General features: G+C 38.8%; 32 protein-coding genes, 1 tRNA gene, 1 other RNA gene and 1 pseudogene. 15 read left to right on the top strand and 20 right to left on the bottom strand.

The features are described 5' to 3' along the window. From JWR87_RS09820 to JWR87_RS09855, 8 genes and pseudogenes are all read right to left on the bottom strand, one after another. A pseudogene (locus JWR87_RS09820) lies at positions 1–481 on the bottom strand (nitrous oxide reductase); the annotation flags it as partial. Between the two features lie 178 nt (positions 482–659). After that, positions 660–1,148, bottom strand: coding sequence for a cytochrome c (locus JWR87_RS09825; protein ID WP_297819023.1), 489 nt, complete (start codon positions 1,146–1,148; stop codon positions 660–662). 358 nt (positions 1,149–1,506) lie between these two features. Further along, positions 1,507–2,562, bottom strand: a complete 1,056-nt coding sequence (locus tag JWR87_RS09830; RefSeq protein WP_297819025.1) for a response regulator — start codon at positions 2,560–2,562, stop codon at positions 1,507–1,509. Further along, positions 2,559–3,836 (bottom strand): PAS domain-containing sensor histidine kinase, encoded by a 1,278-nt coding sequence (locus JWR87_RS09835; protein ID WP_297819027.1) that lies wholly within the window; start codon positions 3,834–3,836, stop codon positions 2,559–2,561. Before JWR87_RS09835 ends, JWR87_RS09830 begins: the two co-directional genes overlap by 4 nt. A gap of 308 nt (positions 3,837–4,144) precedes the next feature. Beyond that, a complete protein-coding gene (locus tag JWR87_RS09840) occupies positions 4,145–5,026 on the bottom strand; it encodes a universal stress protein (protein ID WP_297819029.1) in 882 nt (293 codons plus the stop codon). An 829-nt stretch (positions 5,027–5,855) separates the two neighbouring features. Continuing rightward, entirely contained in the window at positions 5,856–6,479 is a 624-nt protein-coding gene (locus JWR87_RS09845) for a YceI family protein (RefSeq protein WP_297819030.1), read from the bottom strand. A gap of 96 nt (positions 6,480–6,575) precedes the next feature. Continuing rightward, positions 6,576–7,958, bottom strand: a complete 1,383-nt coding sequence (locus tag JWR87_RS09850; protein ID WP_297819032.1) for a hypothetical protein — start codon at positions 7,956–7,958, stop codon at positions 6,576–6,578. A 33-nt stretch (positions 7,959–7,991) separates the two neighbouring features. After that, positions 7,992–8,588 (bottom strand): YceI family protein, encoded by a 597-nt coding sequence (locus JWR87_RS09855; protein ID WP_297819035.1) that lies wholly within the window; start codon positions 8,586–8,588, stop codon positions 7,992–7,994. A gap of 593 nt (positions 8,589–9,181) precedes the next feature. On the opposite strand from JWR87_RS09855, the gene JWR87_RS09860 reads away from it, so the two are divergent. The 5 genes from JWR87_RS09860 to JWR87_RS09880 all read left to right on the top strand — a co-directional run bounded on the left by JWR87_RS09860 (position 9,182) and on the right by JWR87_RS09880 (position 14,669). Beyond that, positions 9,182–9,619, top strand: a complete 438-nt coding sequence (locus tag JWR87_RS09860; protein WP_297819038.1) for a response regulator — start codon at positions 9,182–9,184, stop codon at positions 9,617–9,619. A gap of 739 nt (positions 9,620–10,358) precedes the next feature. Further along, positions 10,359–10,832, top strand: a complete 474-nt coding sequence (locus JWR87_RS09865) for a hypothetical protein (protein WP_297819041.1) — start codon at positions 10,359–10,361, stop codon at positions 10,830–10,832. A 153-nt stretch (positions 10,833–10,985) separates the two neighbouring features. Next, a complete protein-coding gene (locus tag JWR87_RS09870; protein WP_297819044.1) occupies positions 10,986–11,669 on the top strand; it encodes a PEP/pyruvate-binding domain-containing protein in 684 nt (227 codons plus the stop codon). Between the two features lie 114 nt (positions 11,670–11,783). Then, a complete protein-coding gene (locus JWR87_RS09875) occupies positions 11,784–13,388 on the top strand; it encodes a L,D-transpeptidase family protein (RefSeq protein ID WP_297819047.1) in 1,605 nt (534 codons plus the stop codon). A 228-nt stretch (positions 13,389–13,616) separates the two neighbouring features. Beyond that, entirely contained in the window at positions 13,617–14,669 is a 1,053-nt protein-coding gene (locus JWR87_RS09880; RefSeq protein ID WP_297819050.1) for an ATP-binding protein, read from the top strand. Between the two features lie 641 nt (positions 14,670–15,310). Here JWR87_RS09880 and JWR87_RS09885 read toward each other — a convergent pair. From JWR87_RS09885 to serA, 9 genes are all read right to left on the bottom strand, one after another. Continuing rightward, positions 15,311–15,613, bottom strand: coding sequence for a hypothetical protein (locus tag JWR87_RS09885; RefSeq protein WP_297819054.1), 303 nt, complete (start codon positions 15,611–15,613; stop codon positions 15,311–15,313). A gap of 156 nt (positions 15,614–15,769) precedes the next feature. Then, positions 15,770–16,897, bottom strand: coding sequence for a cysteine desulfurase family protein (locus JWR87_RS09890; protein ID WP_297819057.1), 1,128 nt, complete (start codon positions 16,895–16,897; stop codon positions 15,770–15,772). 333 nt (positions 16,898–17,230) lie between these two features. Then, on the bottom strand, positions 17,231–17,623 hold the full coding sequence (locus JWR87_RS09895; protein ID WP_366090457.1) for a MauE/DoxX family redox-associated membrane protein: 393 nt from the start codon (positions 17,621–17,623) through the stop codon (positions 17,231–17,233). 297 nt (positions 17,624–17,920) lie between these two features. Beyond that, the gene (locus JWR87_RS09900) at positions 17,921–19,150 is read right to left on the bottom strand and encodes a TCR/Tet family MFS transporter (RefSeq protein WP_297819063.1); all 1,230 of its coding nucleotides are present in this window, start codon (positions 19,148–19,150) and stop codon (positions 17,921–17,923) included. Positions 19,151–19,323: 173 nt separating this feature from the next. Continuing rightward, positions 19,324–19,659 carry an L-rhamnose mutarotase gene (locus tag JWR87_RS09905; RefSeq protein WP_297819066.1) on the bottom strand — a complete coding sequence of 112 codons (336 nt, stop codon included), beginning with the start codon at positions 19,657–19,659 and terminating at the stop codon, positions 19,324–19,326. A 266-nt stretch (positions 19,660–19,925) separates the two neighbouring features. After that, the gene (locus tag JWR87_RS09910; protein ID WP_297819068.1) at positions 19,926–22,103 is read right to left on the bottom strand and encodes a PQQ-binding-like beta-propeller repeat protein; all 2,178 of its coding nucleotides are present in this window, start codon (positions 22,101–22,103) and stop codon (positions 19,926–19,928) included. Between the two features lie 184 nt (positions 22,104–22,287). Beyond that, positions 22,288–23,238: a sugar phosphate isomerase/epimerase family protein gene (locus tag JWR87_RS09915; protein WP_297819071.1), complete on the bottom strand. Its 951-nt coding sequence runs from the start codon at positions 23,236–23,238 to the stop codon at positions 22,288–22,290. A gap of 130 nt (positions 23,239–23,368) precedes the next feature. Next, the gene (locus JWR87_RS09920; protein ID WP_297819074.1) at positions 23,369–24,574 is read right to left on the bottom strand and encodes a carboxypeptidase-like regulatory domain-containing protein; all 1,206 of its coding nucleotides are present in this window, start codon (positions 24,572–24,574) and stop codon (positions 23,369–23,371) included. A gap of 177 nt (positions 24,575–24,751) precedes the next feature. Beyond that, positions 24,752–25,987, bottom strand: coding sequence for a phosphoglycerate dehydrogenase (serA, locus tag JWR87_RS09925; protein WP_297819076.1), 1,236 nt, complete (start codon positions 25,985–25,987; stop codon positions 24,752–24,754). A gap of 162 nt (positions 25,988–26,149) precedes the next feature. On the opposite strand from serA, the gene JWR87_RS09930 reads away from it, so the two are divergent. The 4 genes from JWR87_RS09930 to JWR87_RS09945 all read left to right on the top strand — a co-directional run bounded on the left by JWR87_RS09930 (position 26,150) and on the right by JWR87_RS09945 (position 32,046). Then, entirely contained in the window at positions 26,150–26,578 is a 429-nt protein-coding gene (locus JWR87_RS09930; RefSeq protein ID WP_297819078.1) for a response regulator, read from the top strand. 143 nt (positions 26,579–26,721) lie between these two features. Further along, complete coding sequence (locus JWR87_RS09935) at positions 26,722–27,876, top strand: serine hydrolase domain-containing protein (protein ID WP_297819081.1); 1,155 nt, start codon at positions 26,722–26,724, stop codon at positions 27,874–27,876. Between the two features lie 261 nt (positions 27,877–28,137). Then, positions 28,138–29,631 carry an NAD(P)H-hydrate dehydratase gene (locus JWR87_RS09940; RefSeq protein WP_297819086.1) on the top strand — a complete coding sequence of 498 codons (1,494 nt, stop codon included), beginning with the start codon at positions 28,138–28,140 and terminating at the stop codon, positions 29,629–29,631. Positions 29,632–29,751: 120 nt separating this feature from the next. Continuing rightward, complete coding sequence (locus JWR87_RS09945) at positions 29,752–32,046, top strand: sodium-translocating pyrophosphatase (RefSeq protein WP_297819088.1); 2,295 nt, start codon at positions 29,752–29,754, stop codon at positions 32,044–32,046. A gap of 109 nt (positions 32,047–32,155) precedes the next feature. Here JWR87_RS09945 and rnpB read toward each other — a convergent pair. Together rnpB and JWR87_RS09955 are read right to left on the bottom strand one after the other, a co-directional pair. After that, positions 32,156–32,521: RNase P RNA component class A (gene rnpB / locus JWR87_RS09950), an RNA gene on the bottom strand. A 204-nt stretch (positions 32,522–32,725) separates the two neighbouring features. After that, complete coding sequence (locus tag JWR87_RS09955) at positions 32,726–33,331, bottom strand: hypothetical protein (protein WP_297819091.1); 606 nt, start codon at positions 33,329–33,331, stop codon at positions 32,726–32,728. Positions 33,332–33,577: 246 nt separating this feature from the next. On the opposite strand from JWR87_RS09955, the gene JWR87_RS09960 reads away from it, so the two are divergent. The 3 genes from JWR87_RS09960 to JWR87_RS09970 all read left to right on the top strand — a co-directional run bounded on the left by JWR87_RS09960 (position 33,578) and on the right by JWR87_RS09970 (position 36,816). Beyond that, positions 33,578–34,984 (top strand): amino acid permease, encoded by a 1,407-nt coding sequence (locus JWR87_RS09960; RefSeq protein ID WP_297819093.1) that lies wholly within the window; start codon positions 33,578–33,580, stop codon positions 34,982–34,984. A 209-nt stretch (positions 34,985–35,193) separates the two neighbouring features. Continuing rightward, positions 35,194–35,277, top strand: a tRNA-Leu gene (locus JWR87_RS09965). Between the two features lie 720 nt (positions 35,278–35,997). After that, positions 35,998–36,816 (top strand): carbonic anhydrase, encoded by an 819-nt coding sequence (locus JWR87_RS09970; protein ID WP_297819096.1) that lies wholly within the window; start codon positions 35,998–36,000, stop codon positions 36,814–36,816. Between the two features lie 446 nt (positions 36,817–37,262). Here JWR87_RS09970 and JWR87_RS09975 read toward each other — a convergent pair whose 3' ends face one another. Beyond that, on the bottom strand, positions 37,263–37,814 hold the full coding sequence (locus JWR87_RS09975) for a hypothetical protein (protein WP_297819099.1): 552 nt from the start codon (positions 37,812–37,814) through the stop codon (positions 37,263–37,265). A gap of 789 nt (positions 37,815–38,603) precedes the next feature. Between JWR87_RS09975 and JWR87_RS09980 the strand changes: the two genes are divergently transcribed. The 3 genes from JWR87_RS09980 (at position 38,604) to JWR87_RS09990 (ending at position 42,356) form a co-directional block, all read left to right on the top strand. Continuing rightward, positions 38,604–39,227 carry a hypothetical protein gene (locus JWR87_RS09980; RefSeq protein WP_297819104.1) on the top strand — a complete coding sequence of 208 codons (624 nt, stop codon included), beginning with the start codon at positions 38,604–38,606 and terminating at the stop codon, positions 39,225–39,227. Between the two features lie 105 nt (positions 39,228–39,332). Then, on the top strand, positions 39,333–40,550 hold the full coding sequence (locus tag JWR87_RS09985; RefSeq protein ID WP_297819107.1) for an SIR2 family protein: 1,218 nt from the start codon (positions 39,333–39,335) through the stop codon (positions 40,548–40,550). 3 nt (positions 40,551–40,553) lie between these two features. Beyond that, on the top strand, positions 40,554–42,356 hold the full coding sequence (locus JWR87_RS09990; RefSeq protein WP_297819110.1) for an ATP-binding protein: 1,803 nt from the start codon (positions 40,554–40,556) through the stop codon (positions 42,354–42,356). Positions 42,357–42,512 lie beyond the last annotated feature (156 nt).

Raw genomic sequence — 42,512 nt, forward strand, 5'->3', positions numbered from 1 at the left:
AAGAGTGGTTACCTGCGCTATTTGGTATTTCCAGTATTTCTGCAGTGCGAAAAGTTTTTAAATCAATACGCGCAAGACGAGGCGTGTTGTTGCCATTTGCAAAAGTCCACCGTCCATCTATTTCGCCGTTTGTCTGCGATGCTTCAATATGGTGCAAATCGTCCCATGGTATAAAACCATGTGAAGTGTTAAGCATTCCTTTTGTTTCTTCGCTGTACCCATATCCTTCCTGGGGGTCTTGCGAAAACACAGGTATAACTCTCAGCAAGCGGCCAGACGGCAAGCCATACACGCTCATTTGCCCACTAAATCCTCCGGAAACAAAGTTGTAGAACTCGTCATACTTGCCTGGGGCTACGTACGCTTTTTGTGCAGCATCAGAGCTAACTGCGTTTCCGGCATTTTTTGGTTTGCAGGCGTTTATGCTTACCATTAGGCAAACTGCTGCCGCAACCGAAAAACCGGTTTTATATTTTTTCATTGTAGTATGTTTAAGCGATTATTTTAGTTTCTTCCTTATGTCGTGATAGCTTTTTTTGAACCACGCATTTGAATTTTAATAAAGCAGTTGTTGCGTCGCACTCTTGTACTGAATAACTTTACTGTACACGAGAATTATCATTCCTGTCACTGCGATATTCTTAATTAAGAACGTTATTTTATTTAACTCCGTCGTTCTTGCGCATGTATTCATAAATGCCTCTTGCTGCTTCATCATTAATATTCTGGTTAGGCATACGAACGAGGCAAAGTTCTAATTGCACCTGCACTTTAGGGTCTTTGTCAATCATCTCATCTGTATTGGTTGCAAAGTTCATGATCCATTCAGGCTTGTGTCTTTTGGTCACATCTTTCCAACCTGGTCCAACCAATTTCTCATCATTGAGCTTGTGGCATCCGGAACATTTTAAATTATAAACTTTTTCACCGGTTGTTACCATTGCAGGGTCAAGTTTATCGGCAACTTCAACATTTGTAAATCTTCCTGAGCCTCTTTCAGGGTCGTAGACAGGATTTTCTTTCCCGGCATCAGAACTTTGACTAGTGTTTCCTACCTGGCTTTCCGCCGCAGGCTTTTGTTCGCCGCCTCCACAGGAATAAATAAGGAAAGTGGCGGCAAATGCACATAAGACAAGCAATTTTTTCATGAGTAGAAGATTTATCAGTTTAATTTAATTACAGTTCTGTAATGCAAGGTTCGCATGAAAACAACCTTAATTATATGATATAAATCATACTTCTAAGTCTTTGTGGTCATGTTTTCAATTATTCTTCAATAAACCCTCTAAATAAATTCGTGAGTTACCCAAAGCGTTTTTGGGAAAAGAGATGGTAAAATATTCGTTGCTACCATGCATCCATTCTACATATCAGCAGTAGCACATTAACTTCTGCGGGATGGGATACATATCGGGATGTAATGCGAAAGAGAAGTAAAGTACGGATGTTACGATCATCGTGAAACAACCTGATTGCAGAACAAACCAGGTGTACTAATAGGATTCTTTAATAAGGCAGATGCCTCAATTTGTTTTCATCTAAAATAATCACTTTACCAGTTTGAATCTCAATTAGCTTTTCATCCTTAAAATCACCTAACGTTCTTATAAGTGATTCCGTTGCAATACCAATTGACTGCGCCATATTCTCCCTTGATAAGTTTAGGACAGGCGTTAATTCCTCTTGTATTTTATACTTGTCGTATAGTTGAATGAGGCCGTAAGCTACTTTCTTACGTAAGGAACCATAAGCCAGGTTCAGCAGGTTTTCTTCTTTTTCAACAACGTTTTTGGTTATTATTTTTATAAAGCTTTGTGCTATTTGCATATCGTTAGATACCAGTTGCATAAAATCTTCCCGAGGTATCAACATCAATTCCGTTTCTTCTAATACCACCGCTTCTTCTTTATAGTTTACGTCTTCCAAAATAGCCGTGTATCCAAAAAAGTCTCCGGTACTGTAAATGCTTGTAATAAACTCCTTACCCTCATCATTCGCTTTAGAAGCTTTTACTTTACCCTTTATTACATGGTATACCACCCGCGGCCGCTGACCTTCTTTGTAAAGAATGTGCTTTTTATTATAGGTGTACGTATCCCTTTCCACAGATGTCAACTCAACCTTTCCTGTCTTTTGTGCAGTTGCTATAAAATCTCTTATCCCGTCAATACCGGCATATTGTTGTTTTAGTAAATCTATTTTTTTTAACCTTACTTCAATGGCATTTAATAACTCAATACCATCGTATGGCTTTGTTATATAGTCATCAGCTCCCATTTCCATACCTCGTCTAAAATCCCCTTTTTCTGATTTGGCAGTTAAGAATATAAATGGAATAGCAGCGGTTTCTTTATGCTTACTCAACGAATGATAGACGCCATATCCATCCAAAACAGGCATCATAATGTCACAAATAATTAAATCGGGCAATTCTCTCAAAGCAAGTTCAACCCCCGTTTTCCCGTTTTCTGCTGTTATGGCTATGTAATTTGACAACTCTATTATCTCTGCAGTATTCTCTCTTACCTCTGTGTTATCTTCTATTACTAATATCTTTTTCATATGTCTATTTGGTCAGCATGAGTGGGTTGAGGAATGTAAACAGTTATCGTAGAACCTTCATTAAGTTTACTAAGCATTTCGATTCTTCCATTCATTAGTTCAAGGTATTTGCTAACTATATGCAGTCCCAGCCCCGTACCCTGAATATTGACGGCATTCTTTGCCCGAAAGAAGCGTTCAAACAAATGTTGCTGGTCTTCTTCAGAAATGCCAATGCCATTATCTTCAACAGTGATAACAAAGTTGTTGTCCTCTACAAAAGAGTTTACTTTAATAATGCCGTTTTCAGGTGAAAATTTAATGGCATTTGAAACTAGGTTTGTCAAAATATTGGTGACTAAATTAGTATCCATACAAACGATGGTAGCAACCGAGTTTTTATAAATGATCTGCTGGCCGTTTCTCAATAAACCGTCCAGCTCCTGCATTAAATTTTTGAACAGAATATCAATAGTGGTCCGTGTAACCAGCTTAACGTTTGTTTGCACGTGCCCCTCCTCCAGCCTGCCAAGTGAAAGAAAATCTTCCAGTATCCCTTTCATTCCACCAACGGCTCCTTTAATTCTTTGCACGTGTTTATCAATCTTCGGGTTGGGGTTAATTTCGTTGTATTTATCCAGAAGATAAGCCGATGTAAGAATGGTACTTAAAGGCGTCCTGAATTCATGTGACGACATAGTAACAAACCTCGATTTCAATTCGCTTAATTCTTTCTCAACTTCAAAAGCTTCACTTAACTCTTGCTTCGATTTTTCAAGCTCGGCTAAAGCTTCCCGAAGCATTTTTGTACGGTCGCTGATTTTTTGTTCCAGCTCACTGTTCATGCTTTTAATTTCTATTGTACCACTTTCTAACTCCTGCTTTTGTTGCAGAACTACTGCTTCATGTTTTTTTCTTACGGTTATATCAACAACAAAAGCAATCACAAAAGTGTGGTCGCTAATAGTATAATGGCTAAGGCTTACTTCTACCGGAAAAGTACTTCCATCTTTTTTCCTCGCAAACAAGTCTCTTCCGTGACCCATCACCCTCACTTCGGGTTTGTGATAATAATCTTCCCTGTATTGATGGTGCTTCACATGAACAGAAGGGGGTATCAGTAATTCAACAGTTTTTCCCAACACTTCCTCTTTGGTAAATTCAAACTGTTTTTCTGCAAATTTGTTGAAGTTGATGATCTTTCCCTCATCGTTTGTTACAACAATACCAATGGTAGCATAGTTAAAAAGAGCCTCGAATTGTTCAACATTACTTATCTGCTTTTCGCTATACATGTTTATTATTTATAAAGAGCCGGGCAGGCTATGCGAACTTTAATTATGCAAAGGAAGTTCATAAAGCGAAGTAAGTTTAATTAATTAGTGTGAAGAGGAACACGGATAACACGGATACGAAGCATTTTTTCAGATACTTGTTGCAAAAACATATAAACAATCAGCTTTACCTGTCTAATCCGTGCCGTCTGTGTTCCATTACCTCAATAGTATTTTCATTTTGGTAGCTGGCAGAACCGCAATGTGCATCCACTGTTGCCACGCTCGGTTCAAAAATAGCTTTCCATAGCAGCTTTCCATAGCAGCTTTTAATAAACGCGATGTAAAGTTTCGGCATCATACGAGTCTTCAACAAGCGCTGTTTCAACTGCCTTTTTAAATGGAAGTACCAGCAAAGGCACGCTGGTGTGAAAAACCAAGTCTTTTGTAACGCTCTTCGTAAAAACTCTTTCAAACAAAGTGTGCTCGTGCGGTATAACTGCCACCAGGTCTACTGCATGTTGTTTTACAAAAGCATCCATGGCTTTTGCCACATTTTCTGCCTTGGAAAATTCAAACGAAGGGTGCAGGCTCGTCAAAAACCAGATGGACTTTTCGGGTGTCTCCATCCTTTCTACCGCCTCGTCCATAGATCTTTTTATTACTCTTACTACGTACAACTTAGCGTTAAAAGTTGATACAACTTTTTGCAGCGGTTGCAAAATATGAACGTCGGTATCATCGGTAATGTCGCTTGCAAGTGCAATGGTTTTCGGAGGCGCAAAAACAGCATCCGCAGGAACAACAATTAACGGAATTCGAGATATTTTACATAAATCGGTAACAGTGCTACCAAAGTATTTTCTTATTTCCTTTCCACTTTTCTTCATTCCAATAACAATATAAGACGCATCATTTGCCATGGCAGCAGCAAGAATTGAGCTAGTAACCGGGCCATTCGTGCATTCCGTTTCTAATGAAACCGTTCGGTTTGGATCAATCGTTTCTGATTCATTAAGCAATTTTTTGTAAGCGTTTCGGTGCAGTTCTGTAGGCGTAATTGATAGTGAACTATCAGGCAGGGCAGGCTGTGCCTGGTAAGCAGTAAACAAAATTACCTTAGCCTGCATTTGCCTTGCAAGTTCGAAACCATACTTTGTTGCATTGTATGCGGCAGAAGAAAAATCGGTGGCTATGAGGATAGTTTGCATGTAGCTTTTTTTCAAAAGTATATTTTAGCTGTTGTGCCTTTTATGTCTTAAAGCACGTTAAAACATGATTGTAATCAGGTTTTGTAGCCCGCCACAGCGGTAAAGCTTTGTAAACCAAAAATTGTATCTGATTCTATAATTACGTATTCAATAAATGTTCTTTGTTCTACTCTTAAATGGGAAAGACTATTGTTGGAAAAAAAGTGCCCAAAAAAAGGAGCCGGTAGGGCGTTTGACTGATGGCGTCATTGTAACTGTTTAATAATTCATCATGGCAAAGAAAACATTAAGAGAACTTGTAGATCAAAAATTAAAAGATGCAGATGTACTGGTTGCAAACCGGTGTTATGTGCTTCTATTTATATAGTCGGTTATGCCCTTTAATTAACTCTTAAGATTGTAAAGAATCTAAATTTTGTACAAGGGTTCCCTGAAGATAAATTTGAATTTAGAGCGTATCAAGACAGTTTGAAGAGCCTGCAATTTTTAGCAGGCGCGATAACGCTAATTAAAGACATTAGAGATCATGATTTAAATAATAAATCAGAATTGATGGTAAGGACTGCAAAATAAGAGATAAGGATAGCTATGGAAATGATCGCCCTTCAGAAAGGGATAAAAAGCATTAGTGTACAGAAAAGGCTGCGGGTGTCGCCACATTTTACACTGCCCCTAACCAGCAATTAGTCGCATTTGCTAGTTAGGGGCAGTGTAAACCTTAGGTGGTTTGAATAAATTTTAACGGTAGCGGAAACGCTGCAAGGCAAATGGAATAGATTTAAAAAGTATCTATGGATATACAAAAACTCCTATTAACTAATTCATCCCATTACTTTACCTCCCTCAACATCAACTTAAAACTAACTTTAAAATCATCCTTTATCCTTACAAGACCTGCTAATTTGCGTGGGGGCTTCAGGTTAAAATCAGAAAAGCTGAAATTCTTTTCACCGTTTAATTGAACCAGGTCACTATCTGTCTTCGAAAAAGAATAGTTGATTTCAATTTCTTTTGTAACACCTGCCACCTCAACTTCTACGAGACCTTTTATTAATTCAGATTTTTCCTTTAGCTCTGGCATAGATTCAATTTTTAGAAAACGAATTACCATTTCAGAATGTTTATCTGCTTTCAGGGTTTTTCGAAAGTCACTCGTGATTAAAGAGCGGTGACAATTGAATTGAATTATTTCAAGCGTCAATGATCCTGATAATGTTACCGGTTGTGATATTGAATAACTGCCTGTAATAATATTATCCTTGCGGTTGTATCCTTCAATATCGCAACTAAAGCTGTTAACATTAGACTTGCCATCTATGCGGAGTGTACTGCTTTTTTCAATAATCCATTTTACCGGCTTTTCGGAACTAGGTATTGCAAAAGATGATTGAGGATTGATAGTGGGCAGCGCTGTAAAAAATAAGGCGACCGACATAAATAAATTGAGTAACATTTTTTTTTCTTTAAGAACTTTTAATTGAAAAAAAAATGGGTCAATCTGGTCGACCCATTTTTCTTCATGCAGTTTTACTGCTTTTTAGTGTACGGATTAAAACCCTACCACAGCTTCAATAACATATCCATTAAACTTGCCACCGTTACGATAATCTGTTGTAGGAAAATTGTTGTATTTCTGAACTACATATTCTGCTTTCATCAATACATTCCTTGTTACAAACCAACCACCGGCAAGAGCGAAACGGTTAACTTTTACGTCGTTTGTGATACCTGCTAATTGTGCTTTAACGGTGTTGTAACGCAAGCCTGCAAAAAGGTTTTCAGCATTTCCAAAACGGTAAACCACATCACCAGCTAACTGGCTTGCTGTTCTGTCAGCAGTTTCAGTTTTTGTTCTTCCTTTAGATGTTTCATAAGTACCAAACAATTCAAGACCTGAAACTTTCAAAAATCCGTTCAACATTACAGCGTCTATTTTTTTACTAAATCCAGGGTTTAAACGACCTGAGAAAGCAATAACTGTTGATGCATTAACTGCACCGTCTGTAGCTTTCCATTTTTCAACCACATTTTGATAGTTGGAACCACTTCTGTCACCACTATACATAGTTAAACCACTGCCTGCATTGCTTGAGTTGTGATAGTAACTACCTGAAACACGAACTCTGATGTTAGCTGCCAACTGCTTATCTATTCCACCTTTTACATAAATAGAAGGTGCTCTTTTTGTATTCTCATCCACTACTTTTGGAACACCGTTAACCATAATTGTTCCCTGTGCTGCTGAGTCTATATTTCCTTTAATCATACCATTGGTAACACCTAACATTCCAAACAAACCATTTTTTTGCAGGTAAACTTCACCACCAATTTCTGTAGAGAATGCATCCATTATGTAGCTTTCCATAAATGGATTGTAGATTGTCTGTCCTGCATCTGATCTGCGAAAGTGCGCATCACCATAATTAATTTCCATGTGACCCACTCTGATAGTAGCAACGTCCATCAGGTCTTTCCAGAATTTGCCTTTAAAAGGAAGTTTATCAAATTGTATGTATCCACCTTTTACCCAAGCTTCATTGTGGTGACGGGTTGATAGATATGTGGTTACATTCAACCTTATTCCGTCTGCAAGCTGTATATCTGTAAACAAATTAGCCTGGGCTGTCATAAAGCCCGGAGTTATTGGATACAATTTGTTACTTGTTTGGTTATTAAATGCAGTGTTTTCATGTTTAAGATTCTGAAACTGCTGTGTAAAGCCTGCACCAAACCTAATACGGGGTCCTTCGAAGGGGATGGTGTCTGCAATCTTATTTGTTTCAAAAACGTTGATACCTCTTTGGTCATAGGGTCTCCAGTAAGAAGGCCTTAAGTAATGTTCTTTATCACTTTGTGCAGATGTTACGATTGGAAGTACTCCTGTAAGAAGGATCGATAAAAATGTGGTGTACTTAAAAAAATGCTTTTTCATGTTACTTTATTTTAGTTAGTTTTTCGTCAGGATTTATTTAATGAATTTGATGGTATAAGAAATGGTAATGTCGTTTCCGGTCTTGATTGTTCCCAACATAACAGTAGGGGGTTTAACCTTGTAATCAGTCATTTTCATTTTTTTAGAACCTTTGACTGTAAAGCTTCTGTTAGCGGCGTCATACTTGCCTGTGCCCGTAATTTCAGTGTTGTTGGTGGTGCCTGCTATAGTTAATTTCCCTTCGCATTTTACCTCGTAATTGTCCCGGGTCAAGGGAGTGATTTTGGCTGATGTAAGTATAAAAGTTATGTTGGGGTTAGCATCTGTTTTCAGGGCTTTATAAGTATTTTTATCCATTGCCTTATGCCCGCTTTTCAGACTTGTTGCAGCAATGGTGAAGCTCATTGCGGATAGAGCAGTCACCTTGTCGTTTGAATTAACTACAAACACCGCATCACCTGTACCCTTGTCCGATTTTTCTGTCCAATCGTGTAAGGAGGATGTTCCTGCTAGTTCTATATTTACACTTTCTGATTGAAATTTTGATTGACTTCTACCCTGTGTTGCAACAAGTAAACTCGTTATAAGTAGAGAAAAAATGCCGGTTAGTTTAATTGACGATGCTTTCATAATGATTCTTTAAATTTTATTTGCAATGGGCTTTTAATAGCCTTTCATTTACTCCACAAAACTATCTTTCGAAGCAAATGAAACTCATGATGAGCGTGAAGCAGAACAATGATTGTGATCATGTTATTTAAAAGGACCTGTTACAAAAAAATATAAAAGGATCAGGAAGTTTTGTTATTGCAATTTTTGGAGAAATGTAATAGTGTTATCAATTTTAATTACGATTGTTTAGTAAGTATTAATGAAGAAACTCTCGCACTACTTTAAAAAAAAATACTACTATCCCTTTCTCAGCATTGTAACTATTTCTTTTAATCGTCCATCTCTTGTAAGTGATATTATAACTTATCCAACCACATCAATAATACTATCTTGCATCGATTCGAAGTACAGCAATTATGCTCCGTTTAAGTCTTTTTTTATATGCGAAGTAGTGAGTTTACAAGGAATAGCAAAACTTTCCTGCTAAACAAGCAAACCTTTTACAGCTCACTAAAAAAGAAAAACATGCTGTTTTCTTTAATAAGCTAAACATAGCTGAGTATGAATCTAATAACCCTTGGGCTACGTGTGTCCAGATAAAAAATCAAATTATGAATAGCAATATTGACAACAACGGACCGGTAATTATAATAGAGGATGATTTAGATGACCAGGAGTTATTTGCGGAAATATTCAAAAAATTGGAGTTTACAAACGAGCTGGTCTTTTTTGGAGATGGACAAGAGGCGCTAGATTTTTTGAACCAAACAGACAAACCTCCTTTTATCATAATTTCTGACGTCAATTTACCTAAGTTGGATGGTTTTGAATTGCGAAAAAAAATAAAGGAAGATGCTAAACTCGAAGTTAAATGCATCCCTTACCTGTTCTTTTCTACTGCTTTAAATCAAAAATCTGTAATTGACGCTTACAGTGCCTCTGCACAGGGTTTTTTTGTAAAAGGAAATTCTATGGCCGAATTAGAGAAAACAATAAAAGTGATAATGGAATATTGGAAAAGATGTGCTTCTCCTAACAATTTCGCTTAACCTGGTGTATCCGTACTGTTCTTATTTGGCCTTAACCAGATGCTAATGAACACGTTTTTAGTTCGTTTTTAACCATCCCATTAAAACTCTACGTTCATAAGATAGAAGCATCGCACCTTGTATTATAATATTTGCAATCGTCCCAAATTTTGCATTATGCCAATAAATGATAATTAGTAGTTGAGAAAGCACTACGGCAACTATGTGCCACATCACCACTAGTCCTCCTTAATCAAAAGGGCTACTGCAGTTACTAGAAACAGCAAGCACGTTATCAGCCACAAGATGCCCGCTCCTTTCGCTAATCCTTTAGTAAGAGGTGCCAGGGTTTTGCCTGTTAATCCGTTTACCTGTGCAAGCTTTAATTCTTTCGCCCAGCCATTGAATGAACAAGCCCGTGAATGAATACAATGAATGCAGAAACAAAGCGAAGCAGATACTTTTTTTTGAAATCTTATCAATGCAAATGAGAGAAAGGTGGGTAAGTATCCGTTAACCACGGGAAATATTTGCATGTGAAGGTCAATAACATTCCCCCTTGTAGTTAAATAGATTTGCTCAAAAGCTATTAGCCATTATCTTTTATACTGCTGCCCATTACAGTAATGCTGATCTTAATCATGTATAAGAACCCGTGCAGTCATAAGAAAAGTATAAGTACACTCATAGCTTTGATAAATCAATTACTCCTTTTTCTTTATCCGGTATTTAATCAATCACCGCCTTTAATAAAGCTATTATGAGCAACGCACAAATCGTAACGGCATATATTGTATCAAATATTGTTGCTATTGCTTTTTTTGTAGCAAGCCTATATTCAAACAGCCTAGCCCGCATATTGTATTCCTTATTATTTATTGGTGCCGGCTACATAAATTGGTTTGTTGTTCACACCAACCCATCTGGTTATCTTGATTATAGCAAATATGCCGTTGGCCTTTACCGCGATATCATCATCGGGCCTTCTCAAAATTACGTGACACCTATTGTAACTTTTATTGCTGTTTGCCAGGTTCTTATTGGTCTTGCTTTGTTACACAAGGGACGAATATTACGAACAGCGTGTGTAGCAGGCAGTATCTTTTTGATCGCTATTTCTCCGCTGGGTATTGCATCTGCTTTCCCGGGTGGATTAATTTGGGCAGCAGGTTTATTTGTGCTTTACAGAAACCGTTTCGAAAGAAATATTTTCAATATGAAGTGGAGTATGTAGTCCGTATTAATTTTTTTTTTTGAACAGACAGCAGCCCGCTATTAAGCATCTCTTGCGTCGCACTCTTGTACTGTAAATTCTATATGCAACACATACATCTTATAGCCAACACTAAAATTGATCTAATAACGTAACCCTTAAAAAATATTTTCTATGTCACCTATAATAAATATGTTTTCTCAAGCCAGAGTCAACAATGTTCCCTTCCTCAACCCATCCTATGTTGTGCCAGATAAAGCAAGTACCAATCTTACTGTTCAAAGCATTAATATGCCGCAGGCATTTCTTGTTACCGGTGAAGCATTTAAAATTTTTCTGAGCAACAATACCCTGCAACTCCCTCTATTAAAAATCTTAGAAGAACTTGACACTAAAAAGTTCTCGAACATTATTGAAATAGGAAAGGCTGCAAGGCAACTGGTACTTAACCATGAACTACCTCATACACTTGAAGTAGCAATTAGAAATGCACATTACAAATTGTGCGGCGAAGAGACAAATGTTTCGGTCACAGTACAAGGCAGTGCAACTACCAAGAGCGCGTTTTCCACTGTTTATACGCATCCTTTGGAGAGCTTTGTAAATATTCGTGGCGAAGATGCACTTACAAATGCTATTCATAAATGCTTTGCTTCGTTGTTTAGTGAGAGGCTAATAAAACACTTCCCTTCCACCACTATTAATCTTGATGATATCGAAATTGCCATAAGTGTTCAAAAAGTCGCCGTTAATAATTTTACCTCAACATCAGGTAACCAGGAATTTATAGTTGATCGTCTTAAAAGTTTTAATAAAATAATGTCTTTTAAGGCGGTAGAACCCAGTCCGTCTTTTTAACAAAGTCGCGCACATCACTGCTTTTAAAAATTCCAATATAGGTAGTTACAGAATATTTAGAATTCTTAATTGTCCTATCATAAATAGATTTAGTAACTATTGAAATTTCAGCAGATGAAGCAAGGTTATATTCTTCTAACAATGATTGTTTTTCTATTGCAATCTTGCAACAGTCGGCCAATAAAAATAGCAGATGTAAAAAGAGATACTTCAATTACTCTGTCAAATGCTTTTTCTGACTTATTTGTGGATAGTACAACTCTTGAAAAATTTATAACTACCCAAAAATTGCAGCGAAGCGCCGCCGAAAGGATAAGGAAGTTTTACAATAACCGCAATTACCAGTTTGCATGGTTTACAAAAGATGGGCTGGCAGAACAAATTGGGGTGTTTTTGAACCTTCACAACAACTACATCCGGCTCTCGCGCGACAGTATGCAAATGGATAAACATTTTCATAGACAAATGGAACTTTTGACCGATGAAGACACTGCCATTAATACTGCAACTGAGAAAATAACTGAAACAGAACTTCGATTAACAGAACACTTTTTTAAATACGCCCAATATGCTTATGCAGGTAAAATGGACCCCGAAGAACTGCAATGGCATATACGAAGAAAGAAGGTAAATGTCGGTAGCCTGTTAGATTCCCTAATTGCTAACAAAGGTAAAAATTCGGAACGATGGGAACCCGTCAACCAGCAATATAAGCTGATGAATAAGGAGCTAAAACATTATTGGGATATCGATAAAGGGGGTGGATGGAATGCCATTTCACAAGAAAGCAAAAAGTCATACAAGCAGGGTGATACTGCTACCTCAATCAAGCAATTAAAAAAGAGACTCGCATTAGGCGGCGACTATTCAGTGAGTGATACATCCACCACTTTCGCAAGTGAGCTGGTGGAGGGAATAAAGCAAGCACAAAAACGACATGGATTTAAACAAGATGGAATGATAACCACCGGTCTTATAACCGAACTAAATGTACCAGTTAAAGACAGGATTGAACAATTGCTTGTTAATATGGAGCGTATGCGATGGATGCCCGAAGAGCCTACCGGCAACAGGATAATTGCTAACATTCCTGATTTTAAATTGCATGTATTCGAGAACGCTAAAAAGGTGTTTGATATGGATATTGTGGTCGGCACTGCTGCAAACAAAACAGTTATTTTTAATGATATGCTCCAGTACATCGTTTTTAGTCCTTACTGGAACATACCTCCGAGCATTATAAGACAAGAGATACTTCCTGGTATGAGAAAGAATGCCAATTACCTTGCTGATAAAAACATGGAACAAACAGGCAGCAGCAATGGCTTGCCAGATATTCGTCAAAAGCCGGGAGGCAGCAATTCTTTAGGACAAGTAAAGTTTCTTTTTCCAAACAATTATAGTATTTACTTTCATGATACGCCATCTAAGTCTTTGTTTGAAAACGAAAAACGTGCATTTAGTCATGGTTGCATAAGGCTGGCAGAGCCAAAGAAAATGGCTACCTACCTTCTAAGAAACCAACGAGAATGGACATCGGTCAAAATAGATGCAGCAATGAATGTATCTAAAGAAAGCTGGGTAACACTTAAAGAACCAATGCCAGTACTGATAACTTATTTTACCGCCTGGGTAGATAGGGATGGACTATTAAATTTCAGAAAGGATGTATATGGTAATGATAAAAAGACGGCACAGCACTTATTCGAACGGCATTAATAACAGGTAACGTTGACGTTCACAGTAAAAAGTAGATTTAAAATTCGGCACACGTGTTATTTACGCTCGCCGATTAGCTTTTGAGCGGCAGCAAAAAGAAGCTGGCAAAAGCTGACGGCAGTAAGTAGCTAAATGTAGTGGGACGAAATGAATAAGTGCGATGTGTAGCTTGTGCCGTTAAGGTAAATTTTTTAGAAGTTTCAAAACTGTTTTCCAATTTCCAGGTAAATGAGAGAACTTAAACTAAACATTGAACGTGCTTTATTAAAGCAGGATAAAAAAAAGCGGGCAGCGGAATTGGTTATAGCAAACAGAGAGCTGGCTTTTCAGACTGTTGAAAAGGGTAAGCGTGCAGCTGAATTGGTGGTTGCAAATAAGGAACTGGTTTTTCAAAACGCAGAAAAGGAAAAACGTGCTGCTGAATTAACCGTTGCAAATACAAGGCTTATTTTCGAAAATAATGAAAAGGAAAAGCGGGCCTCTGAATTGGTAATTGCTAATAAGGAACTTGCTTTTCAAAATAATGAAAAGGAAAATCGCGCTGCGGAGTTAGTTACTGCCCATAAAGACCTTGAATCTTTTACCTTCATATCCAGCCACCATTTACAGGAGCCTTTAAGGAAAATTCAGATGTTCTCTAGTATTTTACTTTCCGAGGAAAGTAAAAACTTATCAGTGTCGGGCAAAAGATATTTTGAAAAAATACAAGCCGAGGCCTGGCATTTACAAGCTCTACATAGAGACTTGTTGGTTTATACGAGCATAAATGCAACAGAAAAATTCGAAAGGAAGGATCTCGCGCAAATTTTGGAAGAAGTGAAAATAGAACTGGAAGAAGAGCTTCATCAAAAAAATGTAACCATTGAAACAAACGGACTTTGTGAAGTGAATGTAATTCCTTCTCAGTTTCGGCAACTACTAAAGAACCTAATCGGTAATGCAATTAAGTTTTCTAAACCCCGGCAACCTTCGCACATAGTCATTAAAAGTGTTGTAATTAAACGAGGTACACCTGTCTTCGATAACTCTTTAGCTGAAAAAAATTATTGTCATATTTCCGTTACCGATAACGGAATTGGTTTTCGTAAGCAACATAAAGACCTGATATTTGAAATGTATCAGCGTATCAATAAAGACAAATATGTTGGAACAGGCATGGGACTTACTATTGCAAAAAAGATAGTTGAAATTCATGGTGGCGTAATAAGCGCAACCGGGGAATTAAATAAGGGAGCATCATTTGAAATTTACCTTCCTTTAGCCAAAGACTTAAAAAATTAAGATATCCTTTCTAAAGCGCTCAAAAGTATTTTACTTCTTGCTAATATTATCCTCAATACTTCCTAAGTATCAAAGACAGAACCGGTATGAGCACATTAAAATTAACACTCGTCAAAATCATCCACACACTCATTTGGACGTTTTTTAACGTAGTAATATTCTATTTATCTTATGCTGTTATCATAAATAAAATTGACAACCTTCTGTGGCTTTGCATTGGCATCATCGTCATTGAAGGTATTGTTCTACTTTCATTCAAAGGCGTTTGCCCCTTAACTATAATTGCCCGTAAATATTCTGATTCAACAAAAGCAAACTTTGATATTTATCTCCCAATTGGCTTGCTAAGTATAACAAAAAGATTTACACAATTATTTTTATTGCCATCATTTTTATACTTGTCTATAATATAGCAACCCGATAATAAAGGGAAGTGCTTTTTTGCGGTTGTTTACATTTCAGCCGACAGAAGAAGCAACGAAAGTTACGAGCCGTATTTTATGCGATAAATGGTTTAAACTTAAAAATCAACAATCGCGGTACTTTTGCAGTCTCCATGATTATTGATTTATACATTTCCAACATACGCAGTTCGCAATTCTAATTACTTTTCAGTTAGAACTTTGCCTGGCTATATTTCTTCAACCTTCCTCATTACTTATAACTATCTTTTTGATATCCTCTACGGTGGCATTCTTAAGTGTTTCAACCTTTATGGGTTTTCCTATTAATCCGTGGTGGCCATAGAAAGCCAGGAAACAGGAATCTTTAGGCATGGGGTTACCATATAAATCACTTTCCATTATAAATACCTTCTCTAACTCGGGATATTCAAAAACTCTTGCAGTAGGTGCAATTTGCGCGTTAATATGTTCACCGGAAAGTCGTAAGCCTATTTTGCTTATCGTTTCTTCATCTATATTGTAATCTTCTGTGATTGTCATAGTAGAATGTTTTAAATAATTACCGTTTGCAGGACGAGGTGCCATCTATTGCTTATTAAAGATCGCCCTTTATATCGGCATTACTATAAAGATTAATGTAATTTAAATATTTACTTTATCTAAAAGACTGTCTTGTATAGGACCAATTGTTTCCCTTTAAATCATTCTTGCGAGTTTTTCCAACACTCTTTCTATTTCCTCTTTTGTATTGTACTTACTAAAAGAAAAGCGAACGGTAACTGCATCAGGATCATTGCTGATAACACTAATAACATGACTTCCTTCAACACCGCTGGAACATGCACTGCCACCGCTAACGCAAATGTTATTTATGTCCATATTAAATAGGATCATTTCGCTCCTGTCAGTTTTAGGAAAATTGACACTTAGTACGGTATATAAAGAACGACCAGTTGGGTCGCCGTTAAAAGTAATTCCGGGAATATTTTTCTGAAGTTGTTCCATCATGTACAACTTCAAACCTTTGACGTAGTCGCTATCCCTATCATGGTTGTCCGTGGCTAATTGCAGCGCTTTTGCAAAACCTACTATTCCGTATAAATTTTCTGTTCCCGCACGCATGTTGCGTTCCTGGCTGCCGCCATGCATATAGGGTTTAATCTTTACATTTTCATTTATATAAAGTATCCCCACTCCTTTTGGACCATGAAATTTATGTCCTGATCCGGTGATAAAATCAACCGGGGTATTTCTAAGGTTAAAGGGGAAGTGACCCACGGTTTGTACCGTATCGCTATGGAAAATTGCGTTATACTTTTTGCACAGATTTCCAGTTTCGTGTAAATCTATCGTGTTGCCGATTTCGTTATTCGCATGCATCAGGCTCACCAAAGTCTTTTCATCGCTTCCCATCAAAAGTTGCTCAAGGTGTTGCATGTCTACATGACCTGATGAAAGGATGCCGACATAGCTTACTTTAACAGCTCCCGTTTGTTGTAAAAACTGAACAGTGTGTAAAGTAGCATGATGTTCAATTTGTGAAGTAATGATATGCTTACAACCAAGATCTCTGACTGAGGCGGTGATGGCAGTATTACTGCTCTCTGTTCCGCCGCTGGTAAAAAATATTTCTGCAGCGTTGGTATTTAAAATTTTGGCCACCGTTTTCCTTGCATTTTCTACTGCCAGCCGGCTCTCTCGCCCATAGCTATAAATGGAAGATGGGTTACCATAGCTGGTGGTCAGGTAAGGCATCATTGCTTCTAACACTTGCGGATCAAGCGTGGTTGTTGCTGCATTGTCTAAATAAATTCGTTCTGCCATTTTATAAGTTATGATCCAGTTACTCTTAGGAGTGAAAATAGGTGCAAAAGTAAACTTATCTGGCTGAGCAAAAAATGACGCTGGCAATTTCAAATTATGGCAAGTGTTATTGTCCTTTCACCAAACGTTCATACCGAACCAAGCGCCAATTAACCTAAGCTCTACCAACGAAACGTACCTAACGGACGACGGTGCGGTAGAAAAAAAACGATTGTCTCCCTTAGTTACATAGAAACGTTTGGTGCAACGATTTGGGGGCTGCTTAAAAAAGGAGTAAAAATGGAGTGAGTATGTGGGGTGTTGCAAGCCAAAAAGCGCTTATACACCAGGCTTTCACTGATACTTTCTATTATTTCTATTATTGGTGAAGCTGTAAGCCCACCAAATCAAAGGCAATTGAAGCGGCAATCTTACAATAGCTACCCAAAGACGAGGATTGTTTTCGTGAATGTAAGTAACCAACATTTGAATATTAGCAGGAAAAACAGCGATTAATAAAACTACTAACCCCCATGCAGCAAAATTTCTTGTTTTCTTAAAAATTAATAATACTCCTAACAGCGCTTCAAAGACACCGCTGACATAAATGAAAGGGTAGGAATACGGTAGATAAGAAGGCATTATTTTATGATAAAATTCCGGAGACCTAAAATGATTTATACCGGCAGCAATATAAGCTGGTGCCATAATGTAAAGGGAGATCGTGTGAATGGTTCGACTGGTAATGGTAGTTTTTTGAGGATAACAATCTCATTTAAAAAAAAGTTGCGAATTCATAGGTTAATCAGAGCGGAGGCGAACAAGAGCAAAAAAATTGTGCACCTCAACCTGTTGTTGGCGGGAGGCCAACAATAGCGACAGCAAGTATGTGGGATTACCCGGTCCATAAATTGCTTTTATGCGGTAACCAAGAACTGCAAAAAAGTGAAGCAAGGCTGAAGAGAATACAAGAGATGAACGAAATGCGACGCAACGATGTATAATTATAGAACGAATGTTAGGTCAACAAAAGATTCTCCTTCATCACTTCTGTTTAACGAGATTTTTTCTGGAATGCAAGGCCATGTAGGACAAGATTGCACTTACGAGCATTAGAACAGCACCTAGTAAAAATGGCGCGCCTGCAAATCGGACCGGGGTATTGCTATTTGTAAAAAAGGCAAATAAATGGGTCATAACTAGCGGGCCGACAATGGAAGTTACACTCATTAAACTTGTAAGAGCACCCTGCAATTCACCCTGTTCGTTTGAAGGAACTTCGCCGGAGATGATACTTTGCAATGCCGGTCCGGCAATACCGCCAAGACAATAAGGAACAAGGAAAGCGAACATCATCCAGGTTTGCGACGCAAAGGCAAACAATAACAATCCCAGCGCATAAAGGGTGAGGCCAATGTACACGCTTCGCTCGTTGCCCAGCCTGGGATTTATAAAACGTATAAGACCGCCTTGCACTATTGCAACAAGAACTCCTACCATGCCCAGTGAATAGCCTATCATGGCTTCGGACCATTGAAACTTTTCGATGTTTATAAAAGTCCAGGTGCTTTGTACTGCATGGGCTGCTATATATACCAACACCAGCGCTCCTATCAATCCAGCCATGGAGGGGTATTTTTTTAACTGCATAAGTGATCCCAGCGGATTTGCACGTTTCCAGCTAAATGGTCGGCGGTTTTCTTTACTTAGAGACTCGGGCAAAACGAAATATCCGTAAAGTGCGTTGATGAGTGCGAGGCACGCAGCAACAATGAATGGCAACCTTGCTCCGTACTCACCTAGCACACCACCAAGTACTGGTCCTATGATAAATCCTAGTCCGAAAGCCGCACCAATCATTCCAAAGTTTTGGGCCCTGTTTTCATTGGTGCTGATGTCAGCTATATAAGCCGTAGCGGTTGTAAAGCTGGCACCGGTTATTCCGGCGATTACCCTTCCGACAAATAACCAACCGATGGTGGGAGCGATCGAAAGGAAAATATAATCAACTCCAAAACCTGCAAGTGAAAATAACAAAATTGGCCTGCGGCCATATTTATCGCTCAGGCTACCCAGCACGGGTGCGAATAGAAATTGCATAAATGCATATGCAAATGTTAGCCATCCACCCCACTGGCTCGCCTCGCTGATATCGCCATGTATTAATTGCTCTATCAGCTTAGGGAAAACGGGAATGATAATTCCAAAACCGATAACATCAATTAGAAGCGTTACGAAAATAAAACCCATTGCCGCCTTCGCAGATGAAGCCATAAAACTTGCAGTTGAAATTGTGGCTGCGAAAGTAAGGAAATAGCAGAGGTTTGAGTTGGGAGTGTTGGGGTGGGAGTGTTGGGTTTTGAGTTTTGAGTTGGGAGTGTTGGGTTGCGCAACAGCTTTAACCTTTAGATGGTTCAATTTTACGCGATCTTAAATGATTGATCTTTTTAAAGTTGGAAGATATTGTCCATTAGCACCCACTTCTCCCCTTCTTTTGCCCATGGCAGTGGCAGCTGAAATTTCCAAACGAACTGCTCCCATTCCTGCACTGTAGGGTTGGCAGCATCCATTGCAGCTTTACGTTCGAAAGTGAATGAGTCATCAGTTTGCATTATCATGAACATTCTGTTGCCTGTACGATAAATTTCCATACTAATAATACCTGCATCCAGAATACTTTGCCTGATTTCCGGCCTTACGTTTTCGCTTTGATGGAGGCGCTCGTATTCGGCAATAAAAGTGGGGTCATTAACTAAATCAACTGCTAAACAATATTTTTTCATAAGGAAGACATTAGTGTTGGGAATGGAAATCGTATTGAAGTAAGTAGATGTTTTAGCTGACTACAAAAAAAGGTTAGAAAGGGTTATTACTTATTTGAGCGTAAAAGCAGCGATAGAAATCGGAGCATTGCTTAAAAATAACTGAGTTTGCTTTTACAATTACGTGCGGCAAACTATAGTTGCACAAAGGTTTGCCGTTAAAGTGATTGCGACGCAACAATGATGACCTGGAAATAAAATGCCGGTATAACAAATGCTTTCTAATTCTAGTCTTCCAGGCTAAAAGCTACATACTTATCGCCCGATTTGGTTTTCAACTTTCCGCCTCCACATGCAATTACTATATACTGCTTGCCGTTAATTGCATACGTACTCGGCGAGGCATACCCTGCTGCCGGAAGTGTTGTTTGCCAAAGTAGTTTTCCGGTCTGCTTTTCAAAGGCCCTAAACTTTTCATCTCTTGTGGCTGCAATAAATATTAACCCGCTTGCTGTGACTAGTGGTCCTCCATAATTATCCGTTCCGGTTGCAGGTATGCCTTTGTCGATCAGCTCTTTGTATTCGCCCAACGGAACCTGCCATTTGTGTTCGCCTGTGTTTAGGTTAATAGCGGTAAGCGTTCCCCAGGGTGGAGTATTAACAGGGTAGCCGTTTTTGTCGTACCACCGGTTGTAACCGGTCATCTGGTATGGAACCTTTTTCTGCAAGGTTTTACCTTTTTCGAGTTTTGCCGTTGTTTTCTTATTAAGTATGAAATCGGTAATTGCTTTTCGTTGTTGGAGGGAAATATGAGAATAGGATGACATCATCCCTTTTCCTTTTGATAAGACGTTGAGGACTGCTGCTGCTGAAAGTCTTTTTTCGATACCTATTAAAGATGGGTAAGAACCGTCGTGCGTACCAGTACGATCTTTGCCGTGACATGATGAGCAATATGTATTGTATAATTTAACGCCGGTTAAAGATGCATTGTCAGCAGGGTTATCTACACCTTTTAAAGAAGTATAGCAGGGTAACTCTTTGGCAGGAACGTAGAGCATTCCGTCTGGATCGGCTGCTGCGCCTCCCCACTGAGCGCCACCGTCAGTACCAGGATAAATGATAGTCATTTCTTTTGCCACAGGCAAATAAATACTACCGGTATGTGCTTGCTTCAATATTTGAACTAACGAGTCTCTGTCTGCAACAAAAGAATTAAAATCTTTCTCAATAAAAGTTTGTCGGGTAAATGGTGCAGGCTTAACAGGGATCGGTTGTGTAAGACTTGGATGCTCTCCGGCTATTGCTTTAGTACTAAAGGCTTTTTCTTCAATTTCAAAAATTGGCTTGCCCGTTACCCGGTTAAATACATACACGTATCCTTGTTTGGTTACCTGGGCCACCGCGTCAATTTTTCTTCCCTGGGCGGTGACTGTTATGAGGTTTGGTGGAGCAGGCGGGTCTCTATCCCAAATGTCGTGATGAACAAGTTGATAATGCCATAATCGTTTACCTGTTGCTGCATCGAGTGCCAACAAGCAATTGGCAAAAAGATTATCGCCGATGCGATTGCCGCCATAAAAATCAAATGCTGCAGAGCCGGTAGGTATATAAACAATACCACGTGGGCGATCGATAGCCATACCGGCCCAACTATTGGCTCCTCCCATAGATTGACGCGGGTTTGGCGACCACGAGTCGTAACCCAAATCTCCTTTTGCAGGTATGGTTCTGAATGTCCACACTAGTTTACCGGTATAAACGTCAAAGGCACGTATATCACCTAACATTGCCGTTTCTGATTCTGCCACTCTAACCCCGGTTATAATCAGGTTTTTAAAAATAGTGTTTGGGGTGTTAGCAACTACATAGTTATCGCTTCCGGGTCGCTCTAATCCTTTCTTTAAATCAAGGCGGCCGCTATCCCCGAAAGTTATAATAGCCTTACCTGTTTCTGCGTCTAAAGCATAGAGCCATTTACCCGCGCCAAAAAATATTCTTTTTCTAATATGGTCCGAAAAATAAGTTACGCCGCGGCTCGTTGTGCCACCGTTATCGCTAATATTTGTTCTCCATAACTGTCTTCCGTTTACAGCGTCCAAAGCGAACACTTGCGTATTGGCACTAACACCGTAAAGAATTCCGTTTATGATAATAGGATTGCATTGTATTTGTGATCTATTGCCTTGAACATCTCCTCCTCCCGATGAGTATTCCCAAGCCACTTTCAATTTGCTGATGTTATCTTTTGTTACCTGCCCGACTGTTGAATAATGACTTCGGTTTCCATCACCGTTATACTCATTCCAATTCGTATAAGTTGTATCGTCAACAGTCTTTATAGCTGCGACGCTAAAGTTTTTATTTAGTTGATTTATAAAAAATAATAGCAAGCATGTTATTATTATCAGGTGAAAGGGAAGTGTCGTAATCTTTATAATTTTACCAGTTCCTACATTTGCCATTTTAAAAATAGTGTTTACTGCAGGTTTGAAATTAAAGTATTTAGTTTAGAATAAATGCCTGGAAAGCTGCCAGCGAGCGGGTGAAGAATACTTTTCATCCTTCCGTTGATGGTTATTAATTATAAAAAAGCCTGTAGGGTTAATCCGTACAGGCTTTCTTATATAGTTAATCTCTTATTCTCTGCTAGGCCATACTTGCCGCAACTTTTTCAAGAAGCGCTTTTGTTTTGCGCACGCCTTCCTCTTCACTTAACTTGTTGCCTTCGTATTCGATACCGATATAGCCGTGAAATCCCGAGTCCTTTACAATCTTTAGCATTTTAGTGTAATCTGTTTCAATACAATTGCCATTTTCATCAAAGTCTAATGCTTTGGCGCTGGCTCCTTTTGCAAACGGCATCAGTTCGGTAACTCCTTTATACCTGTCGTACTCTTCAACACACTTGCCTGCTCCTCTTTTTATGCAGAAATTATTAAAGTCAGGTAGCACGCCAACATTGGGGCGGTTGATGCTTTTCATTACTCCGCTTAACCATGCCGCGTTCGACGAATAGCCGCCATGGTTCTCCACAATTACATTGATATTTTCTTTTGCCGCAAATTCTCCCAGTCTGCCAAGGCCTTCAATAGCGGCCTTTTGAACGTCATCTGCACTTCCTTCTCCGGCAGCATTAACCCTTATGGTACGACAACCCAAGTATTTTGCAGCCTCTACCCATTTGTAATGATTTTCTACTGCCTGCAGTCTTTTCGCGCTATCAAGGTTACCAAGGTTTCCTTCGCCGTCAATCATTATAAGGTGATTTTTAACGCCGTTATCCTTAGCGCGTTTTATTAACTCATTTAAATAGCTTGTGTCTTTTGCTTTGTCTTTAAAAAACTGGCTCACGTATTCCACAACACTTATTCCATATTGCTGTTTAGCTATAACAGGAAAATCGAGGTTCGTCATTTTATTAGCAAATAGCGCTTTATGAAAACTCCACTCTGCTAATGATATTTCGAAAAAGCCAGCCATAGAATTATTACCGGCTGAAGAAGTTTTTTTGCTCATAGCGCAGGAAGTGGCACCAATACCGAGGGCGGCAACGCCTGCCAGTTGTGTGATAAATTGTCGGCGAGATTTAATTGACATGCAAATGTATTTTTAGAAATTAAAAATAAGGCTTTGAGGATAATAAGACCGATAATTGAAGAAAGAGGTAAGTATTTTTTTTAAATACGAATAATGGGTAGAAAAAGGGAGTGTCTAACTTCTATTGAGATTAATCTCCGGGCTCATAATCGTTCGGCAGCATTTCCGCCATTTTTTCCCATGCAAGGTAGCCTTCCGAAAATAGATCCAGGGGGTCAAAGTATAAACCGTTTTTTTCGATAAGAACCGCTCTCCCATTTGGTAAATGCAATATAGATGTCTGGCTCTTTCTACTTACGCCTTTCTGTCCCATTTGCTGGGCATACTCCTCTCTTTCAAACTCCTTTTTATAAACTAACTGTAAATTGTTTTGAAATAGTAAGTACAACGCTTTGCTGGTGCTATCGTATACTCTTATAGTTGCGCAAGGCAGGGGTTGTTTACCGAGGATGTAGATAATCGGGTCTCTTGAGAATGTTCCTTCTTTCATTAACTGCATGGAGTAATGACCTGTGTCGAAAATGGTATGTAAGCCAGCCATAATACTATCGTAATAAGGACGTACTAAAGTATCGTTTTTATACAGCCTTATTAAATGCCTTAATTCGAAGCCCTCCTGGTCGGTAGTATTCGTATAAACCGACCTGATAAAATGCATCATCGAGCCGTTATAAGCCTCTCTCCTTTTGTTAATCCACTCCTGTTGTTTCCTGCTACGTTTGACAGGTATTTTTTTGAACGATGAATATCCATAAAAGCTCATCATCCGGGCTTTACCCTCGTATCGAAATTCCTCCAGCTGATAATCTATCTGTAACCCTAAAGCATTATTTAAAATGATTAATTTATCCAGAGCGGTTACTTTTAAAATCTGATTTTTTCTGTCGTACCTAAACTTTAAAACTTTCGGATTCTTAATAGTGCACTCACTTGCATTTTTTGAAGTTCCAATAAAATAGTCGGTAAAGGTTTTGCCCCATACCTGCCATCCATCTTTTAGCGCCGGACCTATTACGACTTCCTGTAGCTCCTGCGGTTTGGGTTCCATTTTAATTTGAAACGTTTTGCTAATATTTTCGGGAGTTATCTTTACTACTATCGTTTGATAATTTACAAAAGAAATAACCAACTCGAAATTGTTAGCCATTATACCCGTTAACGTAAATTTCCCCTCTGCATTTGTTACGGTTCCGTTTGAACCATTATTTATAAATATGCTTGCGCCTTGTAAGGGTTTGCCGTCTATTCCGTTTACAACCGTACCCGAAAGCCGAAGTTGGCTTATACCAAGCAGCGGCAAGATTAGTAATAAGAATACGGGTAAAACTGGTTTCATTCGTAAGGCTGTTACAGATTTAGGGAAGGTTAGCACAAGAGACTGCAGATGCAAACCTGCCTGCAGATGACGTGATTGCGACGCAACGATGACGACATGAAAACCAATGCTTGTATAATACTAAAATTAAAGCAGTTAATTCAGCCACAAGTCATTGTTGACTGATACCTTTAAATTCTAATAGAGCAATCTCACCTTAATTGTTTCCCTAACATCTTTTAGTAATTCGACCGCCTGTGCAGAAAGCTTTTTGTCAACATCAAGCACTACATACCCGATCTCATCATTCGTCTTTAAATATTGTGCAATTATATTGATATCGTTTGTTGAGAGCTGTGTATTTATGGCACTCAACACTCCGGGAACATTTTTGTGAACGTGCAAAATGCGGTGGGTATTCTCCTGTGGTGGAAGAGCGAGCGATGGAACAGTGTGAGAGCCGTTTGTAATGCCTTTTTCTAAAAATTGAAAAAGTTTGTTGCTCACATCTTCACCAATATTCTGCTGAGCCTCTTCGGTGCTTCCACCAATATGAGGGGTGAGTAAAACGTTAGGGAGATTTTGCAAAGGAGTTATAAATTGATCGCCATTTTTTTCAGGTTCAACAGGGAAAACATCTATGGCTGCACCTCCTAGCCTTTTTTCGGCAAGGCTTTCGCTGAGGGCATCTAAGTCTACCACTTTTCCCCGGGCATAATTAATGAGAATGGAACCTTTTTTAAATTCGGCCAAGAGCTCTTTATTGATCAGGTTTTTAGTTCCGGCATTTTCCGGAACATGAAGCGATATTACATCTGCCGTCGCTACGAGTTCAGGTAATGTTTTTACAGCGGACGCGTTTCCTAGCGGCATTTTTGTTTCGACATCGTAAAAAAGCACTTTCATGCCTAAAGCTTCTGCAAGAATGCTAAGCTGACTTCCTATATTTCCATAACCAATTATACCCAAAGTTTTTCCACGGAGCTCGTAGCTACCTTTTGCCTCTTTCATCCAAATGCCCTTGTGTGCTGCGACATTTTTGTCTGGAATACGGCGAATTAACATAATGGCGGCGCCGATAACAAGTTCAGCTACGCTTCGTGTATTGCTATAGGGTGCATTAAAAACTGTAATACCGTATTTTGTAGCGGCCTGTAAATCCACCTGGTTAACGCCGATGCAGAAACAACCAATAGCCTGTAGTTTTTTAGCTGACGCCAGTACTTTTTCAGTAACCTTGGTTTTGCTTCTTATTCCTAATAAGTGTACATCTTTAACAGCCTTTATTAAATCCTCTTCGGATAAGGCCCCTGCAATAATTTCTATATTGCTATAACCGTTATTTTTAAAAACTATTGATGCATTTTGACTGATATTTTCCAACAGCAAAATTTGAATTTTCTCTTTTGGATAGCTTGTTATTTGGTTATTCATTAAACCTGTTTGGGTTTTTTTAGTCATCAATTCCATTACGAAGTAGATGTTTGCCAGTTTAAAAAGCGGCAAATTAATTCATTTTTTTATTCTACCGTTTAAATAGGATTTTTGGTCCGTAGTTGCTGCAGCAGTCTCATTATTTTCTACCTTTAATTCATAATGACAAAAACTCCAACCTCTCCATTTAAAATTTTAATTGCGGATGATGATACTGACGATGTGCAGTTGACGAAAGAATGTTTTCTTGAAAATAAAATTTCGATCCAGATAAATGAAGTATACGATGGGCAGCTATTGATGGACCATCTGAAAGCACATGCAAAAAATCTTCCTCACCTAATATTGCTGGATTTAAACATGCCTCGAAAAGGTGGATTCGAAGCCCTCGAAGAAATTAAAAACAGTGAGACATTACGCAAAATACCAGTAGTAATTTTCTCGACATCAGAAGCGCAGCAAGACGTTGAAAAAGCTTATGACTTAGGTGCCAGCTGTTTTATAAGCAAGCCTAATAACTTTCAGGAGTGGTGCGACAAAATGCATAAAATAGGAAAATTTTGGGTTGAGTGTGTTAGGCTTCCGCACTAATAGGTCCGGTATTTGTCTTCTCCTCGTATTCCACATTTTGTTAATAACTGTAGTATTAAAAAAATTTTATCAAGTAAAATTTTATCGTTGAAAAAACGTTTACCGCTTACCCTATTTTTGTTGTGTTTAAAAAACGTACTTTCTTGAAAATCCTATTATACATATTTCTCTTATCGCTGTTGGTTTCGTGCAAGCATTCGAAAACCAGTGACAAGCGGCAATTGACAACCGAAGCAGAAGATTTTAAATACCGTCAATTGTCGCCGCAGGAAAAAGCTCAATATGCAGCGGCGGTCAAAAAGATGTATGACTCCATGTTGGGTAAACACGGTTTTAATGGAAGCATACTTGTAGCAAAGAACGGTGAGGTATTGTTTGAGGACTATCACGGCTTCTCTAACCTTCACACAAAAGATACAATTACTCCAACCACTCCATTTCATCTTGCCTCAACCTCTAAGACTTTTACAGGAATGGCAATTATGAAATTGCAGGAAGAAGATAAACTCAATCTTGATGACTCTTTACAGGTTTTCTTCCCGCAGTTTCCTTATTCGGGTATAACTGTAAGAATGTTGTTAAGCCATAGAAGTGGGTTGCCTAACTATGTTTACTTTATGCCGGCCGACCCGGCCTGGAGGCACAGGCTGGCTACCAATAACGATATGCTGCAATTTATGATAGATAAAAAGCCCGCTTTATATAGTTATCCAAACCGGGGCTTTCACTATTGCAATACCAATTATGCATTATTGGCGCTTATAGTCGAAAAAGTATCGGGCCAGTCATTTCCCGAATATTTAAGCAATACCATTTTTTCACCGCTGGGAATGAAGAACACTTTTGTTTTTTCGATAAAGGACTCTGCTAATTATCGCCCAAGCTACCAGTACAATAACAGGCCATTTAATCTTGAGTCGATGGACTGCGTGTATGGTGATAAAAATATATACAGCACCGCCCGCGATATGCTTTTGTGGGATAAGGCAATATACAGTAACAAGATAGTATCACAGGCCACTTATGAAGAGGCAACACAACCCAACAGCAACGAAAGACCGTCTATGCACAATTACGGGCTTGGCTGGAGGTTGATGATTATGCCTAACTCCACAAAAATTGTTTACCATAACGGTTGGTGGCATGGCAATAATACTTGTTTTACCCGCCTTGTTGCAGACACTGCAACCATCATCATCCTCGGCAACAAGTTTAATAAAGGCATTTATGGCGGCATGAAAATCGGAACAATCTTCAGTAATAGTAAAAAGACCGAAGTTGAAAAAACAGACGAATAACATTTTTTGTTTTCGCTAAGCCGGCCACAGTTTTCTATATCAGCATTGTTGTGTCACTCCCTTGTACCGTTTCTTTCTATATCAGCCATTTCTATCATTCACAAAGGCGTTCGCCTAAGGCGTTGCCACAACCACAAAAGTAAAAGTGTGTGACACAATAATGTTACATTTTACTACAATGCCGGCTGCATAATTTCCTCCCTTTTTTTGCCTACACTTACAAAGAATCGTGACCTTCACGCATTATAAGATGTAGCCAGTATGAAAATTTTATCGGCGGAACAAATGCGTAAGTGGGATGAGTTTACAATATTGAACGAACAGGTAAGTTCAATAGACCTGATGGAGAGAGCTGCACGACAATGCACCAAATGGATAGAAGATAGAAACCCGGGAAATAAAAAAATTAAAATTTTTTGCGGCAAAGGAAATAATGGAGGCGACGGTTTGGCTATTGCACGACAACTGGCCGAAAAAGAAATTATATCCGATGTTTATATCCTGGAATTTGGTTCTTTAGGTACCGATGATTTTCAAACGAATCTTAGCAGGCTTCACTCCTTCCCTGTCAATATTCATTTTATTCAGCATCCTGATTTTTTCCCGATAATTGATAAAGGTGACCTTGTTATTGACGCCTTATTTGGATCAGGACTTAACAGGCCTTTGGATGGACTGTCTGCCGACCTGGTTCAACACATTAATAGATACTCTTCAAAAATCATCTCTATCGATTTACCAAGCGGAATGTTTGCGGACAAACCTACTATTAAGGAAAGCGTAATAAAAGCTGAAGAGACACTCACTTTTCAGCAACTTAAATTCTGCTTCCTGTTTCCGGAAAATGAGGATTTTTTCGGTGAAGTGCACGTTTTAGATATTGGCCTACATCCTGGTTTTTTGATTACCGGTAACGCGATGTTTGAAATGACAGATCAGAAAATAATGAAAGAGATATACAAACCCCGCAAACATTTTTCACATAAAGGCACTTATGGTCATGCATTAATTATTGCAGGTGAGAAAGGTAAAATGGGAGCGGCTGTTCTATGTACAAGAGGCTGCCTTCGATCGGGCGCGGGGTTGGTATCAGCTATGATTCCCGAAGAACAGTTTGGAGTCATTCAGACAGCAGTTCCTGAAGCAATGGCAATAGCGCAGGAAACAATAGACGACGTTGATCTTTCAAAATATACCACAATTGGTATTGGCCCCGGAACGGGTACAAGTGAAGAGAGCGCAAGATTGTTACAAAGGGTGCTTATTAACTACAACAAGCCAATGGTGATAGATGCTGACGGATTAAATATAATTGCAGCAAATGAAGAGTTACTATCAGAATTACCGCCGGGAAGTATTTTAAGCCCTCATCCGAAAGAATTTGAACGCATATTTGGTAAGACAGAAAACCATTTGGAAAGAATTCAGACAGCAAGGTTGCAGGCTCAAAAGCTGTTTGTGTACATTATAGTAAAAGGCCATTATAGTTTTGTCGCTTGTCCTGACGGGGAAGTATATTTCAACTCAACCGGCAACTCGGGCATGGCCACCGGGGGAAGCGGCGATGTTCTTACCGGTATACTAACCGGGCTTCTTGCTCAAGGTTACTCGGCAAAAGAAAGCTGTTTACTGGGAATGTTTTTACATGGACTATCGGCAGATATTGCTGTTCAGGCTGTTTCAGAAGAAGCTTTAATTGCAGGTGACATAGCCGAATACCTGGGTAAAGCATTTCTTTCTATTGCACGTTATTAAGGACAATCTGAGGTGGTATTTTAGAATCATATAGTATAAAAGAAGGATGATTTAATAAAGTGTTAATATCCACTTTTATACTATTTTTGACCACTTTAAAAACAAAAGACTCAAACAGATATGGACAAATTGATTTACGCGGTTCCAGCTATGGGTATTATCGGGCTACTTTATACGTTGGTAAAATTCAACTGGGTATCTAAACAAGATCCAGGTAACGACCGGATGAAAGAAATAGCGCGTTATATTCAAGAAGGAGCCATGGCCTTTTTAAGAGCTGAATATAAGATAATGGCCTATTTTGGAATTATTGTAGCAATTCTTTTAGGCTACATGGGTAGCAGAAGCGACGAGTCGCATTGGACTATTTCTATAGCTTTCCTTATTGGTGCCTTCTTTAGTGCTTTAGCTGGTTATATAGGTATGCGCGTTGCCACACAAGCCAATACCCGTACAGCCCACGCTGCACGCACTTCTTTATCAAAAGCATTGAATGTTTCTTTTACAGGTGGAGCGGTAATGGGAATGGGTGTTGCCGGCCTTGCTGTATTAGGTTTGGGAGGCTTATTTATTATCTTAATCAAATATTTTGCTCCCGGAGCACTGTCCACATCTACGGATGTTACTAAGGCCATTGAAGTATTAACAGGATTTTCTTTGGGTGCCGAAAGTATTGCTTTGTTTGCCCGTGTAGGTGGAGGTATTTATACCAAAGCTGCTGACGTTGGTGCTGACCTGGTGGGAAAAGTGGAGGCAGGTATTCCGGAAGATGATCCAAGAAATCCGGCCACAATTGCTGATAACGTGGGTGATAATGTGGGTGACGTGGCAGGTATGGGTGCTGATCTTTTTGGCTCTTACGTGGCGACCGTTTTAGCGAGCATTGTTTTGGGGCACGAGGTAACAACCAGTACGGGAGCAGCGTTGCCCGATGGATATTCGGGCTTCTCTCCTATTCTTCTGCCAATGCTTATTGCAGGTGTGGGCATATTATTTTCTATAGTTGCTACCGCTTTTGTACGCATCAGCGATACGGCGGGACTAAATACTTCGGTAGTTCAACGAGCCCTGAACATGGGTAATTGGGGTTCAATTGTGCTAACTGCTATTGCTTCTTATTTTCTTGTAAATGGTATACTACCTGATGGTGACTTATATCTTAGCCGTGATATAAGACCAACAGGTGAAGAATTGCAAAGCATCAGCCATTTTACAAAAAATGGTGTAATGGGCGCAATTGCTGTTGGACTTTTGGTAGGTACTTTAATGAGTATCATAACTGAGTATTACACCGCAATGGGCAAACGTCCGGTAATGAGTATTATTCGTCAATCAGCTACAGGACATGCTACCAACGTTATCGGTGGACTTGCTGTAGGTATGGAAAGTACCTTTTTGCCAATCTTGGTTTTGGCCGGCGGTATTTATGGTAGTTATCATTTTGCCGGGCTGTATGGTGTAGCAATTGCCGCTGCCGGTATGATGGCAACAACTGCAATGCAATTAGCGATCGACGCCTTCGGTCCTATTGCGGATAACGCAGGTGGTATTGCAGAAATGAGTGAATTGCCTAAGGAGGTACGTGAAAAAACAGATATTCTTGATGCAGTTGGAAACACTACTGCAGCTTCAGGCAAAGGATTTGCAATTGCTTCTGCTGCATTGACTGCCCTTGCATTATTTGCAGCGTTTGTTGGTATTGCCGGTATTAGGGGAATTGATATTTACAAAGCGGATGTTTTAGCTTGTTTATTTGTAGGGGGTATGATCCCGTACATTTTTTCATCCCTTGCAATACGGGCCGTAGGTGAAGCCGCTATGGCAATGGTTGAAGAAGTTCGTCGCCAATTCAAAACTATTCCAGGTATAATGGAAGGGACAGGCAAACCAGAATATGATAAATGTGTAGCGATATCGACTGAAGCTTCAATTAAGAAAATGATGCTGCCAGGTGCCATCGCAATTATTTCTCCGTTAATTATCGGCTTCATTTTTGGCCCCGAGGCTTTAGGTGGTTTTCTTGCCGGTGCAACAGTTAGTGGAGTATTAATGGGTATGTTTCAAAACAATGCAGGTGGTGCATGGGATAATGCGAAAAAGAGCTTTGAAAAAGGAGTTGAAATAAACGGGGTGATGTATTACAAAAAATCCGACCCGCACAAAGCATCAGTAACAGGTGATACAGTTGGAGATCCTTTTAAAGATACCTCCGGACCTTCGATGAATATCCTGATTAAACTAATGTCTATTGTTTCCCTTGTAATTGCGCCTACGCTGGCTAGTATTCATGGAACACGACGTCCTGCTGATGCACGTACTCAAACAATCAAGGAAAAAACAATTGAAGTTGAAGCGACTAAAGTTGCCATTAAAAATAATGCTCCTCTTACAGTAAATTTCCACGGAAATAAATAACTGCAGGTTTAGGAAAAACCGTTTAACAAAAAGCCCTGTTGTTTTGCAACAGGGCTTTTTGTTATTACCACTTTTCATGACATTTCAACCCGGTACTTTAAAAGTTTAAGACTACCACCAGCTCATAAGCCGGATTTTGTTCAAGGCTATCATTTATCTACGGCGTTCATTACTGAAAACCTGTTTCTGCCTACCCTGGACGGCTCTCTTAAAGAGATCGAACGAGCAGTTCTCGAACCAGTCCTATACATGGCATTTCAGCACTTAAGGTTTACCCACACCATTAATTACTTAATAGTGTTGTGAGCTCTTACCTCACATTTTCACCTTTTTCCGTTATCACACGGATAGTTATTTTCTGTGGCACTGTCTCTTATCCCGCGTTAGCGGAACAGCCGGCTATTCACCGGTAAGTCGCTCTTTGCTGTCCAGACTTTCCTCCCCTGTGTACAGAGGCGATAGCACGGCTGGTAGTAAATCTTAAACCAAGTAAATCAATCAAACAAAAGCTGCCATACTAAAAAGGTATGGCAGCTTTTGTTATGCTCTAAAAATAAAATAAGTTCTTTTATCGGGTTCCAATTATGTAAAGGTAATGCGTAACCAGCTTTTAATATCAGGCATCTACATTTTCTGCAAGCAAGCTGACGCGAATATAAAAAGTCAACCAGTAAGCTTACTAGTCTTTGTTGTTCCCGTACACTGTGTTAACTTTTTTAAGATCTTTTTTTCTTAACCACCCTTTGGTGGTTTCTCCCGAGGGATATGTAAATTCAATATATATAAAATCATTTTTTTGGGTGATGGGCTTTATGGAAGCATTAGAATGGTTCCAATATTCAATCACCTCTTTTCTCCGCGCTCTTTCATTAGGCTCATTGTAAAAATGAGCAACAGACTTGACTTCGTAAAATGACTCACGTGAATTTTTTGCAACCTTTCCAGCGCTAAATTGTTTCTCACGTTCCCCACTTCTGGCAGCAACAGGCCGGGTATTACTATTTCTCGGAATTACAGGCTCTTCGTATCCATCTCTATTTGAGCTTGCGAACCTTGAATTTGTTGCATTACCATCTTTTTCGTCTCCGGTTTGTCCATCTCCGGCAAGTATTTTACGCGCTTGCAAGCTGTTCTCTACAGGGTCAACAGCAGCAACGTTGTCAGAACTATCGTTAACAAACAGGAAGTAAGAAACAGCCAAAATGCCGATTAATGCAAAAGCAATTAAACCCTGCTTTAGTCTTTTTTTAGCTCTTCGCCTTTTATCACGTCCATAGTAGTACATACTTTACTATTACCAATAACCTTACCAAATTTTTTAAAATTATAGCAAATACTTTTACCCGATCAGTAGGTTCTAACATATTTTCCAAGTTTGTTTTACCTTTTATTGGTGCTTTTTCCCCGTACGGTGTAACGCTAATAATAATTAATCCTTTAATCTACTTTGTAGCAGTTTCTTTCGGGTGATTTTCAATCTTTCATTTTATTTTTATCGGTTTTTATCAAAAACGACCACCAAACTGTTACTATGAACGCACCCCAACTGAACAGATCGCTTGGAATAAGGATGGTAATTGTAGTTGTTATTGGAAATATTATTGGGTCAGGGGTATACAAAAAAGTGGCACCAATGGCGGCAGAATTAGGCTCTCCCGGGTGGGTGCTGATATGTTGGATGCTGGGCGGTATTATTACTTTATTTGGAGCCCTTAGCAATGCAGAGGTAGCAGGGTTACTTGCGGACACCGGCGGAGAGTATGCTTACTACAAGAAGATCTACAATAAGTTCTTTGCATTCATTTTCGGGTGGTCGTTATTCGCGGTCATTCAAACTGCTGCTATTTCGTCGTTAGCCTATGTATTTGCCGAGTCCTTTAACACCATCTTCCCGTCGGAACCTTTACTTTCTATGGCTGATTTCAATATTGCTAATATCTTCTACCCTTTTGCCGATTTCAATGTAAAGCTTACGGCAATCATTCTTATTATTTTGCTAACAATTGTTAACACAAGGGGTATTAAAACGGGCACATGGGTTAGTAGTGCAATATTAATGTTGGTGTTTGCAGGAATATTTTTAATTCTGGGTGCCGGACTTTCAACCGGTCATTCGAACATTAGCCAGGCCTTTAACTTGAAAACAACCAACGATACTCCTGTAACCTTAAGTGCTGTTTTTACTGCAATGTTAGCCGCCTTTTGGGGCTACCAGGGTTGGGCGGCTGTAGGTTATGTTGGAGGTGAAATTAAAGATGCGAAAAGGAATATTCCGAAAGGAATTGCAATTGGTGTTTCTATTATTATCGCTCTGTATATGCTTGTAAATGCAACGTACCTCTCATTGCTTTCGATACCTGCGCTCGAGCAGATTTACAAAGAGGGTAACCAGATTGCAGCAATAGAGGCAGTGAGAACTTTTTGGGGACAAAACGGAGCTTTATTTATTTCAGTTCTTATTCTTGTAACTACTTTAGGTTGCACAAACGCTACTATTCTGTCAAGTAGCAGAACCTACTTCGCGATGGCAAGAGAACAACTGTTTTTTCAAAAAGTAGCCAGGTTAAACAATGCTAAAGCTCCCGCCAATTCTTTGCTTTACCAATGTGTTTGGGCGTGCCTGTTAATACTTTCCGGAACATTTGACCAACTGACAGACATGATTATTTTCGCAGTTTTTATTTATTATGGCGCTACGACTTTAGGTGTTTTTATACTTCGCAAAAAAATGCCTGATACTCCCCGGCCGTATAAAGTTTGGGGCTATCCCTTTGTTCCCGCAATTGTTATTTTATTTTGCGCAGCGCTTTTTATCAATACAATTTTCGCCCGGCCTCGCGAAGCTGCCATCGGCGTAGTATTGATGCTGACTGGGGTGCCCATGTATTTTTGGTTTAAGAATAATAATAAGCCGAAAGAAGCCGTGGAACAAGAGTAGACGAAATTAGTGGCGTTATGACTTTTAGGTATTGAAGATTTAATATGGATGTAGTAATAATAAGGTTGACGTTTAGGCGTACAGCAGGACAAATCTTCACTTAAAATTCTTTCTAGCAATAAAAATACCCCTAATTTGACCGCAGTATGTACATTTGCCTAAGCAGAATCTTTCATAAAAGTTCTTTTTATACTTCTTTCATATAGACTGCCCAAGTGGCGAAATTGGTAGACGCACTGTGTTCAGGTCGCAGCGTTCGCAAGGATGTGCTGGTTCGAATCCAGTCTTGGGCACTTTATAGAAACCAAAATGGAAACGGTTAAACGAAAAAGAGGCTTCGGCCTCTTTAAGTTATTTATGTCTTACAATTCCCATGTTTTCGTAACTAGTACAAAAGACAATGTAAAGTTCTTTTGTACCGCGAGCTTTTTTAAGTCTTTCCGCTTGGTCGATCTAATTTATTTATATTTCCTACCTCCGTATTAACGTGACATTTAGGACAAGTTTTCAATTTTTTTAAATTTTTCCATCAGGCGAATTTCGCCGCATTATAAAAACCCGAAGAGAAAACTGCCTGTTTGCAGGAAGCTATGAAGCAACACAGAAAAGTGCTGTAATCTATTCTTACCTGGCACGTGTTAATTACACAACATCAACCGCTGGGATGGTTAATCGATATCCTCGCCCGATTACCTGATCCTCTAATAAACAAAATCAAAAAAACTTCTTCCGCACAGTTGAAAGCCCCTCAACCACGGGACTTTGTATTAAACAACCTGCACTTGCTTTAACGGTTGCATTACACTACAGGCATCGGTCTGCTTTAAGAATGCTTTTAATGGCTTTTACTTCAATAACTAATTGCTACAACCTTTTAAAGTTTTAACACATATGTATCTGTAAAAAGAAAAACCAGACCTGGCAAAAGCTTTCTCAAAAGTAAGAAAGAAGGGTATGACTATTGTAGCGCATTGCTTACACACCTTATACAACAGTTCTTATAAATAAATACTATGACAAAGAACATAAAAGTATTCGTTCCATATTGCTTGTTTTTTTTGCTCTCCTTTAGCCAAGCTTCTGCTCAACGGAGAGGTGCAACCCGAACAAAAGCCACTAACACTACTAATGTAAAGATTGATTCAGCAAAATGGCGTGTAGAAAACTACATAGTTAACAGGGACTCTGCTTTTGCAAACCCCTATTATGCATTGCAAAAATTAGTGGGGGGAAACAAACGTTTTCAGCAATCACGAAGCATTTATCCACGGCAAGACCCTGCCCTGATTGAACGCTTGTCTAAAGGACAATCTCCCTTCGCTACTATTATTGGTTGTTCAGACTCGCGGGTATCAAGCGAGATTTTATTTGACCAGGGATTTGGCGACCTGTTTATAGCCAGAACGGCTGGACAGGTGATGGCGGAGGCAACGTATGCTACAATCGAATATGCCTATCTTGAATTAGGAACGAAGCTGGTTGTTGTTTTAGGACATAGTTCGTGCGGGGCAGTAAGTGCCGCAATTAAAAGACCTGAAAACCCACCAGGTCATATAGTAACCCTGATAAATGCTATAAAGCCTGCTGCATTAGAAATAAAAAATATGCCGGGGGATTCACTGGACAATGCTGTAAGGCGCAACGTGATTAACCAGGTTAAATTACTTCGAGGATTAGAATCAGTTTTAAGTCGTGCATATAGTAATGGAGATCTACTTATAGTCGGAGCTGTTTATAATTTATCAAGTGGTAAAATGGAGGTACTTAAAGAAACTTTAGAGGACTTGCCTAAAACCCGGTATAATACTGCAGATATTACAGGTAAGTATTAGTATCAAAACGTTTCATGGACAGCTCAGTTCGGGGGAGTAATAATGTCAAAAAGGTAACAACTTTATAAATAATCGACCTTTTATTAATACTCTTTTAATCATTTTCGCAGCACAAAATCTTGAAGCTTCAGAGTGAATTATTGGTATTTGGCTTTGCGTTACAGATATTAATTGCAATTGTATGCTTTATCAGCTTCTCGAGGCCGTTGCAGGTTCTGTCTGGCGTACTTACAGAAGCAATTTCATCGGCACTAAACAATTCTCTTAGTTCAGATTTGCACAGCGTGACACATTGTTATGTCACTCACTAGTGCGCCATTAATTATTATCCGCACTTTACCCAGTCCTGTAAGCAGCACTGCAGTACAAACAAAAGGCAGCATTACGATTGTAATGCTGCCTTTGATATAATATGAATATTGAACACCTAAATTGTGTAACAAATCTTATTTGGCTGGGAAATGCCTTATATATTCATTCCATTTTACCACCTTACCATCTTTTACCTTCGCGTCATTTACTATTGCCAGGCTATCGGTTTTACCTTGTGGGGTTTCCCAATATTGAGTGTACCAAACTGTTACCCATTCTTCTGTTTTCTTCTTGTTTACAACAGTTTCCCAGTCATGCATTTTTACCTTTGCATTTTTGAGACGTTGCATCTCCTGAGCAATAACCGGCATAAATTCTTCTCTCGTTCCTTTAAATTTATAGCCGTCTCCGTTTAGTTCCATACTATCTCCAATATTTCGGGCTATTGCCGTGGTATCGCCGCTTTCAAAGCCTTTTAGTACGGCCAGCACTACCTGTGTATTCTTAGGGTCTGTATTCATATCCCAGTTATTGTCTTCCGGCAAGGTGTAGGGATATTGTACACTGATGGTGGACGAATCTTTTACTGCTGTCGTAGCTGTTTCTTCGGCCAAAGAATTATTATTACAGGAAATTACAGACAAAGCAATGCCTGCAAACAGCAGGGAGCATAGTTTTTTTTTCATGAAGTTAGTTTTGGGATAATTAATTGTTGAGAAATGAATATACTTAAAAAGTATTATTTAGAAACATTTCAATCTATACAGTTCCCTAAAACAAATACCCGGGAAAATGATCAGCCAACCTCTGCATGGTATTTGAAAAACCAACTGCCGATCTACATAATTGTTCCCTAATGATAGCTTCCATTATAGAACTCCCCGTTCTCCCGCTCTCCGTAGTGTTCCGCAGGACAACTACGGAGGAAAATGATAAGCCGGACTTTGTCTGGTATTTGAAAACCAACTGCTGATCTACATAATTGTTCCCTAATGATAGCTTCCATTACAGAACTCCCCGTTCTGCCAGAATGTTCTCTGCTAAATAACAGCGATGAGATTATCCGGCGGCTTCCGCAGGAAGACCTGTGCCCTGCGAAACACCTTGAACTTCCTGGTAATTAAGTAGTGGTGGCATCCAATAATATTATATTTTTTGAGCTATCAATAAATTCTATATATTTAGTTCCCAACACCTAACTAATTGCTAACCCTCAAACAACACACTCCGCAACTTGCCCATCCATACATAGGCAACTCTCCTCCGGGCCGCTTTAGGGCATACTCTACATAAACCATCTATCCATCTGCTGCAGGTCTTTATATTGAAGGGATCGAGCCGCGATATACCTGTTTAATTTCTCCCAATCCTTTATACGCAACCAGGCGAATGGAGTTTTTGTTTGAGTTGAATGATAAGTATATGGGTGGGATGTTCGGGAGTGATAAATCAAAAAATCAAAAAAATAAAACAATATGAGTGCTGATGCTAACAAAATGTTTCCAACTATTGAATTGAACTTATTTGAAAATGCTAACTCTTTCGTTAAATGTTGGAGCAGGTTATATAATTATTCAAACTATGAACAATACCAAGCTATAGTTACAAAACCGACCCTATCGACAGGGGATCTGCGATTACTATTTGAATGGAAAAATGGTATGAACCTAAGCTCAAAAAAAGAAGTTTCTTTCTTAAATCAGGTACTACAGCATGAAGAATTGGTTAATGAGCTTAAGGGTGAATTTGAAAATGAAAAGTTTGAGAACACTTTTGGAAGAATGTCAGCAATTTGGCAAATTTTTCTGTTGCATATTATCCAGCCTTCCAAATATCCAATATTTGATCAACATGTTTATAGAGCTTTTAGATTTATACAAAACCAGGATGAGAAGTCTCTGCCTTTTACCCGAACTGCTAAGCTGAAAGTTTTTTACAAAGAATATTTGCCCTTCTTTCTCGATATGAAAGATTTGGCAGATGAACATGATTATTTCGAAATTGATAAAGCTTTATGGGCCTTTGGAAGGATAATAAAAGAATATCCTGGATTAATGACAACCCAACTTAACTCTGCTACCGCTCCCAACCCTTCATAAAAGAAATCAAGCGAATTGAGTTTTTGTTTGAGTGGGATGATAAGTATATGGGTGGATGTTTAGCACAGAAAAGAAAGGAAAAAAAATAAAAGCGAACTAACAATTATGAGTACTAGCAAAGATCAGTACATTTTTATTCATTCATCGCGCAGGGTCAGAATTGTAAAAAATGATACTGGCGAGATTGAGGAAATTTACATTAATGAGTCGAAGCCAATAGCAATTGAAGGAGAAACAAGAAGTCTGGAACAAATTGCAATTCAGCAAAAGAGAAGCTACTATAAAGAGTTTTTCAAGAAGCAATTTAAGAACTTTCTTATTTTATCAGGAGCCGGGTCCTCCATTGGTATCGGAAAGAAGCAGGTTGGAATGTCGATGGCCGGTTTATGGAACGCGGCGGAAGTTAAACTCGGAGAAGACTTCACAAAAGTTTGCAATTATGTAAATTGTTCTACTGCTGTGCCAAATTTAGAAGTTTTACTTTCTTTAATTGAAGGACATATTAAATTTAGTAGAGAAAATACTAAAGAAGTAGAGAAGCTTATTAAAAATAGATCGGAATTACTTCAACTTATTAAAGACATGTGTGACTTAGTAGCACCGGATGAAGAAAATGATTTTCCACATGCCACCTTTATAAGGAAGATTACCCAACGAAAAGCAACTCTTCCGAGAATAAAAATTTTTACACTCAATTACGATCTTCTTTTTGAACAAGCAGCAAACAAGGTAGGTGCAGTTGTACTTGATGGTTTTTCATTTACTACTCCTAGGGAATTCAGTGGAAGGTATTTTGATTACGATTTAGTACAACGAGAAAAGAGCAGATTGAAGGAGGAGGATAACTTTATATCAAGGTTATTTCATCTTTATAAACTTCATGGTTCTTTAAATTGGACAAGAGATGAAAATCAGGAAGGCAAAATAATAATGCAACATGGTTGTGGCGATCCGTTAATGGTCTACCCCCGGGAATCGAAGTATGAAAACTCGTATGAACAACCTTTCTTTGAAATGGTTGCCAGGTTCCAGCAAAACTTACGCCTTGATAATACAGTACTTCTTTGCATTGGTTACAGCTTTGGTGATAAACATATAAATGCAATTCTCCTTGAAGCATTAAATCAAAACCCAGGTTTTCAACTAGCAGTTATAAATCCCGACTTTGATGGTTTGAACAAAAATTTCCAACAGCTTTTAAAGGAAGCAAAGGTTTCGGAAAGGATCATCATGATAGATGAGCGGTTTTCCGACTTCGCAAATCATTTTCCTGAAATTCAGACTTATTACCAAGAGCCAGAGGCTGAACCCATCAACATGTAGCAAATGAATAAAATCAATCCTTTTGATCATCATTATTTTTTAGGTTATGTCAATCAAGTTTTGCCTCAATTTATAAAAGTACATTTTCCATCTTCTGTCCTGTTGAATGGCTTTACTCATTTTGGAGAGGATTTTAACGGGGGTTTAGTAGGAAGCTTTGTTGTTATTGAAGGAGATAAGGTTGGATTTTTAGGGCGAATTACTGAACTTGTGCTACCCGAATCTGAACGACTTTCGTTAAATGAAAAAGCTTTTCAAACAAGTGATTTCCACCCCACGGGCAATGTTGAGATTCTATTATCATTTGACCTTTATAATCCCTTTAAAGTTAAAAAAGGAATAAGTGCTTATCCCAATATTGGTGCAAAAGTTTTTGTTAGTTCTGGTTCATTAGTTCAGCAATACATGTCGAGGTTCGGTGTGAAAGAAGAAGAAGATAAACCGGTAATTGTTGAATTAGGCCGTTTAATTTCCAATCCATCCACAAAAGTCTCCGTCTCTTTACAATCAATTTTTGGCCGACACTGCGCTGTTGTAGGTACAACTGGGGGTGGTAAAAGTTTCACGGTAAGTAAACTAGTTGAAGCGATATCTCGAACAAATAATAAAGCTATCTTGATTGATGCGACCGGGGAATATGAAACATTAAGTAACAGTTCGCTTAAATGTGTATCCTTCCAATTAGGAGAAACGGTTAATTTTCATTATCGACATCTTTCTGTTTCTGATCTATTTGTAATTTTTCGTCCTTCTGGTCAGGTGCAGCAACCAATACTCTTAGAAGCAATTAATTCTTTAAAACTTGCAACTATATTGGAAAGAGATAAAGCTTCTTTTTCCATCACAGGAAGTGACTCCATAGTATATTCCTTTCCGGTTAAAGAACGGGACGGGGTGACATCAACATCTTTATCTATCGAGGTTAAAAATGGCTGCATTGTTAAACAGAATAAAGCTACAAGGCCATTCAACCGCCTCTGTGCTAAGTATTCGAAAGAATTGAACAATTTTTCCAGTACTGATTTTGACATTCAAAAGTTGCCAACCCAGATTAATAATGAATGTTATCAAATTTTTGGTGATAATTGGGCTAATACAGTTGACCAAAGAAATCTCGGAAATTCTTCAAGTTTAATTCTTAGAATATATAACGTTCTAAGTGATCCTGATTTCCGCAAGGTTTTTGGGTTTGATAATGAAAGTAAGAAGGATATCATAACAGAAATTGATAAATTTCTCCAAGCGGACAGTAAAGATTTTATTTGCAGAATTGCTTTTGATAAAGTTCCCTTCTCGTTTCATTTACGGGAAATAGTTGCAAATGCAATTGGTTCACGATTACTTTCTAAGGCTCGTAGTGGAGATTTTAACTCTAAAACTAATAGAGCTAATAGACCCTTGATAATCGTAATAGATGAAGCCCATCAATTTATTAATAAATCTATTAAGGATGAATATTTTGAAAGCACTCCTTTAGATGCATTTGATTCCATAGCGAAAGAATGCCGCAAACACGGGTTATTTCTTTGTATTGCTACCCAGATGCCCAGAGATATTCCTCACGGCACTTTAAGCCAAATGGGAACTTTTATAGTCCATAGACTTATAAACTTTAATGATAAAGAAGCAATTACAAATGCTTGCAGCTCTGCTAATAAAAATACTTTGGACTTCTTGCCAATTTTAGGTGAAGGTGAGGCTATACTAACGGGAGTAGATTTTCCAATGCCGATAATCATGAAATTTAATGAACCTAATAATAAACCAAATTCAAATACTCCTTCATTAAATAGCACCCAAACTTAACAACTATGACTTTTTTAGAAATCATTAAACATCCTCCCCCCACTCTCCGTAGACTATCCCCAGCTCTCCGTATGTCGGCGACTTGGCATGTAAATGAAGAAGCCAGACTATGTCTGGTATTTGAAAAACGACTGCTAACGTTTACAGCAAAGGTTA

The sequence above is a fragment of the Segetibacter sp. genome (assembly GCF_025963695.1).
Classification (GTDB): domain Bacteria; phylum Bacteroidota; class Bacteroidia; order Chitinophagales; family Chitinophagaceae; genus Segetibacter.

Excerpts from the sequence above, each read along its gene's own strand:
- serA (WP_297819076.1), bottom strand. The coding sequence starts at position 25,987 with ATGAATAACCAAATAACAAGCTATCCAAAAGAGAAAATTCAAATTTTG.
- JWR87_RS09910 (WP_297819068.1), bottom strand. The coding sequence starts at position 22,103 with ATGGCAAATGTAGGAACTGGTAAAATTATAAAGATTACGACACTTCCC.
- JWR87_RS09940 (WP_297819086.1), top strand. The coding sequence starts at position 28,138 with ATGAAAATTTTATCGGCGGAACAAATGCGTAAGTGGGATGAGTTTACA.
- JWR87_RS09955 (WP_297819091.1), bottom strand. The coding sequence starts at position 33,331 with ATGTACTACTATGGACGTGATAAAAGGCGAAGAGCTAAAAAAAGACTA.
- JWR87_RS09880 (WP_297819050.1), top strand. The coding sequence starts at position 13,617 with ATGAGAGAACTTAAACTAAACATTGAACGTGCTTTATTAAAGCAGGAT.
- JWR87_RS09870 (WP_297819044.1), top strand. The coding sequence starts at position 10,986 with ATGTCACCTATAATAAATATGTTTTCTCAAGCCAGAGTCAACAATGTT.
- JWR87_RS09875 (WP_297819047.1), top strand. The coding sequence starts at position 11,784 with ATGAAGCAAGGTTATATTCTTCTAACAATGATTGTTTTTCTATTGCAA.
- JWR87_RS09990 (WP_297819110.1), top strand. The coding sequence starts at position 40,554 with ATGAATAAAATCAATCCTTTTGATCATCATTATTTTTTAGGTTATGTC.
- JWR87_RS09905 (WP_297819066.1), bottom strand. The coding sequence starts at position 19,659 with ATGAAAAAATATTGTTTAGCAGTTGATTTAGTTAATGACCCCACTTTT.
- JWR87_RS09835 (WP_297819027.1), bottom strand. The coding sequence starts at position 3,836 with ATGTATAGCGAAAAGCAGATAAGTAATGTTGAACAATTCGAGGCTCTT.
- JWR87_RS09975 (WP_297819099.1), bottom strand. The coding sequence starts at position 37,814 with ATGAAAAAAAAACTATGCTCCCTGCTGTTTGCAGGCATTGCTTTGTCT.
- JWR87_RS09855 (WP_297819035.1), bottom strand. The coding sequence starts at position 8,588 with ATGAAAGCATCGTCAATTAAACTAACCGGCATTTTTTCTCTACTTATA.
- JWR87_RS09960 (WP_297819093.1), top strand. The coding sequence starts at position 33,578 with ATGAACGCACCCCAACTGAACAGATCGCTTGGAATAAGGATGGTAATT.
- JWR87_RS09970 (WP_297819096.1), top strand. The coding sequence starts at position 35,998 with ATGACAAAGAACATAAAAGTATTCGTTCCATATTGCTTGTTTTTTTTG.
- JWR87_RS09830 (WP_297819025.1), bottom strand. The coding sequence starts at position 2,562 with ATGAAAAAGATATTAGTAATAGAAGATAACACAGAGGTAAGAGAGAAT.
- JWR87_RS09930 (WP_297819078.1), top strand. The coding sequence starts at position 26,150 with ATGACAAAAACTCCAACCTCTCCATTTAAAATTTTAATTGCGGATGAT.
- JWR87_RS09900 (WP_297819063.1), bottom strand. The coding sequence starts at position 19,150 with ATGGCTTCATCTGCGAAGGCGGCAATGGGTTTTATTTTCGTAACGCTT.
- JWR87_RS09915 (WP_297819071.1), bottom strand. The coding sequence starts at position 23,238 with ATGTCAATTAAATCTCGCCGACAATTTATCACACAACTGGCAGGCGTT.
- JWR87_RS09890 (WP_297819057.1), bottom strand. The coding sequence starts at position 16,897 with ATGGCAGAACGAATTTATTTAGACAATGCAGCAACAACCACGCTTGAT.
- JWR87_RS09840 (WP_297819029.1), bottom strand. The coding sequence starts at position 5,026 with ATGCAAACTATCCTCATAGCCACCGATTTTTCTTCTGCCGCATACAAT.
- JWR87_RS09825 (WP_297819023.1), bottom strand. The coding sequence starts at position 1,148 with ATGAAAAAATTGCTTGTCTTATGTGCATTTGCCGCCACTTTCCTTATT.
- JWR87_RS09985 (WP_297819107.1), top strand. The coding sequence starts at position 39,333 with ATGAGTACTAGCAAAGATCAGTACATTTTTATTCATTCATCGCGCAGG.
- JWR87_RS09845 (WP_297819030.1), bottom strand. The coding sequence starts at position 6,479 with ATGTTACTCAATTTATTTATGTCGGTCGCCTTATTTTTTACAGCGCTG.
- JWR87_RS09980 (WP_297819104.1), top strand. The coding sequence starts at position 38,604 with ATGAGTGCTGATGCTAACAAAATGTTTCCAACTATTGAATTGAACTTA.
- JWR87_RS09865 (WP_297819041.1), top strand. The coding sequence starts at position 10,359 with ATGAGCAACGCACAAATCGTAACGGCATATATTGTATCAAATATTGTT.
- JWR87_RS09850 (WP_297819032.1), bottom strand. The coding sequence starts at position 7,958 with ATGAAAAAGCATTTTTTTAAGTACACCACATTTTTATCGATCCTTCTT.
- JWR87_RS09920 (WP_297819074.1), bottom strand. The coding sequence starts at position 24,574 with ATGAAACCAGTTTTACCCGTATTCTTATTACTAATCTTGCCGCTGCTT.
- JWR87_RS09860 (WP_297819038.1), top strand. The coding sequence starts at position 9,182 with ATGAATAGCAATATTGACAACAACGGACCGGTAATTATAATAGAGGAT.
- JWR87_RS09945 (WP_297819088.1), top strand. The coding sequence starts at position 29,752 with ATGGACAAATTGATTTACGCGGTTCCAGCTATGGGTATTATCGGGCTA.
- JWR87_RS09885 (WP_297819054.1), bottom strand. The coding sequence starts at position 15,613 with ATGACAATCACAGAAGATTACAATATAGATGAAGAAACGATAAGCAAA.